Here is a 56675-nt window from a genome sequence, read left to right as displayed (position 1 = left end):
CCGAGGAGACCGAGCCGTCGGCCAGCTTCCCGGAGAGGGCGGACGCGCTGAGGCGGACGAGCTCGTCGCCGTGCGCGCTCACTGCTCCTCCCCCAGGATCGCGGAGACCTGGAAGCGGCTGCCGTCGTGCTCGGGCGCGCCGGAGAGCGCTTGCTCGAGCGTGAGGGTCTCGCCGACCACGTCGGGCCGGAAGACGTTCTCGAGCGGGATCGGGTGGCTGGTCGCCGGCACGTCGGGCGTGGCGACGGCCTGGACCGCGCGCACGGAGTCGACGATCTGGCCGAGCTCCCTGGTGAGGCTCCCGATCTCGTCGGAAGTGAGGTCGATCCTGGCCAGCTGGGCCAGATGGGCGACCGTGTCGGCCGTGATCTCGGACATGCGTCTCCGTCTGGTGGTTCGGGGGGATTTCCGGCCGCCAGTCTACTCGGCGCGCCCGCACCGCCTCCGCCCGTGCCGCCCGCCCGTCAGAGGCCGCCGAAGAGGCTGGCGCCGTGCTTCAGGAGTGCGTTGTACGCGCCCTCGTAGGTGGTCGGCAGGTCCTCGCCGGGTTCGCCGTACCGGGCCAGCAGCAGGCCCATCAGGCCGACGGCGGGCGGGCTCAGCGGCTTGTCGCGGTTCACGTGCGCTGGATGCGCCGGTGCCGACTCGGGGTTCGGGGGCAGGTACTGCGGCACCGTGGTCGGCCAGTCGCCGATCTGCCGCGGCTCGTCGAGGGTCAGCACCCCGAAGAGGTCCGGGGCGGAGGCGTCGCGAGCGGTCAGCGGCTCGAGGCCGTGCAGGGCGCTGAGGGTCCGGATCACGGCGCCGTGGTGCAGCTCGTCGTGCACGATCGTGCCGGCCCTCGTGTACGCCGAGACCGCGATCGTCGGCACGCGGCAGCCGAGCCGGTCGAAGGCGAAGCCCATCTCGCCCTCGCGGCCGTCGCCCGGCGGAGTCGCCGACGGCGGGGGGACGTGGTCGTAGAGGCCGCCGTGCTCGTCGAAGGTCGCCAGCAGGAGCGTGTTCACCGCGTTCGAGCCGGTCGTGCTCGCGCTCTCCCGGATCGCCGAGTACACCTGGTGCAGCAGCAGCTCGCCGGCGCGGACGTCGGACAGCGCGCTGTCGTAGACGGGCGTGCCGTCGACCTCGTCCTCGTGCAGGACGCCGGTCGGCGGGTGCATGTCGTTGTGGTCGAAGACGAGCCGCGGCTCGAGGAAGGCGTAGTCGGGCAGCTCGCCGTTCTCCACGTCGGCGTAGAAGCGGTCCATCGTCGAGAAGTGGGTCTTCCAGTACTTCTCGAGCACCGGCGCGTGCAGGAAGCCGGTGTAGGAGACCACCTGCAGCGCGTCGAAGTAGACGCGCCAGGTCCTCCCCGCCTCCTCGAGGCGGTTGAACACCGTCGGCGCGTCGGCCAGGTCGTCCGCGAGCCACTTCTCGTAGCCGCCGCCCTGCTTGTTGGTGACGAAGCCGTGCGAGGTCGACGCGTGCAGGAAGGACCTGTTGCAGAAGGTCTGGGAGGGGACGGCGCAGAACCACTGGTCGAAGACGGCGAACTCGCGGGCGAGGGTGGAGAAGACGGGCAGCATCTCCGGCGAGAAGCCGCCCATGATCGTCCGCGCCTCCTCCGCCGTGGGCTCCTGCCCCTTCTTCATCACCCTCAGGTGCTGGACGTAGTCCTCGAGGAAGCCGCTCATCGTCGGGGCGGAGGCGTCGGCGGGCGCGTTGAAGGGCGCGGTCATGGCGCCGACGGTGCGGCCGGCGTTCTCGGGCGGATCCACAGTGCCGAAGAGCTGGGTGTTGACGTGCGGGTACTCCTCGCCCGGGTCCGGGTCGGGCTGGCGCATCACGGAGTCGGTGGCGCCCTCGTAGACGTGCGTGCCGACGGTCAGTCCCCCGGCGCTGGTGTTCGTCCGCTCGTCGGGGAGGAGGCCCTCGAAGCTCTCGCCCGCGGGCAGGTCGTCCGGTCCGTAGAGGCGGCCGAGGACGTTGTCGAAGGAGCGGTTCTCGAACATGATCACGACGACGTGGTCGAAGCCCGGCTCCGTGCGGGCGGGCAGTCGCGGCTCCTCCTCGCGGCGGGGGCCGGAGGCGACGGCCGCGCCGATCGCGCCGCCGGCGAGGGCTCCGGCTCCGACTCCGGCGGCGGCGGTGCCGGCCAGGAAGCGGCGGCGCGAGCGGGAGCGGGGAGCTCCGTCGTCGTGCTCCGAGGGAGTCCGCTCGCTGGTCATCTCCGCCGCCTCTCCTGCGCCGCCTGCGCCTGCTCGGAGTGTAGCGACGCGCCCGGGACGGCGGCTCGAACGCGGGCGAGCAGTCCGGCCTCCGGCTCGGGGTCGACGTGCGCGCGGCGGGCCGCGTCGCGGAGGCGCCGCCCGACCGGCGCGGGCGGCGCGAACGCCGGCGCCGTGCGGGGCCAGCGCGCGAGGGACCGGTCGGGACCGCTGAGGAGTGCGGCCAGCTCTCGGACCTGCGGATCGACGAGGGCCCGGCGCCCGCCCGCCCGGGCGCGGACGAGCTGCGCGGGAGTCTCCGGACCGAGCGGCACGCCGATCCGTGCACCCGAGGGGACGGCCGAGGCGAGCACGAGCGCCGGCACCGTGCCGGGCCGGGCCGCGCTCCCCCGCGCGGTGACGAGGAGCAGCATCCGCCGCCCCGCCCGCTCCCCGTCGCGGACGGCGTCGAACACGACGTGCAGCAGCTGCTCCGCGAGGCGCGCATCGGCGGATCGATCGGTGCCGGCGGCTGCGGCGTCGGCGAAGTCGGCCGGATCGACGAGGGACCGCGGCTCGACCAGGACGAGCGGAGGCAGGGTGCCGGCTGCGGCCTCGGCGGCCAGCGCGTCGATGGGAAGGAGGCGCCCGCCGCGGGAGCCGGCGGCGCCCGGATCGCGGTGGGGCCACTCCGGATCGGCGAGGAGCGTGATCGAGACGCCCTGCCGCTCGTCGACCGCGAGAGCCCAGCCTGTGCCGGTCTCCCGGGCCCCGCGCAGGGCCGCCGGCAGCGGATCGCGGCCGTCGGCGCGCCAGTGGTCGGCCCGCGCGAAGGCCGTGGCGAGGAGCGCGTGCACCGGCAGCATCTCGGGGGCGAAGCGCGCGCCCGGAGGATCGTCCGGGCCGGGCGCTGTCATCACGGCGTCCGTGCCGCCGGTGAACACCGGGCCGTCCGTGTCGTCGAGCGCGCCGAGGACCTGGTCGCGGCTGCGGCCGGCGAAGGAGAGCACGACCACGTGGTCGATCCGCCCGAGCACCTCGGCGGTCCGGCGCTCGGCGGTGGTGGGCCGAGCCGCGGCGTCGAGCGCGAGCGACGCTGCGTCGGCGAGGGAGCGGCGCAGGAACGCACGCCGCTCCCCGCCGCCCGCGTCAGGCATCGGGCCCGGTCGGCTCCTCCGTGCTCGGGGCGGCCGCGTCCGGGACGGCGTCGGTCTCCGGCACGGCGTCATCCTCCGGCGAGGCGTCGGAGCGAGATGCGCCGGCGACGTCCCCGTCCGGGCCGGCGGCGGCCTCCTCCGGAGCGTCGGCGGACGCCTCCTCCGGCAGCGCGATCGCGTCCGGTCCCTCCGTCACCAGGAGGTGGAACTCGGCCGCGGTGATGATCCGGAGCCCCAGGGCCTCGGCCTTGCCGAGCTTGCTGCCGGCGCCGGGACCGGCGGCGACGTAGTCGGTCTTCTTGGAGACGCTCGAGCCGGCCTTGCCGCCGGCCGCGAGGATGGCCTCCTGCGCCCCCTCGCGGGAGTACCCCTCCAGGCTGCCGGTCGCTACGACCGTGAGACCCGCGAGCACCCCGCCGGCGGCGTCCGCGGCACCGGGCCCGGGGTGGCCGGGCGTGGCGAAGCGCACTCCGGCCGCGGCCCAGCGGTCGACGATCTCGACGTGCCAGTCGACCTCGAACCAGGCGATCAGTGCGTCGGCGATGATCCCGCCCACCCCGTCGACCGCGGCGAGCTCGTCGCGGCTCGCCCCGCGGATCGCGTCGAGCGAGCCGAAGTAGCCCGCCAGCGCGCGCGCGGCGACCGGGCCGACGTGCCGGATGCTGAGCGAGACCAGCAGACGCCACAGCTCCTTGGTCTTCGCCCGCTCGATGTTCTCGATCAGCCGGAGGGCGTTAGTGGAGGGCACGGAGGCCGCGTCTCCCGCGAAGGCTCCCGCCTCCGGGTCGAAGGCGCCGTCCTTGGCGAGCTGCCGCTTGCGCTTGAAGGGCGTGACGACCTTCGGATCGCCCTTCGCGTCGAGCTTCTGCAGACCCGTCTCGGAGTCGCGGACGACGACCTCGATCGGGAAGAGATCGGCCACCGTGAGCTCGAACAGGCCGGCCTCGGTCCGCAGCGGCGGCTCGGCGGGCACCAGGGGCTGTGTCAGGGCGGCGGCGCTGACCTCGCCGAGCGCCTCGATGTCGAGCGCGCCGCGGCTGCCGATGTGCTCGACGCGTCCGCGGACCTGCGCGGGGCAGGACTCCGCGTTGGGGCAGCGCAGGTCGACGTCGCCCTCCTTGGCCGGAGCGAGCGTGGTGCCGCACTCGGGGCACTGCGTCGGCATCACGAACTCGCGCTCGGAGCCGTCGCGGAGCTCCACCACCGGGCCGAGCACCTCGGGGATGACGTCCCCGGCCTTCCGCAGCACGACCGTGTCGCCGATGAGCACGCCCTTGGCCCTGACCACGTCGGCGTTGTGCAGCGTGGCCTGGCGCACCTCGGACCCCGCGACCTTCACCTTGGTCATCTGGGCGAACGGCGTCGCGCGGCCGGTGCGCCCGACGCTCACGACGATGTCGAGAAGCTTCGTGTGCACCTCCTCGGGCGGGTACTTGTAGGCGATCGCCCAGCGCGGCGCCCGGCTGGTGGCGCCGAGCTCGTCGTGCAGCTCGAGCTCGTCCACCTTCACGACCACGCCGTCGATCTCGTGCTCGACCGAGTGCCGCTCGCGGCCGTAGCGCTCGACGAAGGCGAGCACCTCCTCCACCGAGGCCGAGACGCGGTTGTGGCCGCTCACCGGCAGTCCCCAGGAGGAGAGGAGCCCGTAGACCTCGGACTGGGTCGCGACCGGCGGGTCCGTCCAGGCGCCGATGCCGTGCACGTAGAGCGCAAGGGAGCCGACGCGCGCCTCGCCGGCGCGCAGGTCGAGACCCGACTTCTTGTCGAGCTGCTGGCGGAGGCCGCCGCTCGCCGCGTTCCGCGGGTTGGCGAAGGTCGGGAAGCGCCGCAGCGCGCTCGTGCGCGCCTTCTCCTCCTCGAAGACGCCTCGGGTGGCGGCCGGGCGGGTCGACCAGCGGGTCCGCGCCTCCTCGACCGCCTCGTCGCGCAGCGTCTCCTGGAGGGCGTTCAGCTCGGCGAAGGCGGCCACGGGGATGAAGACCTCGCCGCGGACCTCGACGAGTGCCGGGTGGCCCTCGCCGGAGAGGCGCTCGGGGATCCCCGCGACGCGGAGGGCGTTGACGGTGACGTCCTCGCCGGTGCGGCCGTCGCCGCGGGTCGCCGCCGTGACGAGGCGGCCGTCCTCGTAGTGGAGGGAGATCGCGAGCCCGTCGATCTTGAGCTCCGTGAGCCAGGCGACGGGGCGGTCGGCCGAGGCCACCGTCTTCTCGCACCACTCGCGCAGCTCCTCGGCCGAGAACACGTTGTCGAGGGAGAGCATCCGCTCGGCGTGGTCGATCGGGGCGAGGCCCGCTCCGACGATCCCGCCGACGGTCCGCGTCGGCGAGTCCTCGGCGGCGAGCTCGGGGTGCTCGGCCTCGAGCGCGGCGAGCTCGCGCACCAGGGCGTCGTACTCGGCGTCGGACAGCGGCGAGGAGTCGGCCGCGTAGTAGTCGTCGCTCGCCGACCGGATCCGCGCCCGCAGCTCCTCGACGCGGGCGGCGGGCTCGACGGCGCTCACCGGAGCACCGCGGCGTCGGCCGCGACCGTGCGGTCGATCGTGCACTGGCCCAGCACGCGGGTGCCGAGGTAGACGACGGCCGTCTGGCCGGGGGCGACGCCGTCGAGAGGCGAGTCCGGAGTGATCACGAGCTCCACCCTGCCATCGACCTGCGACACCACCGCGGAGGCGGGGACCGGGTCGGCGTGCGCGCGGATCTGGACGTCGCAGCGGAAGGGAGCGTCCACGTCCTCGGGAGCGGCGCCCGCCCAGGTGAACCGCTCGCCGGCGATCTCGCCGATGCGCAGCGCTTCGCGCGGACCGACGACGACCTCGTTGCTCACCGGCCGCACCTCCAGGACGAAGCGCGGCCGGCCGTCGGGCGCGGGGACGCCGAGGTGCAGGCCCCGGCGCTGGCCCACCGTGTACCCGTGAGCGCCCTCGTGGGAGCCGACCACCGCGCCGTCACGATCGACGACCGCTCCGGTCTCGGGGGCGACGCGCTCGGCGAGCCAGCCGCGGGTGTCGCCGTCGGGGATGAAGCAGATGTCGTAGCTGTCGGGCTTGCTCGCGACGCTGAGTCCCCGCTCGGCCGCCTCCGCGCGCACGATCGCCTTGGACGGCGTGGAGCCGAGCGGGAACATCGAGTGCCGAAGCTGCTGCTCCGTCAGCACGCCGAGGACGTAGGACTGGTCCTTCGCCTCGTCGCTCGCGCGGTGGAGCTCCGGGGAGCCGTCAACGGCGGTGCGGAGGGAGGCGTAGTGGCCGGTGCAGACCGCGTCGAAGCCGAGGTCGAGAGCCTTCTCGAGCAGGGCGGCGAACTTGATCCGCTCGTTGCAGCGCATGCAGGGGTTCGGGGTGCGGCCCGCCGAGTACTCGGCGACGAAGTCGTCGACGACGTCCAGCTTGAACCGCTCGGAGAAGTCCCACACGTAGTACGGGATGCCGAGGACGTTCGCGGCGCGCTGTGCGTCCATCGAGTCCTCGATCGTGCAGCACCCCCGGCTGCCCGTGCGCAGCGTGCCGGGCATCCTGCTCAGGGCGAGGTGCACGCCCACCACGTCGTGCCCCGCCTCCACCGCGCGGGCCGCGGCCACGGCCGAGTCCACTCCACCGCTCATCGCCGCCAGAACCTTCACCGTGCGAGTCTACGTTTCCCGCGGGCGCGGGCGGCAGGGGTTCAGGTGGGCAGCACCGCGCGGTTCGACAGTCCGGCTCGGGCGGCGCGGGCGTAGGCGCCGGGCAGCGCGGCCAGGAGGGCGTCGACGTCCGCGTCGGTCGAGGTGTGGCCGAGCGTCATCCGGAGCACCCCGCGGGCCTCGTCCTCGCTCCGGCCGAGCGCGAGGACCACGTGCGAGGGCTCCGGGATCCCCGCCGTGCAGGCGGACCCGGTCGAGACGGAGACGCCCGCGGTGTCGAGGAGGAAGAGGAGGGAGTCGCCCTGCGCACCGGGGAAGGCGAGGTGCGCGTTGTTGGCGACCCGGCGTCCGGAGTCGAGGGCGGGCCCGGTCAGGGTCGCCCCCGGCACGGCGGCGAGGACGCCCGCGACGAGCCGGTCCCGCAGGGCTGTCAGGCGCCGCGCCTCCGCCGACAGCTCGGCGTCCGCCTCGACCGCGGCGGCGGCGAAGGCCGCGGCGCCCGGCACGTCCTGAGTGCCGGAGCGGACGCCCCGCTGCTGTCCGCCTCCGTGCAGCACCGGGACCACGCGGGCGTCGCGGGCGAGCACGAGCGCACCGGTCGCGATCGGCCCGCCGACCTTGTGACCCGAGACGCTGACGGCGGCCAGTCCCGCGCCGTGCCCTGAGCCGGAGGCGCGGCGGATCTCGGCGATCCGCATCGGCACGTGCCCGAGGGCGGCGACCGCGTCGACGTGGAGGGGGACGCCGGCGCGGGCGCACGCGGTCGCCAGCTCGGCGATCGGGTTGATCGTCCCGATCTCGTTGTTGACCCAGAGCACCGTGACCAGGGCGACCGATCCGGGGTCCTCCTCCAGCGCCGCGGCGAGCGCCTCCGGCCGCAGGGTGCCCTCGTCGTCGAGCGGCAGCCACTCGAGGACGGCGCCCTCGTGCTCGGCGAGCCAGGCGGCCGAGTCGAGCGTCGCGTGGTGCTCCCCCTCGGCGACCAGGACCCGGACGCGGGCCGGGTCCTCGCTCCGGCGCTGCCAGTAGAGGCCCTTGATCCCGAGGTTGACCGCCTCGGTGCCGCCGGCGGTGAGGATCACCTCGATCGGCTCGCAGCCGAGCACCCCCGCGAGCGCCGACCGGGCGTCCTCCAGCCGGCGGCGCGCCTCCTGGCCGGAGCCGTGGACGGAGGAGGGATTGCCGGCGTGGGCGGACGCCTCCGCGAACGCGGCGAGCGCCGAGGCGCGCAGCGGGGTGGTCGCGGCGTGGTCGAGGTAGATCACAGCAGCCCTTCGTCCCGCGTCGGGGGCACGGAGGGAGCCGGTGCCCGTCACTACTGTAAGTCGCATGACCTCTCACGATCCCCTGGCCCGGCTCGGCGTGACCGTGGACGATCAGGGCGGTGAGCTGCGGGTCTGGTCCGAGAGCGCGAGCGCCGTCGATCTGCTGCTGTACGACGAGAAGGATCCGACCTGGGTGACCCGCACGGTCCCGCTGGCGCGCGACGACGCCGCGGTCTGGTCCGCGCGCTCCGATCTGCTGGCCCCCGGCCGCCGCTACGCCCTGCGCGTCGACGGGCCGACGGGCCCCCGACACCGGTTCGACCCCCGCCGGGCCCTGCTGGAGCCGTACTCCCGCGGCCTGCACCGGGTGGCGGAGAACGAGTGGCGCTCCGTCGTCGTGGACGACGCGTTCGACTGGGGCTCCTCCTCCCGGCCCGGCACCCCGATGGACCGCACCGTGATCTACGAGGCGCATGTGAAGGGGCTGACCCGGCTGAACCCGGCGCTGCCCGTGGAGCTGCGCGGCACCTACGCCGGCCTGGCGCACGAGTCGACGGTCTCGGCGCTGCTCGATCTGGGCGTGACGGCGGTCGAGCTGCTGCCCGTGCACGCGTTCGTGTCGGAGCAGCGCCTGCTGCGGCAGGGGCTGACCAACTACTGGGGCTACAACACGCTGAACTTCTTCGCCCCGCACGCCGCGTACGCCTCCTCCACCGCGCAGCGCGGCGGACCGACCGCGGTGCTCCGCGAGTTCAAGGGGATGGTGAAGCTCCTGCACGAGGCCGGCCTCGAGGTGATCCTGGACGTGGTCTACAACCACACCGCCGAGGAGGGGCCGGGCGGGCCGATGTCGAGCCTGCGCGGGATCGACGACGCCGGCTGGTACCGCCAGACGCCCGAGGGCCACTACGTGGACGTCACCGGCTGCGGGAACACGATCGACTTCGGCCGGCCCGCGGCGCAGCGCCTCGCGCTGGACTCGATGCGCTACTGGTCGGGCGAGGTCGGGATCGACGGCTTCCGGCTCGACCTGGCCGCGACCCTCGGCCGGGACGAGATCGCGCACTTCCGGAGCGACCACCCGCTGCTGCGGGCCGCGGTCGAGGATCCGGCGCTGGCCGGCGTGAAGATGATCGCCGAGCCCTGGGACGTCGGCATGGGCGGCTGGCAGACCGGGAACTTCCCGGCCGGGTGGTCGGAGTGGAACGACCGCTACCGCGACCGCGCCCGCAACTTCTGGCTCTCGGACATCGACTACGCCCGCCGCGCCGGCACGGCCCCCGTCGGCATCGGCGGCTTCGCGACCCGGCTCTCGGGCTCCTCCAACACCTTCTCGGCGGAGCGGGGCCCCCTCGCGTCGGTCAACTTCGTCACCGCGCACGACGGCTTCACGCTGGCGGACCTCGTCTCGTACAACGTCAAGCACAACATCGGCAACGGCGAGTCGAACCGCGACGGAGCCGACACCAACCGCTCCTTCAACCACGGCTTCGAGGGCCCCACCACCGACGAGCGGATCGCGCTGGCGCGGCGCAAGGCGATGCGGAACCTCCTCGGCACACTGCTGCTGTCGGCCGGCGTGCCGATGATCACGGCGGGCGACGAGACCGGGCGCAGCCAGCGCGGCAACAACAACGCCTACTGCCAGGACTCGGACCTGACCTGGGTGCGCTGGGAGGGCCTGGCCGACTGGCAGCTCGCGCTCCGCGCGCACACGCGCACCCTGCTGCGCCTGCGGCGCGAGCACCCGGCGCTGCGTCCCTCCCGCTACGGCAGCGGCGACGCGAGCGAGCCGGGCGCCACGACCATGACGTGGTTCGACGCCCACGGGCGCGGGATGAGCGAGCACGACTGGACCTCCGCCGCCAACCGGACGCTGCAGTACCTCGCGGCCTCGACGCCGGTCGAGGGCGAGCCGGACCGTGTCCTGCTGGTGGTGCACGGCGTCGAGCAGGACACCACGGTCGTGCTCGCCGACGGCGAGGGGGTCACCGGCTACACGCGCCTGTGGAACAGCGAGGAGCCGGAGCCGCTGGAGCACGGCGAGTCGTTCGAGCCGGGGCAGGTCATCCGCGTGGCCGGCACCTCGATGCAGCTCTTCGCCGCGCACGGGCCGGCGGCCGAGCAGGACGCCTGATGGCGCGGAGCGGGCCGGGGACCCCGGCGACCGTCGCGCTGACGGCGGCGGGCGTCCCCTTCACTCCCCGCCAGTACCGGCACGACCCGGCCACGACGCGCTACGGGCTCGAGGCGGCCGAGGCGCTCGGCGTCGAGCCGGAGCGCGTGTTCAAGACCCTGATGGTCGATGTGGACGGCGAGCTCGTGGTGGGCGTCGTGCCCGTCACCGGCTCGCTCGGGCTGAAGGAGCTCGCGGCCGCGGTCGGAGGCAGGCGGGCGGCGATGGCCGACCCCGCGCTGGCCCAGCGCCGGACCGGCTACGTGCTCGGCGGCATCTCGCCGCTCGGGCAGAGGACGCGGCACCGCACCGTGATCGACGAGACCGTCGAGCTCCACGACACGGTGCTCGTGTCGGGCGGGCGCCGGGGCTTCGACATCGAGCTCGCCCCCGCCGACCTCGTCGCCGCGACGGCCGCCCTCCTCGCCGACATCGCGCGCTGACCCCTGCTCCCCCGCCGTCCTCCTCCGGGCGCCGTCCTCCTCCCGCGAGACCCCGTCCCGGTCCGCGAGACGCCGAGGAAGGCGCACCGGAGCGGCATCTCGCGGAGAGGGACCGGGCGGGGTCAGCCGGCGGCGGCGGCCAGGCCCAGCTCGGCGGAGCGTGCCAGGAGGGGATGCCGCGGTACGACGCGGACGGTGTAGCCGAAGGAGCCGCTGCGGTCGAGGGTGACCACTCCGGCGTAGGGCACGCGCCCGACCGCGTCGGCCGGCACTACGGCACCCGACTCCTCGACCACCTCGAGCTCGTGGTGGCGGACCTCGGTGAGCGAGCCGTCAGTGGACGTCGTCCCGTAGACGACCTCGACCGAGACGTCCGCCGGCGAGAGCTCGCCCAGGCGCACGCCCGCCCGCACGGCGAGCCGGTCCCCGCGCTGGGGCACCGCGTCGATCCCGCCGGACTCGACGGACGCGACCGCGACCCCGGGCCAGCCGGCGCGGACCCGCCGCTTCCAGCTCGCCAGCTCCTTGGCCGGCTCGAAGTGGTCGGCGGCGACGGCGCGCCCTGCCTCGGCGGCCGGCGAGTAGAGCGCCTCGACGTACTGGCGCACCATCCGCTCGGCGGAGAGCTCGGGCGAGAGGGTCGCGAGGGTGTGCCGGATCGACCGCACCCACCGACGGGGCACTCCGTCGTGATCGCGCTCGTAGTAGCGCGGCACGACCTCGGTCTCGAGCAGCTCGTAGAGCGCCTCGGCCTCGAGCGTGTCGCGGGCCTCCGGATCGAGCGCGCGGTCGGAGGAGGGGATCGCCCAGCCGTTCTCGCCGTCGAAGTACTCGTTCCACCAGCCGTCGAGGATCGAGAGGTTGAGCGAGCCGTTGAGCGCCGCCTTCATCCCGGAGGTGCCGCACGCCTCGAGCGGGCGCAGCGGGTTGTTGAGCCAGACGTCGGTGCCCGGGTAGAGCAGCTGCGCCATCGCGATGTCGTAGTCCGGCAGGAAGACGATCCTGCGGCGCACGTCCGGCTCCTGCGCGAAGCGGACGAGCCGCTGGATCAGGCGCTTCCCCTCCTCGTCGGCCGGGTGGGACTTGCCCGCGATGACGATCTGGATCGGGTGCTGCGGGTGGGTGAGCAGCGCCCGCAGACGCTCGGGGTCGTGGAGCATCAGGGTCAGCCGCTTGTAGGTCGGCACCCGCCGCGCGAAGCCGATGGTGAGCACGTCCGGGTCCAGCAGCTCGTCGAGCCAGGCCGGCGGGAGGCCGCCCGGGTTCTGCTCGCGCCAGGAGCGGGCGGCCCGGCGGCGGGCGTCCCGCACCAGCTGCTCCCGCATCGCCCGGCGCGCGGCCCACAGCTCGGTGTCGCCGAGCGCGCCCGAGGCCCAGTCGGCCCGCGTCGTGTCGTCGGTGCCGAGCCGCTCCTCCGCGAGCCGCCGGAGGATCGGATCGGTCCAGGTGGCCGCGTGGACGCCGTTCGTCACCGAGCCGATCGGCACCTCCGCCGTCTCGAAGCCGGGCCAGAGGCTCGAGAACATCGAGCGGCTGACCTCGCCGTGCAGCGTCGAGACGCCGTTGGAGCGCTGCGCGAGCCGCAGGCCCATGTACGCCATGTTGAACGCCGTCCCGGAGTCCCCCGGCTCGGCGCCCAGCGCGAGCACGTCCTCGACCTGCACGCCCGGGAGCAGCTCCGTGGAGAAGTACTCCTCGATCATCCCGCGGTCGAAGCGGTCGATGCCCGCCGGCACCGGAGTGTGCGTGGTGAAGACCGTGCTCGCCCGCACCACCTGGAGAGCCTGGTCGAAGTCCAGGCCCGCGCCGATCAGGCCGGAGATGCGCTCGAGCCCCTGGAAGCCGGCGTGCCCCTCGTTGGTGTGGAACACCTCCGGGAGGACGCCGCCCGAGACCTCGGCCCAGAGTTCGAGCGCGCGGACCCCGCCGATGCCCAGCAGCAGCTCCTGCAGCAGGCGGTGCTCGCCCCCGCCGCCGTAGAGGCGGTCGGTGACGGAGCGGAGCGAGTCCTCGTTCTCGGGGATGTCGGTGTCGAGCAGGAGGAGGGTCACCCGGCCGACCTCCGCGCGCCAGACCCGGGCGTAGAGCGCGCGTCCCTCGGGGAGCGCCAGCACGATGCGGGCGGGCGAGCCGTCGGCGAGACGGACGACGCGCAGCGGCAGCCCGTCGGGATCGAGCGAGGGGTAGGACTCGAGCTGCCAGCCGTCGGCGGAGAGCTTCTGCGAGAAGTAGCCCGACCGGTAGAAGAGGCCCACGCCGGTGAGCGGCACGCCCAGGTCCGAGGAGGCCTTCAGGTGGTCGCCCGCGAGGATGCCGAGTCCGCCGGAGTACTGGGGCAGCGCCGCCGCGATGCCGAACTCCGGCGAGAAGTAGGCGATCGAGCGCGGGGCGGACTCCGGCAGCGACTGGTACCACCGCGGCTCGGTGCGGTAGCGCTCGAGCTCGTCGCGGAGGCGCCACGCCTCGTCGACGAAGCCCTGGTCCCCCGCCAGCTCGGCGAGGCGCTCGGGGCTCACTGCTCCGAGCAGAGCGGTGGGGTCCGCTCCCCCGCGCCGCCACAGCTCCGGATCGACCCGCTCGAACAAGCGCCGGGCGGGCTCGTGCCAGGCCCAGCGGAGATTGCCCGCCAGATCGCCCAGAGCCGAGAGCTCGGGCGGGAGGACGGAGCGGACGATGAAGCGGCGGATCGCCTTCACGGCACCCCTCGACTCTCTGCGGACCCCGGAGCGCCCGGTCGCGGAGCACCGGGGCGGTCGCGCTCGGTCACCCTAGCGGACCCCTCGGCCGCCGCGGATCGGCCGGACGCGGACCCGCCCCGACGCTCCGGCACGCGCTCCCCGGATCCGTTTGCACAGGCCCGAGCGCGGGCGCAACCGTCGTGTGCGAGCCGCCGCCGGTCGCTACTGTCATGACGTGGCTCAGATACCTTTCGGCAAGGCTCAGAACGGCAAGGACGCACGGCGAGCGGGTCGCGGACGCGCACCCCAGGAGGCGTCGGCGCCTCCCGAGACGGCCGCTCCGGCGCCCGCCGCCGCCCCCGAGGCGACTCCTGCTCCCCCCGCGGCCGACAGTGCTCCGGCCGACCCGGTGACCGCGGACGCACCCCACGCGTCGCCGGCGACCGCGACGACCGGGAGCGGCTACCGCGTCCGGGCCGAGCGCCTGCCGATCATCGACCCGCAGCCCCGGCTCGAGGACGACCGCTGGCCCGCGAAGGCGTTCGTCGGCGAGGTCGTCCCCTTCGCTGCCACGGCCTTCCGCGAGGGGCACGACCTCATCGGCGTCGACCTCCTGCTGCGCTCGCCGTCCGGGGCCGAGTCGGAGCACCGCATGTCGCTCCTCGCGACCGGCACCGACCGCTACGGGCGCCTCGTGGCCCTCGACGAGGAGGGCGACTGGAGCTACCGCATCCGCGCCTACGCCGACGACTGGGCGACCTGGCTCCACACGGCCGAGGTCAAGATCCCGGCCGGCCTGGACATCGACGTCACCTTCGCCATCGGCGAGGGCCTGCTGCGCAGCGGCGCCGACGACTCCTCGCGGCCCGAGGGCGAGCGCAGCCTGCTCTCCGACACCGCCGCCCGCGTCGGCGACACCACGCTGAGCGCCGAGGAGCGCCTCGCCGCGGCGACCGATCCCGCCGTCCACGGCGCGCTCGACGCCCGCCCGGTGATGAGCCTCACCAGCGTCTCGGAGCCGCGCACCGTCCACGTCGAGCGCACCCGCGCCGGCGTCGGCGCCTGGTACGAGTTCTTCCCCCGCTCCGAGGGCGCCGTGCGCCACGAGGACGGGACCGTGACCAGCGGATCCTTCCGCACCGCGATCGACCGCCTCCCCGCCGTGGCGGCGATGGGCTTCGACGTGCTCTACCTGCCGCCGATCCACCCCATCGGCCGCTCCTTCCGCAAGGGCCCGAACAACACGCTCGACGCCGGCGAGAACGATCCCGGCTCGCCGTGGGCGATCGGCTCGGCCGAGGGCGGCCACGACGCGATCCACCCGGACCTCGGCACCGAGGACGACTTCCGCGCCTTCCACGCCGCGGTCGAGGCCGCGGGCCTCGAGCTCGCCCTCGACTTCGCCCTGCAGGCCTCGCCCGACCATCCCTGGGTCACCAGCCACCCCGAGTGGTTCACGACGCTCCCCGACGGCTCGATCGCCTACGCCGAGAACCCGCCGAAGAAGTACCAGGACATCTACCCGATCAACTTCGACAACGACCCCGAGGGCATCCGTCAGGAGTCGCTGCGGGTCCTGCGGCACTGGATCGACCTGGGCGTGCGGATCTTCCGCGTCGACAACCCCCACACGAAGCCGCTCGACTTCTGGGAGTGGATCATCCACGAGGTCAACGCCGAGCACCCCGAGGTCGTCTTCCTCGCGGAGGCGTTCACCCGCCCCGCGATCATGCGCGCGCTCGGCAAGGTCGGCTTCCAGCAGTCGTACTCGTACTTCACCTGGCGCAACACCAAGGAGGAGCTCGGCGAGTTCTTCACGAGCATCTCCCACGAGACGGCCGACTACATGCGGCCGAACCTCTTCGTGAACACTCCGGACATCCTCACCGAGTACCTCCAGTACGGCGGCCGCTCGGCGTACAAGGTGCGGGCGGCCCTCGCCGCGACCGCGTCGCCGCTGTGGGGGGTCTACGCCGGCTACGAACTGGTCGAGAACGTCGCTCGCCCCGGCGCCGAGGAGAACATCGACAACGAGAAGTACGAGTACAAGACGCGCGACTGGGCCGGCCCCGAGGAGTCGGGCCGCTCGCTGGCGCCGTACATCACGCGCCTCAACGAGATCCGGCGCTCGCACCCCGCACTCGGGCAGCTGCGGAACCTGCACGTGCACGGCAGCGACGACGACGCGATCCTCGTCTACTCCAAGCACCTGCAGGCCGCGTTCACGGGCACCGGGACCGACGACACGATCATCGTCGTCGTCAACACCGACCCGCACTCGGCCCGCGAGACCACGGTCCACCTCGACCTGCCCGCGATCGGGCTCGACTGGAGCGCGACCTTCGAGGTCGAGGACCTGATCACCGGCGCCGTCTGGACCTGGGGCAGCGACGACTACGTGCGGCTCGACTCGTTCGTCGAGCCCGTGCACATCCTGAGCGTGAAGGCGGACGAGCGATGAGCGGAACCACCCCCGAGGGCACGAGCCCGGCCGAGGAGGCGGGCCTCGGCGCGCACGCCGAGACGGTCCCCACGACGGGCACCAGCTCGGCGACCACCTCCGGCCACGGCGCGCACGTCGCCGACGCGGCGCCCGACGCTCGACAGCACCCCGGAGCGGACGGCGAGAACGCGCGCAGCTACGCGGTCGAGACGGTCCCGGAGGCGCCTCAGCCGGTCGCGGCCGACGACGCCGTGACCGTCGAGCCCGACGCCGACGACGCGGAGTCCGCTCCGGTCGGCAGCGGGGCCGAGGGCGACCTGCCCGACGACACGGACGCCGCCGATTCCGTCGCAGCGGACAGCGCCGCTCCCTTTGAGACGACCGCCGGCCCCGCCGAGACGACCGCGGACCCCGCATCCGCTTCGGGCCCTGTCGACGGCACCGCTGCGATCGCGCTGCCCGACATCCCCGAGTGGGTGCTGCAGCAGCTCGCCACCGGCAGCAACGCGCTCCCCCACGACGTCCTGGGCCAGCACCTCGTCGCGGCCCCCGGCGTCTCCGACCCGGTGACGGTCGTCCGCGTGCGCCGCCCGCTCGCCGAGAAGGTCGCCGTGGTGCTCGCCACCGGCGCCCGCGTCGAGCTCAGCCACCTCAGCGACGGGATCTGGCAGGGCTTCCACGTCCTCGGTCCGCAGGCGTACACCGTCGAGGCCCGCTACGGCGGCGGCGGCGAGTGGACCGCGGAGGACCCCTACCGCTTCTCGAAGACGGTCGGTGATTTCGACCTCTACCTCATCGGCGAGGGCCGCCACGAGCGCCTCTGGGAGGCGCTCGGCGCCCGTCACCGCGAGCACGAGGGGGTCTGGGGCACGAGCTTCGCCGTCTGGGCCCCGCACGCCCAGGCCGCTCGGGTCGTCGGCGACTTCAACGACTGGAACGGCGAGGGCCACTCCCTCCGCAACCTCGGGACGACCGGGGTCTGGGAGATCTTCGTCCCGGGCGTCGAGCCCGGAGCCTCCTACAAGTTCGACCTGCTCTCGCGTGACGGCCACTGGGTCCGCAAGGCCGACCCGATGGCCCGCGCCACGGAGGTGCCGCCCGCGACGGCGTCCAAGGTCCCCGTCTCGCACCACCAGTGGGGCGACTCCGGCTGGATGGAGAAGCGAGCCTCGGTCGATCCGCACACGCAGCCGCTCAGCGTCTACGAGATGCACCTCGGCTCCTGGCGTCCGGGACTGGGCTACCGCGACCTCGCGGACCCGCTGATCGAGTACGTCACCGAGCTCGGCTTCACGCACGTGGAGTTCATGCCGCTCGCCGAGCACCCGTTCGGCGGCTCCTGGGGCTACCAGGTCACCGGCTACTACGCCGCCTCGAGCCGCTTCGGCACGGCCGACGACCTCAAGTACCTGATCGACCGTCTGCACCAGGCCGGCATCGGCGTCATCGTCGACTGGGTGCCGGGGCACTTCCCCAAGGACGACTTCGCCCTCGCCCGCTTCGACGGCGAGCCGCTCTACGAGCACCCGGACTGGCGCCGCGGCGAGCAGATGGACTGGGGCACCTACGTCTTCGACTTCGGGCACACCCAGGTGCGCAACTTCCTCGTCGCTAACGCCCTGTTCTGGCTCGAGGAGTTCCACGTCGACGCCCTGCGCGTGGACGCCGTCGCCTCGATGCTCTACCTCGACTACTCCCGCAAGGAGGGCGAGTGGCTGCCGAACCAGTACGGCGGACGCGAGCACCTCGAGGCGATCAGCTTCCTCCAGGAGGTCAACGCCACGGCCTACAAGCTGCACCCCGGCATCATGATGATCGCCGAGGAGTCGACGAGCTGGCCCGGCGTCACCCAGCCCACCAGCTCCGGCGGCCTCGGCTTCGGGCTCAAGTGGAACATGGGCTGGATGCACGACTCGCTCGACTACATGGCGAACGATCCGCTGTGGCGCCAGTACCACCTGGGCGAGATCACCTTCTCGTTCGTCTACGCCTTCAGCGAGAAGTTCGTCCTGCCGATCAGCCACGACGAGGTCGTGCACGGCAAGGGCTCGCTGATCCAGAAGATGCCGGGCGACCACTGGCAGCAGCTCGCGAACGTGCGCGCCTACCTCGCCTTCATGTGGGCCCATCCCGGCAAGCAGCTGCTCTTCATGGGCCAGGAGTTCGGCCAGTACTCCGAGTGGAGCGAGGAGCGGGGTCTGGACTGGTGGATCCTCGATCAGCCGAGCCACCGCGGTCTCTGGAGCCTCGTCGGTCAGCTGAACCGCGTGTACCGCGACTCGCCGTCGCTCTGGGAGCTCGACCACGAGCAGTCGGGCTTCGAGTGGATCGACGGCGGCGCGGCGGCGGCCAACGTCGTCTCGTTCCTGCGCAAGGACAGCGAGGGTCGCCCGATCGCCGTCATCGCCAACTTCTCGGGTTCGCCCGTGCACGGCTACCGCGTGAGCCTGCCCACGGCCGGCCGCTGGGAGGAGCTCGTCAACACGGACGCCGAGATCTACGGCGGCAGCGGAGTCGGGAACTTCGGAGCGGTCGAGGCTCGCGAGGAGCCGTGGGCCGGCCGCCCGGCTTCCGCCGAGCTGGTCCTGCCCCCGCTGGCCGTGCTCTACCTGCGACCCGCCGACTGATCGGTCCCCGCACGGAAGAGGCCGCCCGCCGCGACGATCGTCGCGAGCGGGCGGCCTCTCGGCGTTCCGGCCGGCGTCAGTAGAGCAGGCCGGTGAGCCGGGCCCGAGCCTTGTTGACGCGCGGGTCGGTCTGGCCGACGATCTCGAAGAGCTCCAGGAGACGAGCGCGGACGGCGGCCTTCCCCTCGGCGTCGAGGCGCGGGAACATCGAGAGCAGTCGGTCGAAGGCGTCCTCGACGTGGCCGCCCGAGACGTCCAGGTCGGCGACGGCGAGCTGCGCGTCGAGGTTCGACGGCTCGGCCGCGGCGGTCGAGCGGATGTCGTCGAGCGTGCGGCCCTGGAGGCGGGCCAGCAGCCGCACCTGAGCGAGACCGGCGACCGCGAGGTCGTCGCGCGGGTTCTGCGCGATGGCGGTCTCGTACTCGGTGATCGCCGCGGCGTAGTCGCCCCGGTCGATCGCGTCGTAGGCCTCCTGGTGGTGCGGCGGCAGCGGCTCCGGCTCGGGCTCCGCGCCCTCGGCGGGAGCGGCTCCCTCCACCGGCACCGTGCCCGTCACACCGTTCTGAGCGGCGAGCTGGAGGACCTGCTCGAGCAGGTCGCGCAGCTGCTCCTCGGCGATGAGGCCGCTGAACAGGGGCACCGGGCGGCCGCCGATGATCGCGGCGACCGTCGGCACGGACTGCACCTGGAACGCCTGCGCCAGCTGCGGGCTCGACTCCACGTCGACCCCGACGAGCACGAACGCGCCGGCGTACGAGACGACGACCTTCTCGAGCAGCGCGGTCATGCTCTGGCTCTGGTCCGACCAGGAGCCGCGCAGGTCGACGATCACCGGCACGCGCGACGAGAGCTGGACCACCTGGTCGAACTCGGCGTCGCCGGCGGTCAGCAGCAGCGGATTCGCGCCGGGCGCGCCTCCGGGAGCGGCGGGCGCGGCCGGGGCGCCGGCGGAGGCGGCGGGCGGGGTGCGGCGGTTCACCAGCGACGAGAGGTCGACGGCGCCGCGGAGGTTTCCGGGCAGGGGCGGGACGGTGCTCACGGCAGCTGCACCACCGAGACGAGTCCCTGGCTCCATCCGAGCATCACGATCTTCTCCTCCGATCCGACGGGCGGTACGTAGAACAGCAGTTGGTATCCGTAGGTGGTCTCGATGCCGGTCGTCGACTTGTCCGTGCCCAGCAGGGTCTGCGAGGCGCCGGAGGTCGAGACGGTCGAGCCCTCGGCAGTGGGGCGGACGGTCGACGTCTCGGCGATGCTCGCCGCGACGAGGGCCCCCGAGTCGTTCGTCGCGAGCGCGATCGTCGGCGACGTGCCGGCGGCGTTCGAGAACTCGATCGAGGCGGTGTCCGGCAGTGCCTCGCGGTCGGCGTTCTTCTTGTCGACGCCGACCTGCCCCCGGAGGGTGTCGCCGTCGGCCGCGAAGAGCTCGGCGTACTGGCTCGAGTCGCCGTTGGCGAGCACGTCCGCGTACGCGGAGCCGACGGTCTGCGGGGCGAGCTTCATCAGGCGCGAGTCGGGCGCCACGATCGACGTGCCGACGGTGACGGGCGCGACGTCGGGGATGCGCGCGTTGGCCTCGAGCGAGATGGCGTAGTCGACCTTGTAGTCGACGCGCGGGCTCGCCTGGCTCATCACCAGCGCGATCGGGGCCTGGGTGGAGTCCGTCGAGTTCTGCACGACGGCGGTCACCAGGCGCGGCCACGACTCCGTGTCCTGCGGGAGCACCAGGCTCACCGGGGAGGCCGGGATCGTCTGCGGCGGGTCGATCGTCCCGCCCTTGGCGACGACGTCGTAGTTGGTGGTGCGCTCGGTGAGCGCCTCGCCCTGGAAGCGCTCGGCGAGGATCCCGGCGTCCCGGGCGGCGTCGGCGCGCGACGCGACATCGGCGACCTCGGCGACGACGGCCTCCGCCTGCTGCGTGGTGACCACGGGGGTCGGCTCGGCCGAGACCGGCTCTGCCCCCGCGGTCGCCGTGGCGGACGCGGTCGGCGCCTCGCTCGCGCCCGCGGCGAGATCCGGCCAGTAGTCGGAGCTGCAGCCGGAGAGGAGGACCGTCGTCCCGAGGACGACTGGCAGCACCAGGGCGGCCCGGCGGCGCGAGGGCGCCGGCGACGCCGTGGAGGCCTGGATCCCGGCACGCGGCCGGGGGCGGCGGGCACCGCGGGGGATCCGACCCTGCGGTCCCTTCCGGCGCGGGCCGTGCTGGCGGCGCAGGTGGACGAAGGCCCAGATGTAGAGGACGAGGCCGAGGAGGAGGAACACGGCTCCTCCGAGCAGCAGCGGGCCGGCGAGGGGCGTCGCGGTGTCCACGGGCCAGCTGACGCGCACGGAGTCGGCTGCCGGCGCGGTGCCGTCGCTCGCGATGAGGATGGAGACGTCCTCCGGCACGTCGAGCGCCAGGGTCACGCTGCCGCTCCCCTCGAACTCCTCGAGCCAGAGGTCGGAGCCGCGAGGATCGACGACCGCCGCGTCGGCGGTCTCGACGTCGGAGGAGAGCTGGACGCGCTCCCCCGTCTCCTCCGCGGAGGTGAGGGTGTCGTCGGCGCGCTCGTAGCCGATGGCGTCGTAGCTCGAGCCGCCCACCCAGCCCAGCACGTCGGAGGTCCGGGCGTAGGCGACGACGAGGTCGCCGCTGCCCTCGACCGTGATCGTCTGGCGTCCCGGGTTGGCGCCCAGGGTGCTGCCGTCGATCACCGCGTAGGGAGCGGAGGAGTCGAGCGCGGTCTCGGCGGTGAGGGACTCCGGAGGAGCCCAGACCGTCCGCTGACCGATGCCGAGCACGATCATCGCGGCAGCGATGACGGTGGCGATGATGGCGAAGACGAACCGCACGAAAGAACTCCTCCTGCGTTGCCGGATCGGGGTGACGGCCGGGGCCGGCTCGGGGTACGCAGCCGGACCGGGGCGCGACGGCAACAGACAAAGACAGTCCACGATAGCCGATGCCCTCGCTCCGATGCCCGGGAGAAGCCGAGAGTGCGGCCCGGGCGGCGCGCGGTGCGGGTGTCGCCCCGGCCGCGGCCTCCCTGCTGAATACACTTTCCCAGTGCCGCGAGCCCCACCGCGGTCCTGCTCTGAAGGAGACGACGTGGCGAACGACGAGGCCGAATTCACCCAGGTGTTCCGTGGCTACGACCGGGACGAGGTCGACAAGGCCGTCCAGGGCCTGCGCCGCGAGCTCATCCACTCGAACACCCAGGCGGCCGAGAGCGGCCGCGAGGTGAAGCGCCTGTCCTCCCGGATCGAGGGCCTCGAGAAGGAGCTGCAGCAGGTCGGCACTCCCACCTACGCCGGCCTGGGCGCCAAGCTCGAGCACACCCTGCGCGTGGCCGAGGAGCAGTCCGAGCGGATCATCGCCCAGGCCGAGAACGACGCCTCCGCCCTCCGCCGCTCCACCCGCGACGACGGCGACCGCATCCTCCAGGAGGCGCGCGACGAGGCCGAGCGCCTGGTGACCGAGGCGCGCCGCCGTGCGGACCGGACCCGCGACGAGTCCGAGGCGCAGGCCGCGGCGACGCTCGGCAAGGCCGCCGACGACCGCGACGTGATGACCCAGGACGCCGTCCGCGAGGCCGCCGCGATCCGCGGCACCGTGGCGACCGAGGCCGCCGAGACCCGCGCCACCGCGAAGCGCGAGGCCGCCGCGATCCGCTCCGAGGCCGAGCGCGAGGCTGCGGAGATGCGCGCCGTCGCCGCCCGCGAGATCGAGGTCGCCCGCGCCGAGGCCGCCCGCCTCGCCCAGGCCAACGAGCTCCTGCGGGCCGAGGTCGCCTCCGAGGTCGACCGGCTCCGGGCGGCCGTCGAGGCCGAGGTCGCCCAGGCTCGCGCGGCGGTCGAGGCCGAGGTGCTCTCGACCCGCGCCGCGCTCGACGCCGAGGTCGCCGCCGCCCGCGCCGAGGGCGCCCGCGAGATCGCCGACCAGCGCACCCGGCTCACCCAGGAGCGCGCCGAGGCCGTCGCCGTGCTCGACGCCGAGCTGGCGGGCCTGCGCGCCGCGTCCGCCGACGAGGCCGCTGCGCTCTCGCGCGAGGTCGAGCAGGCCCGGATCGACCTGGTGGTCGAGCTCGCCGCGCGCCGCGAGGAGGCCGACCGCGACGACCTGCTCCGCCACCAGGAGGCCGTCGCGCAGACCCAGCGCTACCTCGACGAGTCGAACCTGCAGCTCGCCGACGCCATCCGACGCGCGAACGACAAGCGCCTCGAGGCGGACGCCCTCCGCAGCGACGCCCTCGACGACACGACGCGACTGCGCCGGAAGGCCCAGGACGACTCCGACGCCCTCCTCGACGACGCGCGCGACCAGGCGCAGAAGCTCGTCGCGGACGCGGAGCGCCGCAGCCGCGAGCTGATGGACACCGCCGAGCGGCGCCTCGACGAGATCCGCACCGAGCGCGACGCGATCGCCGGCTACGTGTCGGGACTGCGCGGGCTCATCGGCCACATCGACGGACTCGCGGACGACAGCGACGGCGACGGCTCCGACGGCAGCGGCCCTGACGGCAGCGGCTCCGACGGCGGCTCGTCCGGCCGCTAGGCGGTCGCTGGGCGGGTCGGCTCAGCCGAGCTCGCCCGCCCACTCCGTCGGCAGCGGGGACGAGGCGGGCGCGACCACGCGCACGATCTCGTCGAGGACGCGCCGGGTCTGCGCCTCGCCGACCCAGAGATGCTTCCCGCCCTCCACAGCGACGAGGTCCAGCTGCGGCACGCTCGCGAAGCGCTCGGCGGCCGCCTCCGGCCGCAGGTAGTCGTCGAACTCCGGGACGAGCGCCACGAGCGGTCGGCCGTCCTCGCCCCAGGCGGCGACCTCCTCCGCGCTCGTGCGGTGCAGCGGCGGCGAGAGCAGGATCGCTCCCTCGACGGGGTGCTCCCTCCCCCACTTCAGCGCGAGCTCGGTGCCGAAGGACCAGCCGACCAGCCAGGGGTGCGGCAGTCCGCGCTCCGCGACGAGCGCCAGGGCTGCGGCGACGTCGGCGCGCTCCTCGGTGCCGTGTCCGAACGCGCCCTCGCTCGTGCCGCGCGGCGACGCAGTGCCGCGGGTGTTGAAGCGGAGGACCGCCAGATCGGCGAGCGCGGGCAGGCGGGCGGCGGCCTTCCGCAGGATGTGCGAGTCCATGAAGCCGCCGTGTGTGGGCAGCGGATGCAGGGTGACCAGGGTCGCGACCGGCTCGCGCTCCAGGGGCAGCGCGAGCTCCCCGACAAGGGTCAGCCCGTCGGCTGTGTGCAGCTCGATGTCCTCGCGACGGGCGGGGAGGACGACGCCTCCGCGGATCTCGTGGGTCATCGTGCTCCTCGGATTCTCCAGCAGTGCGTGTGCCAGTGGCGGCGGCCGGCCAGGTCGGCCGCGTCGCCGAGGGCGCCGTCGGCCCGCCAGGTGACCAGGTGCGGCTGGCCGATGTCGATGGTGAGCCCGCAGCCCGGGCAGAGGTAGTTCTTTACGGCCCGCACTGCCGAGACGGGCTGAACGTTCCACTCCCGGCCGGCGTGCGACTCTGTGCGCCGGAAGCCTGCGAGCATCTGCGAGAGGTCGCGCTGCTCGTCGTCGTCGTCACGGCGGCCGCCCCGGGGTCTGTTGCTGCGCGGCATCTCCCCAGTCTAGGAGGCCGCCGCTGGGCCCCTCCCGTCAGTGGGAGCTGTCGTCCATCTCGAGCCGGGTCTCCTCGGCGTCGAGCATCAGCTGCGCCCGCCGCAGCGTCCGCGAGGAGTAGACCCCGCGCCCCCGGGCGTCCAGCAGCGCCTCCCGCTCGGCGAGCAGGACCGCTCGGCGCAGCCGCAGGTACTGCGCGTGCGGGCCGAGGGGCGCATCCTCCGCGCGGCCGACCTGTTCCCACGCCACCTGCGAGCGGGTCAGAGTGTCGCGGCGCACGCGCTCGAGGACGCGCTCGCCCGCCTCGCCGTCGGGCAGCTCCGCCACCGCCTCGGGGAGGGCCTGGATGCCCGTGGCCGCGACCTCGTCGAGCAGCGTCGCGAGCTCGCGGCGGTCGGCCTCTCCGTCGGTGCCCTGGATGCCGGTGAGCCGGATCAGCGCCGGGAGCGTCGCACCCTGCAGGAGCAGCGTCACGACGGCGACGGTGAAGGCGATCAGGATCAGCTGGGAGCGGTAGGGAGTCTCGTCCGGCAGCGACTGGGCCGCGGCGAGCGTGACCACGCCGCGCATCCCGGACCAGGACAGGACGACTCCTCCGCGCCAGCCGAACGCCTCGCTCGTGGTCGCGGCCAGATCGGTCTCGCGCCGGAGGTAGAGCCGCTCCGCTCTCACCTGCCGCCGCCGGAAGCGCTCGTCGCTGGTGGCGCTGTTGCGCAGTCGCATCAGGCCCACCGCCAGCCGCCGGTTGATCCGCTCCGCCCGCCGACCGGAGCTGCGCAGCCACAGGAGCAGCGGCCACACGAAGAGGGCCCGCAGCACGATCAGGATGACCACGGTGGCCAGACCCAGCAGCACCGCGGTGCCCACTCCGAACTCGCCCGGGTCCACGACCCCGGAGACGATCGCCTTGATCTCGGCGCCCATGAGCAGGAAGACGCCGTTCTCGAGCAGGAACTGCGCCGTCCGCCAGTTCACCCGCTCGCTGATCCGCGACTGCGGCGAGAGGAAGCGCGCGCTGTTGTGCCCCGTGTAGATCCCGGTGACCACGACGGCGAGCACCCCGGACGCGCCCAGCTCCTCGGCCGGGATGTAGGCCAGGAACGGCACGGCGAAGGACACGGCGGTGTCGAGCACCGGGTCCCGCAGCTTCGAGCGCACGAAGACGGTGAGCACGCCCATCACCAGTCCGAGGACGATCGCCATCAGGACGGAGTAGACGAAGAGGACCCCCACCTCGCCCACGTCGATCGCGTCGGTCGTGACGGAGGCGCCGACCACGGCCGCCGCAGCCGTCGCGGCGCGCAGCAGCACCAGCGCCGACGCGTCGTTCACGAGGCTCTCGCCCTCGAGCACCGTCACCAGGCGGGGCGGGAGTCCGAGCTTCTTGCCGATCGAGGTCGCGGCCACCGCGTCGGTCGGGCTCACGACGGCGCCCAGAGCGATCGCCGCGGGCAGGCTCAGATCGGGGAACACGAGGTAGAGGAAGCCGCCGACCACGAGGGCGGTCACGACGACCAGGAGGACCGAGAGCCCGAAGATCGAGCGCAGGTTCCGCCGGAAGTCGGTGAGGGGCACCTGGATCGCGGCCGAGTACAGCAGCGGCGGCAGCACGCCCGCGAGGATCAGTTCAGGCTCGACCTCGATGTCCGGGACCCCGGGGAGATAGGACGCGCCGATCCCGATGACGACCAGGAGCAGCGGTGCGGCGATCCCGAGGCGGCTCGAGAACCGCGCGACGGTGACGACCGTGATGATCCCGACGACCCCGAGCAGCGCGTAATCCACGGCACCAGGGTAGCGAGAGCCTCAGCCCGCCGGACGCTGTGCCGAGCGGAGGAGAACGATCAGTACCAGCCGACCGACTCGGAGTGGGCCCAGGCGCCGCAGGGCGAGCCGTAGCGGCCGGAGATGTAGCCGAGGCCCCAGGTGATCTGGGTGCTCGCGTTGGTCGCCCAGTCGGAGCCGGCCGTCGCCATCTTGCTGCCGGGGAGTGCCTGCGGGATGCCGTAGGCACCGCTGGACTTGTTCTCGGCGTAGACGTTCCAGCCGGACTCGCGGTTCCAGAGGAGGACGAGGCAGTCGTACTCGCTGTCGGCCCAGCCGCGCTGCACGATCATGTCGTACGCGATGGCCTTCGCGGATCCGGGATCCGGAGCGGCGGCGCGCTGGACGGGAGCGGCGGTCTCCGCCTCGGCGGAGCCCGACTCCTCCTCGTCGGCGGTCGCGGAAGCGGTCTGAGTCTCGGTCGGAGTGGGCGTCGGGGTCGGAGTGGGCGTCGGCTTCGCCTCGGCGCCGAACGAGTCGCGCTGGACGGTCCGCTCGACGGCGTCCGCGACGACGAGCCGCTGCGCGGAGTCGCCGTTGAAGCGCGCCGGGGCCTGGTAGTAGGGGGAGGCGACCGCGCCGCTGGACGGATCGACGACGTTCACCATGGCGAACGCGATCGAGGCCGTGAAGGCCAGCACCGTCACCGGGATCCGAGCCCAGGAGCGCCGCACCGGGGTCTGGTGCGGGACCGCCGGGCGACCGCTGGTGCGGTTCGCGGGCGTGTGGGCGACGGAGGTCTGAGGATGCTGAGCCACGATTACGAAAGCATAACGGACGATGACCTGATCGGCCAGCAGATCCGGCTCCGGTCAGCGGACCGCCAGCATCACGTCGACGACCGTGTCGAGCAGCAGGTCGACCTGGGCCTCGGCGTACCCGCCGCGCTGCGGGGCGAAGGAGACGGTCCGCACGTCGTCCACGGTCAGCACCGATCCGTCGCGGAAGTAGCCGGAGATCCTGTCGGCGAAGGCGTCGACCTGGCGGATGTTGTAGCCCGTCGTGAGAGCGCCGGCCCGGGTGAACCGCTCGCGCGGAGCGCGGGCCAGCCGGTTCACGATCTCCTGGGCGGTCGACCGCGCGTCCGCGAGCCACGCCTCCTCGCCCCGGGCCGCGATCGCGTACTGGCGCTCCCGCAGGGCGAAGGCGTCCTCGAGGCGCTCGAGCGCCGCATCGACGTGGGGCGCGGAGTAGCCGCCCTTGCGCAGGGTGAACGCGGTGTGGCGCAGGTCGGCGGCGCGGAGGTCCGCCGGTCCCCCGGAGAGCTGCGAGTAGGCCTCGCGCGCCGACGCGAGGAAGGAGTCGACCTCGGCCGTGTCGTAGCCGGGACGGGACTCGCGGGCTCGGGGGAAGGGAGCGGTCATCCCGACATCATGCCAAGCCGCGCGCCGGGAGCGGAATCGGCACGCCCCGGCGAGGCGTGCGCTCAGTGGGCGAAGAGGAAGTACAGCACGTAGGCCGCTGCGGCCGACGGCAGGATCGAGTCCAGCCGGTCGAGGACTCCCCCGTGGCCGGGCAGCCAGGAGCTCATGTCCTTGATGCCGATGTCGCGCTTGATCAGCGACTCGGCGAGGTCGCCGAGCGTCGCGGTGAGCAGCACCACGGCCCCGAACACCGCACCGACCCACCAGGGCTGGCCGAGCATCAGCAGGGCGAGCAGGACGCCGACGACGATCCCCGCTACGGCCGCACCGGCGAACCCCTCCCAGGTCTTCTTCGGGCTGATACGCGGTGCCATCGGGTGCTTGCCCCAGGTGAGTCCGCTCACGTAGGCGCCGGTGTCGACGACGATCACGAGCACCAGGAACGCGAACGCCCAGAGCTGGCCGCCGGGCTCGGCGACGAGACGGATCGCGAAGGCGCCGAGGAAGGTCGTGTAGCCCTGGACGAACGCGCCGAGGCCGATGTCGAGGGCGAGGTCCCTCCGGCTGGAGGCGGTGCGCCGGAAGAGCTGCTCCCCCAGCCGCCAGAGGCCGACGAGGACGGATCCGCCGAGGACCGTGGCCCACGCGGCGCCGAGGCCGCCGTAGTAGGCGGCCGGCACTGCGACGACCGCCACGATCCCGGTCGGGATGCGCGGGATGTCGCGACCGGCGTGGCGCAGGGCGTTCGAGAGCTCCAGCGCCGCGAGCAGCACCACCACCCCCGCGAGCACCATGAAGAGCTCCTTGACCAGGAGGAGGCTGACGACCATCGCACCGCCGCCGAGGAGTCCGATCGCGGTCGCCGACACGAGGTTCCGGCCCGAGCGCGCGGTCAGGCGGTCGTTCGTCGCCTCGAGCTGGGCGCGGGTCGCCTCGAGCTGGCGCTCGACGTCGGCCCGGCCCTGCTGGGCGCGCGCACGCAGCGCGTCGCGGGTGACCATCCGGGATCCCCGGGCACCCGGGACGTGCGGAGACGGTCTCTTCTCGCCGCCCTCGGGTCCTTCGGGGATCTCGGGCACCGCTACACCTCGAGCAGTTCGGATTCCTTGCGCTTGAGCGCCTCGTCGATCGCGTCGACGTGCTGCTTCGTGAGCGCCTCGAGCTCCTTCTCGCCGCGGGCGAGCTCGTCGTCGCCGATGTCGCCCTTCAGCGCGTCGAGGTCGTCCTTGCCCTTGCGGCGGATGTTGCGCACCGCGATCTTGGCGTCCTCGGCCTTGGTGCGGACGATCTTGACGAACTCCTTGCGGCGCTCGGCGGTGAGCTCCGGCAGGGTCACGCGGATGATCGTGCCGTCGTTGGTCGGGTTCGCGCCGAGGTTCGGCATGTCCCGGATGGCCTGCTCGATGTCGCGCAGCGAGCCCTTGTCGTAGGGCGTCAGGACGAGCGTGCGGGCCTCCTGGTTCTGCATCGAGGCGAGCTGCGACAGCGGCGTCGGGGTGCCGTAGTAGCTCACCAGCACCTTCTGGAACATGCCGGGGTTCGCGCGTCCGGTGCGGACCGTGGAGAAGTCCTCCTTGGCGACCTCGACGGCCTTGCCCATCTTGGTCTTCGCGTCGGCCAGTACATCCGAGATCACAGGGAGCTCCTTAAGAGAGGGAAGTGGTCAGTCTAGTTCGAGACGAGCGTGCCGAGCTCGGCGCCGCGGATGGCCTTCGCGACGTTGCCCGAGGGCTCCATGCCGAAGACCTGCATCGGCATGCCGTTGTCCATGCAGAGGCTGAACGCGGTGGAGTCGACCACCTTGAGGCCCCGCTGGAGCGCCTCCTGGTAGGTCAGCGAATCGAGCTTCTTCGCGTCGGGGTTCGTCCGCGGGTCGGCGTCGTACACGCCGTCCACACCGTTCTTGGCGACGAGGACCACGTCGGCGTGCGTCTCGAGCGCGCGCTGCGCGGCGACCGTGTCGGTCGAGAAGTACGGGAGTCCGGCGCCGGCGCCGAAGATGACGACGCGGCCCTTCTCCATGTGCCGGATCGCCCGGCGGGGGATGTAGGGCTCCGCGACCTGCGTCATCGCGATCGCGGACTGCACGCGCGTCTCGGCGCCCGCCTGCTCGAGGAAGTCCTGGAGGGCGAGGGCGTTCATCACCGTGCCCAGCATGCCCATGTAGTCGGCCCGGCCGCGGTCCATGCCGCGCTGCGAGAGCTCGGCTCCGCGGAAGAAGTTGCCGCCGCCGACGACCACCGAGATCTCCACCTCGGTCGCGGCATCGGCGATCTCGCGCGCCAGGGCGCTGATCACGTCCGGGTTCACGCCGAGCGTGCCGGCTCCGAACGCCTCCCCCGACAGCTTCAGAAGCACCCTGCGGCGCTTGCCCGTCGTCATCGCATCCGTCTCCGTCATGGACGTTTCCTCCCGTAGACCCGTACAAACCTATCCCGCGCGGAGCGGACCCCGCGACCACGCCCGGGGCCGCCCCGGGCAGAGCGAAGGGAGCCCGGGTCGACTGAACGACCCGGACTCCCTCCTGCAGTGCTGTTAGGCGCCGACCTTGAAGCGGGCGAAGCCCGACACGCTCAGGCCCGCGTCGCTCAGGACCTTGCTGACGGACAGCTTGTTGTCCTTCGCGTAGTCCTGGTCGAGCAGGGCGACCTGCTTGAAGTACGCGTTCACGCGTCCCTCGATGATCTTCGGCAGGGCGGCCTCGGGCTTGCCCTCGCCGCGCGAGATCTCCTCGACGATGCGGCGCTCGTTGTCGACCTCGGACTGCGGCACGTCCTCGCGCGAGAGGTAGGACGGGTTCGCGAACGAGATGTGCTGGGCGACGGAGCGCGCGGTCTCGGCGTCCTCACCCGCGTAGCCGACGACCACGCCGACCTGCGGGGGCAGGTCCTTGTTCGTCTTGTGGAGGTAGATCGCGAAGTGCTCGCCCGAGACGGAGGCCACGCGGCGCAGCTCCACCTTCTCGCCGAGGATCGCGGCCTCGTCGTTGATCAGGTCGGCGACGGTTTTGCCGTCGGCGGGGGCCGCGAGGGCCTCCTCGACCGTGGTGGAGCCGGCGGCGACGACCGCGGCGAGCACGGCGTCGGCGAGGGCGATGAACTTCGTGCCCTTGGCGACGAAGTCGGTCTCGCACGCGAGCTCGATCATCGTGGCGACGCCGTCCTTCTCGGCGGCGGCGACGAGGCCCTCGCTCGTGGAGCGGTCGGCGCGCTTCGCGTTGCCCTTGGCACCCTTGAGGCGGAGGATCTCGACCGCCTTGTCCAGGTCGCCGTCGGCCTCGACGAGCGCGTTCTTCGTGTCGACCATGCCGGTACCGAGCTGCTCGCGCAGCGTCTTGACGTCAGCGAGGCTGAAATTTGCCATGTTCTCGGAACTCCTCTTGGTTCGGAAACCCTGTGGCGCCGTCACTCGCGGCGGCGGGCTCACGGGAGGAGCCCAGCACGCCGAGGTGACGGCGGTTCTTACTCGTGGTGAACGTGCACCGACCGAGCGGGGGCCGGACGACCGCGGGTGCGGCGTCCGACCCCCGTCACGGAACGGGGTGTCAGGCGGTGGCGGTCTCGTCGGTCGCGGTCTCGTCGGTCGAGGTCTCGGCGGCGTCGGCCTCGGGGGCCTCCTCCGCGGCGGGGGCCTCGGCCTCGACGACGGCCTCGTCGGCGGTCTCGGTCTCGGCGTCGGCGACCTTCTCGGTCTCCGCGCCGGCCTGCTCGTTCGGCTCCTGCACGTCGGCGGCGGGCGCACCGGTGGAGAGCAGCTCCTGCTCCCACTCGGCCAGCGGCTCGACGGCGGAGACGTTGCCCTCGGCCTCGGGCTTCTGGTGGCGCTGGATGAGGCCCTCGGCCGCGGCGTCGGCGACGATGCGGGTGAGCAGGCTCACCGAGCGGATCGCGTCGTCGTTGCCCGGGATCGGGTACTGGACCTCGTCCGGGTCGCAGTTCGTGTCGAGGATGCCGATGACCGGGATGCCCAGCTTCTTGGCCTCGTCGATCGCGAGGTGCTCCTTCTTGGTGTCGACGACCCAGAGGGCCGACGGCGTCTTCGAGAGGTTGCGGATGCCGCCGAGCGACTTGTGCAGCTTGTCGAGCTCGCGCTTCTTGATGAGGAGCTCCTTCTTGGTGAAGCCGCTCTTCGACGTGTCGTCGAAGTCGAGCTCCTCCAGCTCCTTCATGCGGGCGAGGCGCTTCGAGACCGTCTGGAAGTTGGTCAGGAGGCCGCCGAGCCAGCGCTGGTTCACGTAGGGCTGGCCGACGCGGGTCGCCTGCTCCGAGATCGCGTTCTGCGCCTGCTTCTTGGTGCCGACGAAGAGGATGGTGCCGCCGTGGGCGACCGTCTCCTTGACGAAGTCGTAGGTCTTGTCGATGTAGGCCAGCGACTGCTGGAGGTCGATGATGTAGCTGCCCGAGCGCTCGGTCAGGATGAAGCGCTTCATCTTCGGGTTCCAGCGACGGGTCTGGTGCCCGAAGTGGACGCCGCTGTCGAGCAGCTGGCGCATGGTGACGACTGCCATGAGTCGTTCTCCTTGTCTCGGGGCCCGGGCGCACGACGGCGCCGAACTCCCGTTCGGTTGTCTGCGACGGCCGGTCGGCACGTCGCCCTGGCGCCCGGCGCACTCCCGCCCCGGCCGCATGAGCGGAGAGGGACCGTGGGGAGCGGAGGCCGAATGGGCGCGCGTAGTCACCCCGACGAGCGAGGTGCTCCGTGGAGTCTAGCACCAGGACGGCCGCCTCCCCCGCTGCTGCGGGAGGGCGGCCGTCGGGGCGCGGGAGGCCGGTGCTACTTGCGCGCCGACTTCATCACGGTGCGGATGTGCAGGGTGTCCATCTCCTCCAGAGAGCGGCCCTTGGTCTCGGGCACGAACATGAAGACGAAGACGAACGAGATCGCCGCGAAGGCGGCGTAGAGGCCGTAGGCCAGGGTGAGCGACACGTCCTGCGAGAGGATCGGGAAGGTCACCGTGATGGCGAAGTTCGCGATCCACTGGGCCGAGGCCGCCAGGCCGAGCGCGGCCGCTCGGATCCGGTTCGGGAAGATCTCGCCGAGGAGGACCCATACCAGCGGGCCCCAGGTCGCACCGAAGAAGACGACGAACGCGTTCGCCGAGACGAGGGCGATCGGCCCCCAGGCGCCGGGCAGCGAGACGTCCTCTCCGCTGATCGTCGACTGGCTGAAGGCGATGGCCATCAGTGCGAGCGAGACGGCCATGCCGGCCGATCCGACCAGCAGCAGCGGCTTCCGGCCGACCTTGTCGACCAGGAAGATCGCCACGAAGGTGACGACGACGTTCACGACCGAGGTGAAGACCGAGATCGCGAAGGAGTTGGACTCGTCGAATCCGACCGCGCTCCAGAGCGAGGTGGAGTAGTAGAAGATCACGTTGATGCCCACGAACTGCTGGAACACCGACAGCAGGATGCCGACCCAGACCACCGGGAGCAGGCCGAGGGCGGGGCCACGGAGGCTGGAGCGCTTCGCGTTCTCGGAGTCCTCGTCGATCTTCTTCTGGATGTCCGCGAGCGCCTCGTCGACCTCGTCGCGCGGCGTGACCGTCGCGAGCACCGCGCGGGCGTCCTCGGAGCGGCCGCGGGTCGCGAGGTAGCGGGGCGACTCCGGCAGGGTCAGGGCCAGGAGGCCGTAGATCACGGCCGGCACGGCGCAGGCGATGAACATCCAGCGCCAGGCGGCGACGCCGAACCAGAAGGGCTCGGAGGCGCCGTCCGCGCCGTTCGCGATGAGGGTGTCCGAGAGCAGGGCGGCGAAGATGCCGAGCGTGATCGCCAGCTGCTGCAGCGACGCGAGAGCTCCGCGGATGGCCTTGGGCGCGATCTCCGAGATGTAGGTCGGAGCGATCACGGAGGCGATGCCGATGCCGAGGCCTCCGACCACGCGCCAGAGCACGAGGTCCCAGACCGCGAACGCCGCGCCGGCGCCGATCGAGGAGATGAAGAAGAGCCCGGCGCCGAGCAGCATGACCTTGATGCGGCCCCAGCGGTCGGCGAGGCGGCCCGCGAGGTACGCGCCGAGTGCGCAGCCGAGCAGCGCGGAGGCGACGGCGAAGCCGATCAGCGCGGCCGAGAGCTGGAACTCGCCCTGCACCGCCTCCACGGCACCGTTCACCACCGACGAGTCGAAGCCGAAGAGGAAGCCGCCGACCGCCGCCGCGATCGCGAGGCCGATCACCTTCCTCTTCAGCTTCGCCGCCGAGGGGTTCGGGATGTCCGCTCTCCCGCTGGTCGTGTCAGATCGTCCGCTGGTCATGGTCGTCTCCGATTCTCGCCGCCGGTGGGGGCGGGGTGCCGCTCCCGAGCCGGATCACCGGCACGTTACTCCTCGCCGCGGCACCACCGGGACGGGTTGCGCTCTCCCCCGGCCGATGTCCTCCCTCCACAGCCGGGCCCGTCGCGCTCTCCTCCCCTGATCCGCTCGGCCGACCACCGGTCCCGGACCGGCTCCAGGAGGGTGGCCGCATGCTCCGATCCCGACTCCTGCGCCCGGGCGTGTTCGCCCTCGCCGCTCTGCTCGTCGGGGCGCCTCTCGGCGCCTCGCCCTCCGGCACCTCGTCCCCCGGCCGGTCCGACCCGCGGTGGAATTCACCCGTCCCGGGGTTCTCCGTCGTGGAGCCGTGGGGCGCGCCGGCCCACCGCTACGCCCCCGGGCACCGCGGGATCGACCTCGCGGCAGCGGCCGGGCAGCCCGTGGTCGCCGTCGCGGCGGGCACCGTGTCGTTCTCGGGCAGGGTGGTCGACCGGTCCGTGGTGAGCATCGTGCACGCGGACGGTCTGGTCTCGACGGTCGAGCCGGTCGACGGATCGGTGACGGCGGGGCAGGTCCTCACCGCGGGCCAGCCCGTCGGAGCAGTGGGTGCGGGCGGCCACTGCGACGGGAGGTGCGTGCACCTCGGCGTCCGCGAGGGTGGCGACTACGTCTCGCCGATGCGGTTCTTCGGCGGGATCCCCCGGGCGGTGCTTCTGCCGATGGACGACGTGGCGCAGGGTGTTGAGCGAGTGGCGCGGAAGGGTGCGTCCGGTGACTCGCGCGTCCGGTCAGGCGCGGGGGTGGGCGAGGCGGTAGGCGTCGCGGATCCGCTCGGTCGAGACGTGGGTGTAGATCTGCGTGGTGCCCAGGCTCGCGTGGCCGAGCAGCTCCTGGACGGCGCGGAGGTCGGCTCCGCCGTCGAGCAGATGGGTCGCCGCGGTGTGGCGGAGGGTGTGCGGACCGGACGGTCCGGAGCCCTGCCCGACGTCGAGGAGCCTCGCCACCACGCCGTAGACCGTGCGCGGGGTGAGGCGCGCGCCCCGCCGTCCCAGCAGCAGGGCCCCGCTCCCGTCGCCGGTGGCGAGAGAGGGTCGGGCGCGCTCCAGGTAGTCGACGAGCGCCTCCTTCGCGGGCACGCCGAACGGGACGACCCGCTGCTTGGCGCCCTTGCCGGTGACGAGCACGGTGAGCCTGCCGAGATCGACGTCGCCCAGGTCGACGGCGACCAGCTCGGAGACGCGGATGCCGGAGGCGTAGAGCAGCTCGACGATCGCGAGGTCCCGCAGCGCCACCGGGTCCTCGGTCGCGCCTCGCGCCGCGACCGTGTCGAGCACCTGTTCCGCCTGCGGGAGCGTGAGGACCCGCGGCAGTGTCCGTCCCGACTTGGGCGTCTTGAGGCGTGCGGCGACGTCGACGGGGAGCCGCTCGGTCCGATGCGCCCAGGAGGAGAAGGAGCGGACGGCCGCGGTGCGCCGGGCGAGGGTCGCGCGGGCGATCCCCGACTCCGACTCTCGCCAGAGCCAGTCGCGCAGCAGCTCGAGGTCGAGCTCGGCGGTGAGGAGCCGCCCCTTCTCCTCCGTGTGGGCGATCAGGCGCGCCAGGTCGGAGCGGTAGCCCTTCGCGGTGGCGGGCGAGAGGGACCGCTCGTCGAGGACGTAACGGAGGAAGTGCTCGACCGAGTCGGCGAGCGTCTCGCCGGTCATGATCCGTCCGGCATCCGCGACCAGAGGTCGATGCGCCCCTGCTCGTCGAGCCCCTCGAGCCGCTCGATCAGGTCGGTGCCGAACCGCGTCGCGATCGGGGCCGGTGCCGTCGGCACGAACGAGGCGGCCACCGTCTCCGGGTGGACGTGGACGAGCGAGAGGCTCTGCGCTCCGTCGACGCCGGCGAGCTCCCGCTCGGGCGCTCCGAGGTCCATCGTGTAGCTGGTGGCGCCGGCGACGAGCACGGGCACGCCCGCGAAGGTCGCAGCCGTGGGGTAGTGCAGGTGGCCGCCGAGGATCGCGCGGACGTCGGTTCCGCGCACCACCTCCTCGAGGCGGTCGATCCCCCGCAGCTCGAGCACGGTCATCGCGCCGAGCGGCGTGGGCAGCGGAGGGTGGTGCAGGGCGAGGATCGTCCCGAGCGGGGCCGGTGCGGCGAGCTCGTCCTTCAGCCAGGCCAGCTGGGCGTCGGTGAGGTCGCCGTGGTGGAAGCCGGGCACCGCGCTGTCGAGCGCGATGAGCCGGAGCCCGCCGAGGTCGACGACCTGGTCCACGGGTCCCGCGCCCGCCGGGTCCTGCTCGAGGAGCACCCGCCGGAAGGCTCCGCGCTCGTCGTGGTTGCCCATCACCCAGACGATCGGGCAGCCGAACCGCTCGCCCACGGGGTCGAGCTGCTCGCGCACGCGCCGGTAGGCGTCCTCCTCGCCGCGGTCCGCGACGTCCCCGGTCACCACGATCGCGTCCAGGCGTCCGCCGCGCTCGGCCAGCCGGCCGACCGCCTGCGCGAGGCGGGCGACCGTGTCGACCTTCCCGTAGAGCGGAGCGCCGTCGGCCAGCAGGTGCGTGTCGCTCAGATGCGCGATGACCCTGTCGGCGGCGCGGAAGTGCCCGAGCTGCGGGCGCTCTCCGCCGTGTCCTGCTGCCGTGGCGTCCATGCCGCTCCCCTCGCCGATGCCCCTTCAGCGTAGGGCGGACCGCCGACAGCGCCGCGGCGGCGGGGCCGCTCACCCGGGTGCCCGCTCCCAGTCCCCGTCCTCGGAACGGTGGACGCGTCCGTCTGCGAGGAGCGCACCCAGCGCCGACAGTGCCGAATCGAGCGAATCCCCGGAGAGCCGGGCGACGGTTGCGGCGTCACAGCCTCCTTCGGATTCGACGACGGCCAGGACTCGCGCCTCAGCCGCGGTCAGCGCTCGGCACGATCCGTCGGCGTCGCCGACGGCGAGCAGTTCGAGCACATCCGCCGGCGAGGTGACGCAGGTCGCCGCGTACTCGCGGAGGAGCCGGTGGCAGCCGGCGGAGGAGGCACTGGTGACCGGGCCCGGGACCGCACCGAGGGGGCGGCCCAGGGCAGCCGCGTGGCCGGCGGTGTTGAGGGATCCGGAGCGGGCGCCGGCCTCGACGACGACGGTGCCCACGGTGGAGGCGGCGATGAGGCGGTTGCGCTGCAGGAATCGCCAGCGGGTGGGCGTGGTGCCCGGCGGGACCTCCGTCGCGACGGCGCAGCCGGGGGTGGCGATGATGCGGTGGAGGAGGTCGGCGTGAGCCGTCGGGTAGAGGCGGTCCGCTCCCCCGGCGAGGAAGGCGACCGTCCGGCCTCCGGAGCCGAGGGCGGCGCGGTGGGCGACCGCGTCGATCCCGAAGGCACCGCCCGAGACGACGGAGACGCCTCGCGCCGCGACGCCCGCGGCGAGCTCGGCGGCCACGTGCTCGCCGTAACCGGTCGCAGCGCGGGCGCCGACGAGGGCGAGGCGGTGCGGCGGATCGAAGGCGGCGGGATCACCGCGCAGCCAGAGCAGGAGTGGCGCGTGCGGCCCGAGGTCGTCGAGCGACTCGGGCCACACGGGAGCCCCGGGCAGGAGCAGTCGGGCGCCGAGTCGCTCGGCGATCTCGAGACGTCGGAACAGGAGCCTGCGGTCCAGGCGCGGTCGCCAGCGCGCCAGCCCCGACTGGAGCGCGGCGACCTCGGAGTCGAGGGGCGCGAGCGCCCCGCCTCCTTCGTCGGAGGGAGCGCGATGCGGGGGCGCGAGGATCTCCTCCGCGGACGACGAGGACACGACGTGGGCGAAGGCCTCGGCCGCGCCGACCCTCTCGATGAGGAGGGCGGCGACGGAGTCGCCGGGCTCGGTCAGAGAGTTCCAGCCGCACCGGGCAGCAGCGTCGACGAGTGCGCTCCGAGCGCAGCCGGACTCACCCGAAGGCTCGCCGTCGGCCGCCGAGTCCGGATCGGCTGCGCCGCTCGGCAGCAGTCGGCGAACAGCGTCGAGCTCCGCTCCGTCGAAGAGCGCGTCGGGCCGGATCACGCGGCACCTCCTCGAAGGGCGAGCGCGCGCGCGAGGTGGGCTGCTGACGGCCGGTCGGCTGCGTCGAGGTCCGCGAGCGTCCAGGCCAGGCGCAGGACCCGGTCGTAGCCGCGCATGGTCACCAGACCTCGCTCCAGAGCCCGGTCGAGCGTGCGGGACTCGGCACTGGTCGGGCGCACCGCGTCCGAGCGCAGCCAGGCGCCGGAGACCTCCGAGTTGAGCGTCCACGGAGTTGAGGCGAGGCGAGCCGCTGCCAGGGACCGCGCCGCGGCGACACGGGCGCGAGCCTGCGCCGTCGACATTCCGGACGTGTCTCGACGTGCAGCCAGCTGAGCCGCGCTGATGCGGCGGACCGTCAGGCGGATGTCGACGCGGTCGAGCAGCGGTCCGCTGAGCCGCGCGAGGTAGCGGCGGCGGACCGAGGGAGCGCAGGTGCAGGTCTCTCCGGGGATGCCGAAGCGGCCGCACGGGCACGGGTTCGCCGCGAGGACGAGCTGCACCCGCGCGGGGAACTCGGCGACGGCGTTCGCGCGGTGGATGCGGATCACGCCGGATTCGAGCGGCTGGCGCAAGGCGTCGAGGGCGACGGACGAGAACTCGGGGGCCTCGTCGAGGAACAGCACGCCCCTGGTGGCGCGGGCGACCGCGCCGGGACGGATGCGGCCGCTGCCCCCGCCGACGATCGCTGCGGAGGAGGCCGAGTGGTGCGGACTCTCGAACGGCGGCCTGCGCACCAGCGCGCCACCGGTCGGCGCTCCGACGAGCGAGCGCATGCAGGTGGCCTCGAGCGCTGCATCGTCGTCGAGGTCGGGGAGGATGCCCGGCAAGCGCGAGGCGAGCATCGTCTTCCCGGCGCCGGGAGGCCCCAGCAGGAACACGTGGTGCCCGCCCGCCGCCGCGACGACCATCGCCTCGGCCGCCTCCTCGTTCCCCACCACGTCGGAGAGGTCGAAACGGGCCTCCGGCTCGGACACCGTCTCAGACGGCGGCGCGGCCTCGGGGAGCACCGGCACTTCCCACTCGGCTCCGTGCCAGACGGCGGCCGCCGCCAGCGAGGAGACCGCGATCACCTCGACGCCGTCGACCAGCTCCGCCTCGAGCCGGTCCTCGACGGGGACCATCACGCGGCGCCTGCCCTCGCGGGCGGCCGCGAGCACCGCGGGCAGCACGCCCGGGACGGAGCGCAGCCGGCCGTCCAGGCCGAGCTCCCCGATGTGGACGACCGCGGCGACCGACTCCGCATCGACCTCACGGAGCGACGCGAGCGCGGCCAGCCCGATGGCGAGATCGAAGGCGGAGCCGTGCTTGGGCATCGCGGCCGGCGAGAGGTTCACGGTGATCTTGTACTCGGCGATGGTGCTGCCGGAGTTGATCGCCGCCGAGCGCACCCGCTCCTTCGCCTGCGCGAGCGCGGCGTCGGGCAGGCCGATGATCACCATTCCCGGGGTGCCGTCGGCCGAGTGCGCCTCCACCCCGACCACGGCTCCCGCGAAGCCGACGAGACCGACCGCCGTGGTCCTTCCCAGGCCCATCAGGCCACCGCCCGCAGGTGCCGGATCTGCGACGGGACTCCCCCGGGAGCGACGATGCCGACCGCGTCGATCCGCAGATGCCGGGAGCGCTCGTGGTGCTCGTCGGCCCAGGCGTAGGCGAGTCGGCGCAGGCGCTGCGCCTTGGCCCGCGTGATGGCCTCGACCGGCAGTCCGAAGCGCGTCGATGAGCGCGTCTTCACCTCCACCACGACCAGTGCCGACCCGTCGCGGGCCACGATGTCGAGCTCGCCCTCGCGGACCCGCCAGTTGCGGTCGAGGATCTCGAATCCGTTGTCTCTCAGGTGCGCCGCCGCGATCTCCTCGCCGCGCCGCCCCAGTTCGTCCTTGTCCATGCGTCCTCCTGCCGGAAGCGTGCAGGACCAGGGAGGAGCGCTGGACGGCCGAGAGGGGGATCCGGGGAGAAGACGGCCGAGGAGGTGCGTGGGGAGGGACCTCGGTCCGGGGTCTGGATACGGCGCCGGGACCGCTACGCGACCAGCAGGAGGAATGCGCGCCGCGTGAAGACGAGACCCTCGGAGCCGCGCATCCGAGAGAGCTCCGGAGCGGGGTGGGGCTCCTGGCACCGGGTCTCGATGCGCCGTCGGAGGCGGCTACGCGACCAGCAAGGGGTCCGGAGCCTGCCGCGACAGCGTCCTACTCGTCGAGCGCGAGCTCCTTGGGGAGCTCGAACTCCTTGCGGGAGAGCTCCTCGACGTTGACGTCCTTGAAGGTCAGCACGCGCACCGACTTCACGAAGCGGTCGGAGCGGTAGACGTCCCAGACCCACACGTCGCGCATGGTGAGCTCGAAGTAGAAGTCGTGCTCGGTGTCGCGGCGAACCAGGTCGACCTCGTTCGCCAGGTAGAACCGGCGCTCGGTCTCGACGACGTACGAGAACTGCGAGACGACGTCGCGGTACTCCCGGTACAGTGCCAGCTCGACCTCGCGGTCGTAGTCCTCGAATTCGTCCTCATCCATCGTTGGACAATCCTACGCCGAGCCGACGGGCACGAACGCCGGGAGCGGCTCCTCGACGCTCTCCCGCGACTTCGACAGCCAGGTCACCCGGTGCAGCGGGGACGGGCCGACCCGCTCGATCCCCGCCCAGTGCGCGGCGCTGCCGTAGCCCTTGTTGCTGTCCCAGGCGTAGTCGGCGAAGTCGTCGTGGTGGCGCACCATCTGACCGTCCCGGCCCACCTTCGCGAGCACGGAGGCGGCGGAGACGGCGGCGCAGTCGCGGTCGGCCTTCACGCGGGTGACGATCGTCAACTCGGCCGCCCACTCGCCCAGCGCGGGCGTCAGCCAGTCGTGAGCGCCGTCGAGGAGGACGACGGCGGTGGCGAGGTCGACGCCCTGGTCGGCGAGGCGCTCGATGCCCCTCGACGCGGCGCGGCCGAGGCCGGCGATGATCCCGGTCTCGTCGATCTCGTCCGCCGAGGACTCGCCGATCGCCCAGGCGGAGACCCACTTCGCTACTCCCGGCAGGAGCGCCTCGCGGCGGGCGGGAGCGAGCATCTTGGAGTCGCGGAGCCCCTCGGGGAAGCGCCCGCAGCGGCTGCCGATCGACACGACGCCGACCGAGACCGGGCCGGCGATCGCGCCGCGGCCGACCTCGTCGCAGCCGATGACCGTCTCATAGCCCTGCCGGAAGAGGCGCCGCTCCTGCGTCAGCGTCGGCTCGGCGACGACCACCTAGCCCTGCCCGCTCTGCGCGTCGTCCGAGCCCTCCTCGGAGGCCTCGGTGTCGACTCCGCGGAACACCGACGGGTAGTCGTCGAGCCACGCCCACTGCTGCACGGGCCAGGTCACGAGGATCGCGCGGCCCACGACGTTGTCGATCGGCACGAAGCCGCCGCCCGGCTTGTCGGTGTTGTAGCGGGAGTCGGCGGAGTTGTAGCGGTTGTCGCCCATCACCCAGAGCGAGCCCTCGGGCACGACGACGTCGAAGGGGGTGGCCGAGACGGCCTGCACCCCGTCCGGCAACTTCACGTAGGGCTCGTCGATCGGGTTGCCGTTGATCTCGACCTGGCCGAGCGGCGTGCAGCAGGTCACGTGGTCGCCCGGCAGGCCGATGACGCGCTTGATGAGGTGGTCGTTGCTGTCGGGAGCGGTGAGGCCGACGAGCGCGAGGGCGGAGTCGACCGCGGCCTGGAACGGCGGCACGTTGGGCTCGGAGCTCGGCGAGAGCCATCCGCCGGGATCGCGGAAGACGACGACGTCGCCGCGCGAGATCTTCACCACTCCGGGCACGAGCTCGTTCACGAGGATGCGATCGTTCTCGACGAGCGTCTGCTCCATGGAGGAGGAGGGGATGTAGAACGAGCGGATCAGGAAGGTCTTCACGAGGAAGGAGACGAGCACCGCGACCACGAAGATGATCAGCACGTCGCGAAGGAAGAGCAGGACACCCCGGCGCTTGCGCGGGCGCTTCTCGGACGGATCCGCCGAGTGGCGGGCGTGGTCCTCGCCTCCGGGGAGGCGGACCGGGGCCGTGCTGTCTGTCATCGCTCGCCGTCGCCCCTACTGTGCATCACCGGGTGGACTCCCCGGACGGATCGCCCCCGAGAAAGGGAGGAACCCCGGTCCATCATAGGTGGACCGGGGTTCCCGAGAAGTCGTGCGGAAGCCGCTCAGGCGTCGCGCTTCTCCTTGATCTTCGCCTTCTTGCCGCGCAGGTTGCGCAGGTAGTAGAGCTTCGCGCGACGGACGTCACCGCGGGTGACGACCTCGATGTGGTCGATGACCGGCGAGTGCACGGGGAACGTGCGCTCGACGCCGACCTGGAAGCTCACCTTGCGGACGGTGAAGGTCTCGCGGACGCCCTCGTTGGAGCGGCCGATGACGACGCCCTGGAAGACCTGGATGCGCGAGCGGGAGCCCTCGACGATGTTGACGTGGACCTTGACGGTGTCGCCGGCGCGGAAGTCCGGGACATCGCTGCGGAGGGACGCCGCATCGACGGAATCGAGGATGTGCATGCTGTATCGCTCTCCGTGCCCGCCACAGGTCGAACACCGTTTCGTTGATGGAAGTCGGTCGTGCCCACGTCGTCGCGGCTCCCCTGTGGCAGAGCCTGCGCGAGGCACAAGCGCTCATTCTGCCATGCCGCGTCGATCCGAGTCAAAGCAGGGTCGTCGGGAGGGCAGAGTCACCTGGAGGACAGGGTCGCCCTGAGGGCAGAGCCGCGCAGAGGGCGGATCCGTCGAGAGGGCCGAGCCGTGGAGCAGGGCGGGGCCTCGCAGGGGACAGCGCCTCTCGGGACGCCCGACCCCTCAGAGGACGATGGTCTGCCCGTCCTGCGGGCGCTCCGGGTCGAAGCCCTCGCCGGCGACGGGGCGGTGAGCGCCCTCGGCCTGCACGGACGCCGCCTCCGAGAAGGCGAGGAGAGTGGCCCTCGCGTCGCCGAGGAATCGCCACGCCGAGTGCCAGAAGGCCGCCACTCCGAGGACCACCGAGAGCAGGCCCAGCCCCCAGGCGCCGGGCGGGAAGAAGCCGAAGGCGATCAGGGAGAGGTGCCAGGCGCCGACCACGGCCACGTCGCCCCACGCGGGAGTGCGCGTGGGCCGAACGGTCACCCGGAATGCGACGATCGCGGCCACAGCCGCCAGCGCGACCGCCAGAATGGGGAGGGCGATCACCAGGCCGAGCACGGTCCAGCCGCTCGATCCTCCGAAGACCCCGTAGCCGAGGAGGATCCACAAGGGCAGCACGATCGCCGCCGGGAACTGCCAGGAACCGAATGCCCGTCGCGTGCGCATGCACCGACCGTACCCACCACCGCTGAGCGACGGCTCAGCGGACCCCGAGAGGATCAGGATGATCGAGCTACGCACCCCCGCCGAGATCGAGGAGATGCGTCCCGCCGGCCGCTTCGTCGGCGAGGTACTGAAGGCCACCTCCGCCGCTGCCGCGGTCGGCGTGAACCTGCTCGAGCTCGACCGGCTCGCCCACGACATGATCCGCACGGCCGGCGCCGAGTCCTGCTACATCGACTACCACCCCTCCTTCGGCGCGAGTCCCTTCGGCAAGGTCATCTGCACCTCCGTCAACGACGCGGTGCTGCACGGCCTGCCCTTCGACTACCGGCTGAAGGACGGCGACCTGCTCACCCTCGACTTCGCCGCCTCCGTGAACGGCTGGGTCGCCGACTCGGCCATCAGCGTCGTGGTCGGGACGCCGCGCGAGGAGGACCTCGCCCTCATCGACACCACCACACGCGCGCTCGAGGCCGGCATCGCCGCCGCGCAGCCCGGGAAGAAGATCGGCGACATCTCCGCGGCCATCGCGGCCGTCGCACACGCCGAGGGCCTGTCCATCAACACCGACTTCGGCGGCCACGGCGTCGGCCGCACGATGCACGGCGATCCGCACATCCCCAACGACGGACGCGCCGGCCGCGGCTACCCGCTCCGCTCGGGCCTCGTCGTCGCGATCGAGCCGTGGTTCCTGCAGACGACCGACGAGATCTACACGGACAAGGACGGCTGGACCCTCCGCAGCCGTGACGGCTCGCGCGGCGCCCACATGGAGCACACGATCGCCATCACCGAGACGGGGAACATCGTCCTCTCCGCGCGGGATTGACCAAGCGGTGGACAGTACTGCTATCCGATAGCGATACTGTCCACGTGCGAATCTCGGAGCTCAGCCGCAGCAGCGGCGTCAGCCTGCCCACGATCAAGTACTACATCCGGGAGGGGCTGCTGCCGCCGGGCGACGCCGCCGGCCCTCAGCGGGCGGAGTACGGGGACGCCCATGTCGCCCGCCTGACGCTGCTCCGGGCGCTCATCGAGAGCGGCGGCGTCGGTATCGCCGGCGCGAAGCGGATCACGGCCGCGCTCGACGCGGGCGTCGGTCCGACAGCAGCGTTCGAGGTGGCGCAGGACGTGGTCTCCGTGAGCGCCGACTCGACCGCGTCCGCCACCGAGGCGTCGACGCGGCGGATCGCCGAGGCCGCGGGCTCCGACCACTGCGGCCACCCTGCCGTCGCGACGGCGGCACGGGCGCTCGACGCGCTCGAGCTCTCCACCGGACCGATGAGCGCCGGCTGGCTCGAGACCTACGCCCGCGCCGCCGCCCTCGTCGCCTCCGCCGACCTCGACGAACTGCAGGCCCGCGAGAGCGTGAGCGAGCAGGCTGCCGTCGCCGCCGTCGGCACCGCGCTCGGAGACGTGGTGCTGCAGTCGCTCCGGCGCGTCGCCCAGGCGCGCGAGACGCAGAGCCGCTTCGGCTCGACGGAGGTGCCCCGATGAGCGCCGCGACCGAGACGCCCGCGCCCACAGCCTCCGCTGCTCCGCACCGGCCGCTCCTGGTGCTCGCTGCCGCGATGGCGGTCGGCGCCCTCCTCTGCGCGATCGCGCTGGTCGTCGATCCCCGCGAGCTCGGCGGGCAGCCGCTCTGGGGCAAGCCGCTGAAGTTCTGCCTCTCGATCGCGCTGTACGCCGTGACGCTCGCCTGGCTGATCGGGCTCGTGCCCCGCCGGCGCCGCCTCGCCCGAGCGCTGGGCACGGTCGCGGCGGTCGGTCTGGCGGTCGAGATGGTCGTGATCGGAGGCGCCGCCCTGGTCGGCGAGCGCAGCCACTTCGACGTCTCCACTCCCCTGCACGCCGCGCTCTGGGCCTCGATGGCCGTCTCGATCGTGGTGGTCTGGCTGGCGACGCTGGTCCTCGCCGCCCTCCTGGCGCGGGTGCCGCTCGGCGACCCTGCGCTGACGCTCGCCGTCCGCGCCGGACTCGTGATCGGGCTCGTCGGGATGGCCCTCGCGTTCCTGATGACGGGGCCCGCGCCCGGCCAGATCAGCGACTACCAGGGCGTCGTCGGTGCGCACGCCGTCGGAGTCGCGGACGGCGGACCCGGCCTCCCCCTCCTGGGCTGGAGCACCACGGGGGGCGATCTGCGCATCCCGCACTTCGTCGGGATGCACGCTCTGCAGGGGCTCCCGCTGCTCGCGCTGCTGCTCGGACGGCTGGCAGCCCGGATCCCCGTCCTGCGCCCCGGATCCACCCGGCTGCGGCTCGTCGCACTGGCCTCGGCGGGCTGGGCGGCCGCGGTCGCCCTCACCTGCTGGCAGGCGCTGCGCGGTCAGGCGCTGACCGCACCGGACGCGCTGACACTCGCCGTCGCTACTGTGGCCGTGGTCACCCTCGCCGGAGGGACGATCCTCACCCTCGCACGAACGGAGGCCCGCGCATGAGCCGGCTGCACCGCGGCTGGACGCCGCTCGGGATCGTCTACCTCGTCCTCGCCCTCGCCGGGCTGATCGGGACCTGGACCTGGAACGTGAGGGCTATGCAGGAGGGCGCGGACCTGCTCGCCAGCCTCGCCGCAGGCGGGCCGTGGGTGTCGTCGTTCTCGACCGACCTGCTGGTCGTCGCGATCGCGGCCGTCGCCTTCATGGTGGTGGAGGGCCGCCGGATCGGGATGCGCCGCGTGTGGATCCTGGTGCTGCTCGCGCCGCTGGTCGCCCTCGCGTTCGCGTTCCCCCTCTTCCTCGCCCTCCGCGACCGGCACCTGGCCCTCGCGGCCCGGTGACCGTGCGGCTCGGGGCTAGGGGAGCAGTTCGGGGCGGACGCGGCGCGTGCGCTCGACGCTCTGCTCGTGGCGCCAGGCGGCGATCGCCCCGTGGTTGCCGCTGAGGAGCACCGGAGGGACGTCGAGGCCGCGCCAGGAGGCCGGCTTGGTGTAGCTCGGGTACTCGAGCAGCCCGTCGGAGTGGCTCTCCTCGACCAGGCTCGCCGGATTGCCGACCACGCCCGGGACCAGGCGTCCGACGGCCTCGATCATCGCCATCACGGCGACCTCTCCTCCGTTGAGGACGTAGTCGCCGAGGCTGATCAGCCGGACCCGCGCGCGCTCGGCGGTGTGGTCCACGACGCGCTGGTCGATGCCCTCGTAGCGGCCGCAGCCGAAGACGAGGGTGGACTCCTCCGCGAGCTCGCGGGCGGTCGCCTGGGTGAACAGCTCGCCCGCGGGCGACGGGAAGATCACGACGGGGTCGTCCGCGCCGTCGAGGATCGTGTCGAGCGCCTCGCCCCACGGCTCCGGCCGCATCACCATGCCGGCGCCGCCGCCGTAGGGCGTGTCGTCGACGGTGCGGTGGCGGTCGTGGGTGAAGTCGCGCAGGTCGTGCACGCCGAGCTCGATCAGCCCGCTCTGCCGAGCACGGCCGAGCAGGCTGATGTCGAGCACGCCGAAGAACTCCGGGAAGATCGTGACGATGTCGATCCTCACGACCGGGGCTCCTCCTCGGAGGCGGCGTCGGAGGCGGCCGAGGGCTCGTCGTCGGCGGGCTCCTCGAGAGCGGCGTCCGCGTCAGCGGACGCGTCCGGCTCGTCGGCGTCCGCAGGCGCGCTCAGCGCCGGGTCCGCCAGGTCGACACCGCTGAGGTCGACCGCGGCGGGCTCCTCCTCGGGAGCCTCCTCGAACAGGCCGATCGGAGGCGTGACCGTGACGATCCCGGCCGCGGCGTCGACGGAGGGGACGATCGCGTTCACGAACGGCACCATCACCTCGCCGGATGGGGTGCCGACGATGAGCAGGTCCTGCGCGGGGAAGTGGTCGACGCGGCGGACGGTGCCGACCTCGACGCCGTCGCGGACGACCTTCATGCCGACCAGCTGGTAGTCGTACCAGGAGTCGTCCTCGCCCGGCTGGGTCTGCACCTCCTCATCGATCCAGAGGATCGCCTTCAGGAGGGTCTCAGCGGCGTTGCGGTCGTCGACGCCTCGGAAGAACGCGACGGGGTGGCTGTTGTACCAGCGCAGCTCGACGAGCTCGAGCTTCTTGCCGTGCCACTCGGAGGTGCGCGGGACCTGCAGCGTGAACGTGGATCCGGGGGTGAAGCGCTTGTCGGGCTCGTCCGTGTAGAGCTCGAGCTTGATGGCGCCCTTGAGCCCGTGGGCCTTGGTGAGTCGGGCGACGCGGAGCTGCGTCGTGCCCGGTCCGGTGACCGACACCTCTACTTGTCGGTGTCGACGACGTCGACGCGCACGCGGCGCCCGTCGGCGAGCGCGGCGACGAGAGTGCGGACGGCCTTGGCTGTGCGACCGGAGCGTCCGATCACGCGGCCGAGGTCCTCGGGGTGCACGCGCACCTCGAGGACCTCTCCGCGCGGGGAGCTCGTGGCCACGACACTGACCTCATCGGGGTTCTCGACGATCCCCTTGACGAGGTGTTCGACGGCGGGAGCGAGCACTGACTACGCCTCGGTGGAGGTCTCGTCGGCGGTGTCCTCGACCGGGGCGGCCTTGGCCGGAGCCTCGGACTTCGGCTTGAGGACGGGCTTCTTCTTCGCGTCGACGACGAACGGAGCCTTGGGCTCCTTCACCTGGACGGTGCTGACGGCGTCGGCGTCGCCCTTGAAGCGGCCCCAGTCGCCGGTCAGCTTGAGGATCGCGGCGACCTGCTCGGTCGGCTGCGCGCCGACTCCGAGCCAGTACTGCGCGCGCTCCGAGTCGACCTGGATGAACGAGGGCTGCTCGGTCGGGTGGTACTTGCCGATCTCCTCGATCACGCGGCCGTCGCGCTTGGTGCGCGAGTCGGCGACGACGATGCGGTAGTAGGGCGCCCGGATCTTGCCGAGGCGCTTCAGACGAATCTTGACAGCCACAATTCTCCTGTGTGGTCGTTGACCGGTGTCCGGTCGATGATGGATGAACTGAGCCGTGAGCGTGGGGGCACACCCGGCGGAAGCTCGAGGGGGTTTCGTCGGCGGTGAGTAGAGGGTCGACCGCCTCGGACCCGACGGATCATTCTGCCAGAAAAACCGCCCCGGTGCGGGCCCGGCACGCCGCCGACCAGCGGCACCCTCGCGGGAGCGGGCCTCGCGGGACCGGGAAGGCCTCCGCCGGGGCTCGGCGTCCGCCCCGGCCGCAGGTGGCAGGATGGCGAGGCGCGTCCCGATCGGCGGACGCCCGGATCCGATGAGGACCACGCCATGGAGATCAGCTTCGCCGCATCAGACCGCTCCACGCTCGGGATCGAGTGGGAGGTCGCGATCGTCGACCGGCAGACGGGCGATCTCGCCAACGTCGCCGATGTGGTGCTGGAGGCGCTCCGCAGCGACGACGGCGCCCCGCACCCGCACATCACCGGCGAGCTCCTGCGCAACACGGTCGAGCTGGTCTCCGGCGTGCACACCTCCGTCCGCGACGCGGTCGCCGACCTGCAGGACCAGCTGCGGCAGGTGCGCGAGATCACCGACCCCATGGGACTCGACCTCGTGTGCTCGGGCACGCACCCGTTCGCGCAGTGGTTCGATCAGGCCATCACGGACAAGGAGCGGTACCACCGCCTCATCGACCGGACCCAGTGGTGGGGCCGGAACATGATGATCTGGGGCATCCACGTGCACGTCGGCATCGAGCACCGCGACAAGGTGCTGCCGATCCTCAACTCCCTGCTCGACTACTACCCGCACCTGCAGGCGCTCTCGGCGTCGAGCCCGTTCTGGGGCGGAGTCGACACGGGCTACGCCTCGAACCGCGCGCTGATGTTCCAGCAGCTGCCGACGGCGGGCCTGCCTCCGCAGTTCGGTGCCTGGGCGAACTACGAGGAGTACGTCGACGACATGATGCGCACCGGCGTCATCGACGATCACACGGAGGTCCGCTGGGACATCCGCCCCTCGCCGCAGTGGGGCACTCTCGAGATGCGCGCGTGCGACGGCCTCTCCTCCGCGGAGGAGATCGGAGCGGTCGCCGCGCTGATCCAGTGCCTCGTCGAGCACCTCTCGTCGCGGCTGGACGCGGGCGAGGACCTTCCGACGATGCAGCCCTGGTACGTGCGCGAGAACAAGTGGCGCGCGGCCCGCTACGGGCTCGACGCCGAGATCATCCTCGACGCCGCTGGAGCGGAGCGGCTGGTCACCGACGACATCCGCGCCCTGCTCGTCACCCTCGCACCGGTCGCCGAGCGTCTCGACTGCGTGAAGGAGCTCGGCGACGTCGAGCTGATCCTGGTCGCGGGAGCGAGCTACCAGCGCCAGTTGCGGACGGCCGCGGCGAACGACGGCGACCTCAAGGCGGTGGTCCGGGCGCTCGCGGGCGAGCTGCGCGACGGGCTCCGGGATCCCCGCTCATGACGCGTCCCGTCCTCCTCGCCGCAGCCGCGATCGGCGCCCTGGCCCTCGGCCTCGCCGGCTGCTCGTCCTCGACGACGACCGGCCCGGCGACCGCGTCCCCCGCCGGCACCGCCACTCCCCTCCCGACCGTCACCGCCGATCCGCTGCCGCTCTCGATCGGCGGCTCTCTTCCCGCCGGCTCCCGGGTGACGATCGTCGGCGACAGCATCGTGCGCGGTCTGACGGTCGACCCGGAGCAGGCCTGGCCCGCTCTCGTCGGCGACGACCTCGGCTGGGAGGTCACGAACCTGGGCTGCGACGGCGGCGGCTTCATCGAGCCGGGCGACTGCGGCGTCGCGATCGGCGACCGCGCGGAGGAGATCGCCGACACCCGGCCCGACGCGATCGTGCTGATCGCCAGCAGCAACGACCTGGGCTGGGATCCGGAGGACGTGGACGCCGCGATCGGGCCGGCGGTGGACGCGATCGTGTCCGCCTCGCCCTCGGCCCGGCTCATCGCGCTCGACTCGGTCTGGGGCCCCGACCCGCGCCCCTCCGATCTCGACGAGTACGACGCGGCGCTGGTCGAGGCCGTGACGGCCGCCGGCGGCGGGGCGCTGGAGTACCCGGACCCCCTCCGCGAGGACGGGCTGCTCGGCGAGGACGGCGTGCATCCCACCGTCGAGGGCCAGCGCGCCCTGGCCGACGCGTTCGAGGTGGCGGCCGAGAAGTCCGGCCTCGCCCGGGCGGTACCGACCGGCCAGAAGGCGACGGACGCGCCGGCGGCCTGACTCCGACACGGGGCGCCGCCGTGACGGCGCCCCGCCGGGTCAGCGGGCGGTGCTGTTCCGGCCGTCGCGCCAGCCGAGCAGGTCGCGCACGGGCGCGAGGTCGATGTCCGGACCGGTGATGCCGAGCGTGAACAGGCGGGCGCCCAGGTCGTACTGCTGGTCGAGCACATCGAAGGAGGCGTCGCCGACACCGCCGCGCACGCTCGCGCCGGTCGAGATCTCGATCGCGGCCGGGTCGCGGTCGACGCGGCCGCACCACTCCGAGAGCACGCCGAGCTTGCGCTCGAGCGTCGGGACGTCCGAGAAGCTGTGCCAGATGTCGGCGTGCTCGGCGACGATCCGCAGCGTCTTCTTCTCGCCGCCGCCGCCGATCATCACCGGGATGTCGCGGGTGGGCGCCGGGTTGAGCATCGACCACCGGCTGCGGATGCGCGGCATCGCCTCGGAGAGCTCGTCGAGGCGGGAGCCGGGAGTGCCGAACTCGTAGCCGTACTCCTCGTAGTCGCGCTCGAACCAGCCCGAGCCGATGCCGAAGATCAGACGGCCCTCGGCGCCCTTGGCGCTGATGTGGTCGACCGTGCGCGCCATGTCGGCGAGGAGGTCGGGGTTCCGGTAGCTGTTGCAGGTGACCAGCGGGCCGAACTCGATGCGGCTGGTCTGCTCGGCCCAGGCCGCGAGCATGCTCCAGCCCTCGAAGTGCAGGCCGTTCGGCTCTCCCGAGAGCGGGAAGAAGTGGTCCCAGTTGAAGGCGATGTCGACGCCGAGGTCCTCGAGCTCGGCGAGCGTGTCGCGGATGACCTCGTAGGGGACGTGCTGCGGTGCGATCTGGACGCCGATGCGGACGGGGCGCGCGTGTGCGGTTGTCATGCCCTCACGCTAGCGAGCGGTGCGCCTCACGGGGATCCCCGCTGCGGCCCCCGGAGGGACGGCGCGCTACTCCCCCGCCGGGTCCGGCGACGCCGAGGGCGCCTCGTCGCTCGTGGAGCGGGCGAGCTTGACGACGGTGGCCCCCTCGTCGTCGAACAGGCGGAGCCGTCCGCCGTCGAGCGAGGCCATCGCCGCCTCCGAGAAGATCATCGGCAGCGCGACGCCGTCGCAGGCGATCAGCGTGCTCGGCCCGGCCGAGACGGTGAGCGCGCCCGCCTGGTCGATCGACCACTCGCCCTGCGCGCCGTTGCAGCCGTCGGAGCCCGTCCAGGTCCCGTCCTCCGCGATCAGGAGGAACGGCACGTCGGGCGCGTCGTAGGAGACGCCCGTCACCCAGCGGCCGACCAGGTCCTCCGGGGAGGGCGCCGTCATCGCGTCGACCCCGGAGCCCTCGGCGCAGCCGGTGAGCCCGAGCACGGCCGCGAGGACGAGGATCCCGCCCGCGCGTCCGGCCGCGACCCGCCTCATCGCCCGAGGAGCTTCTGCAGCTGCTCGAGCTCCTCCGGCGTGGGCTGGGCGCCCTTGCCGGCGCCGCCGCCCAGGCCGAAGCCGGAGCCGCCCGCGTCGCCCGGGCGGGGCCCGGAGGTGATCGCCGCGTTCTCGGCCGCGCGCTTGGCGGGGTTGCCGGACTTGCTGCTCTTCTTCTTCTGCGGCTTCGGGCGGCCCTGGTAGCCGGCGCCGGGCACGGGGCCCATCCCGGGGACCGAGGGCATGCCGCCCTTGGCGACCGTCTTCATCATCTTGGCGGCCTGCTCGAAGCGCTGGACGAGCTGGTTGACGTCCGTGACCGTCATGCCGGAGCCGCGGGCGATGCGCAGGCGCCGTGAGCCGTTGAGCAGCTTCGGGTTGACCCGCTCCGCCTTCGTCATCGACTGGATGATCGCCTCGGTGCGCACGATCTCGCGCTCGTCGAACTGGTCGAGCTGCTCGCGCATGCCCTTCGCGCCGGGCAGCATGCCGATCATCTTCTTGATCGAGCCCATGTTGCGCAGCTGCTGCATCTGGCCGAGGAAGTCGTCGAGGGTGAACGTGTCCCCCATGATCTTCTCGGCGATCTTGCGCGCCTCGTCCTCGTCGAACGCGGACTGGGCCTGCTCGATGAGGGTCAGCACGTCGCCGAGGTCGAGGATGCGGCTCGCCATGCGGTCGGGGTGGAACTGCTCGAAGTCGTCGAGCGACTCGCCCGTGGAGGCGAAGAGGATCGGGCGGCCGGTGAGCGAGGCGACCGAGAGCGCCGCGCCTCCGCGGGCGTCGCCGTCGAGCTTGGAGAGGACGACGCCGGTGAAGTCGACTCCCTCCTGGAAGGCCTTGGCGGTCGCGACCGCGTCCTGGCCGATCATCGCGTCGATGACGAACAGGACCTCGTCGGGGTTCGTGACGCGGCGGATGTCGGCGGCCTGCTTCATCATGTCGGCGTCGACGCCGAGGCGTCCGGCCGTGTCGATGATGACCGTGTCGTACTGCTTGTCGGTCGCGAAGCGGATCGCGTTCTGAGCGACCTTGACCGGGTTGCCGACGCCGTTGCCCGGCTCCGGCGCGTAGACCGCGACTCCGGCCTGCTCGCCGACGACCTGCAGCTGCTGCACGGCGTTGGGGCGCTGGAGGTCGGCCGCGACGAGCAGCGGGGTGTGGCCGTCCTTGCCCAGGTACTTGCCGAGCTTGCCCGCGAGGGTCGTCTTGCCCGCGCCCTGGAGGCCGGCGAGCATGATGACGGTCGGCGGGCGCTTGGCGAACTCGAGCCGGCGCGACTGCCCGCCGAGGATCGCGACGAGCTCCTCGTTGACGATCTGGACGACCTGCTGGGCCGGGTTGAGCGCCTTGTTGACCTCGTCGCCGAGGGCGCGCTCGCGCACCTTGCCGGTGAACTCCTTCACGACCTCCAGCGCGACGTCGGCGTCGAGGAGGGCCCGCCGGATCTCGCGGACGGTGCCGTCGACGTCCGACGCGGAGAGCTTGCCCTTCGTCCGGAGGTTCTTGAAGGTCTCGACGAGTCGATCGGAGAGGGTGCCGAAAGTAGCCATGATGCCCGGAATTCTACCTGAGGCCCGGAGGGTCGGCGGGCGGGGCCGCCGATCGGCTCGCGATCGGCGCGATCACCGCGGAGCGGATTAACTGGTCCGGGTCCAAGAACAGGGCTAGGGTGGCCCGGTGATCGAGACACTGGTGGCGGGCGACTCCGCGGAACCCCTGGACTACGCCGACGGCTGGGAGCTGCAGCGCCGCCTGCACGCCGAGGTGGTGGCGGGCTCGAGGCCGGACACCCTCGTGCTCTGCGAGCACTCCTCCGTCTACACCGCCGGCAAGCGCACCGAGGCGCACGAGCGCCCGGTCGACGGCTCGCCCGTGGTCGACGTCGACCGCGGAGGGCGGATCACCTGGCACGGCCCGGGGCAGCTCGTCGGCTACCCGATCGTGCGGCTCGGCGAGCCCGTCGACGTGGTCGCCTACGTCCGCTCGCTGGAGGGCGTGCTGATCGCCGCTCTCGACGACCTGGGCGTGCAAGGGCGGCGCGTCGACGGGCGCTCGGGAGTGTGGATCCCGAGGGACGGCGGCGCCGACAAGATCGCCGCGATCGGCATCCGCGTCGCCTCGGGCGTGACGATGCACGGATTCGCCCTCAACGTCTCGAACAGCCTCGAGCCCTACGCCCGCATCGTCGCCTGCGGCATCGCCGACGCCGGAGTGACCACGCTCGAGCGCGAGCGCGGCGAAGCTCCGCCCATGGAGGCGGTGCGGGCGCGGGTGGCGGCGCGCTTCTCGGAGGCGGCCCCCGCCTTCTCCGCCCGCATCGAGGAGGTCGCCGCGTGAGCGCCGAGGCCGGCGGCCGCAAGCTGCTGCGGCTGGAGATCCGCAACGCCGAGACGCCGATCGAGCGCAAGCCCGAGTGGATCCGAACGAAGGCCTCGATGGGCCCGGAGTACCGGCAGCTGCAGTCGCTGGTGAAGAGCGAGGAGCTGCACACCGTCTGCCAGGAGGCGGGCTGCCCCAACATCTTCGAGTGCTGGGAGGACCGAGAGGCGACCTTCCTCATCGGGGGCGCCCAGTGCACCCGCCGCTGCGACTTCTGCCAGATCGACACCGGGAAGCCCGCGGACTACGACGCGGACGAGCCCCGGCGCGTCGGCGAGTCCGTGGCGCGGATGAACCTCCGCTACGCGACCGTCACCGGAGTCGCCCGCGACGACCTGCCCGACGAGGGCTCCTGGCTCTACGCCGAGACCATCCGCCAGATCCACGCCCAGGCTCCGGGCACGGGGGTCGAGATCCTGGTCCCGGACTTCACCGGCCGCGCCGAGCACCTGCAGCGGGTGTTCGACGCGGAGCCGGAGGTGTTCGCCCACAACGTCGAGACAGTGCCGCGGATCTTCAAGCGCATCCGGCCGGCCTTCCGCTACGAGCGCTCGCTCGACGTGCTCACCCAGGGCCGGGAGGCGGGGCTGATCACGAAGTCGAACCTCATCCTCGGCATGGGCGAGGAGCGGGAGGAGATCTCGCAGGCGCTGCAGGACCTCTACGACGCCGGCACCGACATCGTGACCATCACGCAGTACCTCCGCCCGACGCCGCGGCATCTGCCGGTGGACCGCTGGGTGCACCCGGAGGAGTTCGTGGCGATCAAGGAAGAGGCCGAGGACATCGGCTTCCTCGGCGTCCTCGCGGGGCCCCTGGTCCGCTCCTCCTACCGGGCCGGCCGGCTCTGGGCGCGCTCGATGGAGTCGAAGGGGCTGCCGGTCCCGGAGCACCTGCGCCACCTCGCCGACGCGGCACTGGGCTTCTCGCAGGCCGTGTAGCCCGCCACCGGGACGGCGCCGGCGCGTCGTCCCGGGCGGGGCCGCTCAGCTGACGAGCTGCTGGGCGAAGACGTGGGGGGTGAAGCCGGTGAGGTCGCCGATGCCCTCGCCCTGGCCGACGAGCTTGATCGGGATGCCGGTGCGCTCCTGGACCGCGAGGACGAAGCCGCCCTTCGCTGAGCCGTCGAGCTTGGTGATGACCAGGCCGGTGACGCCCGCGTGCTCGATGAACGCCTCGGCCTGGCTCAGCCCGTTCTGACCGGTCGTCGCGTCGAGCACGAGCAGGATCTCGGAGATCGGGGCCTGCTTCTCGATGACGCGCTTGATCTTCGTGAGCTCGTCCATCAGCCCGCCCTTGGTGTGCAGGCGGCCGGCCGTGTCGATGATGACCATCTCGACGCCGGTGTCCTTCGCGAACTGCACGGTCTGGAAGGCGACGGACGCCGGATCCTGGCGCTCCTGCTGCGGGCGGACGATCTGGGCGTCGGCGCGCTGCGCCCAGGTGGCGAGCTGGTCGACCGCCGCGGCGCGGAAGGTGTCGGCCGCGCCGACCACGACGCTCCGGCCGTAGTTGCGGAGGAACTTGGCGAACTTGCCGATGGTCGTGGTCTTGCCGACGCCGTTCACGCCGACCACGAGGATCACGGCGGGGCGCTCGCTGAGCTTGAGGGTGGTGTCGTACTTCGACAGGCGCTCCTCGAGGGACTCGCGGAGCATCCGCTGGAGGTCGCGCGGGTCGGTGGTGGAGTATCGGGCCACCTTGGCGCGGAGGTCGTCGACGATCTCCTCGGTGATGTCGGGGCCGAAGTCGGCGGTGATCAGCGCCGTCTCGAGGTCGTCCCAGGTCTGGTCGTCGATCGTGCGCTTCTCGAACAGGCCGCGCAGTGCGCGGCCGAGCGACCAGGAGGTGCGTTCTGCCATGGGTCCAGGCTACCGGCGGGCGCGCCTCCGAGCGGTCGGGGAGGCGGGTTCAGGCCGGGGGCGCGGCGACGCGCTGGCCGACGACGGCCGAGACGCCGTCCTGCCGCATCGACACGCCGTAGAGGGCGTCCGCGATCTCCATGGTCCGCTTCTGGTGGGTGATGACGATCAGCTGGCTCGAGGTGCGCAGGTCCTCGAAGATGCTGAGCAGTCGGCCGAGATTCGCGTCGTCGAGGGCGGCCTCCACCTCGTCCATGATGTAGAAGGGGCTCGGCCGCGACTTGAAGATGGCGACCATGAACGCCACGGCCGCGAGCGAGCGCTCCCCTCCGGAGAGGAGCGACAGCCGCTCGATCTTCTTGCCGGCCGGCCGCACCGCGACCTCGATGCCGGTGGTGAGCAGGTTCTCCGGGTCGGTCAGCCGGATGCTGCCGGTGCCGCCGGGGAAGAGGACGGGGAACACGTCCGCGAACGCCGCCTGCGTGTCGTCGAACGCGGAGGCGAACACGGTCTGCATCGTCTCGTCGAGCTCCTCGATGATGGTGAGCAGGTCGCGCCGGGTCCCGGTGAGGTCGGCCAGCTGCTCGGTCAGGAACGCGTGCCGCTGCTCCAGCGCGGCGAACTCCTCCAGCGCGAGCGGATTGACGCGGCCCAGCTGCCCGAGCTGCTTCTCGGCCTTCTCGAGGCGGCGGCGCTGCTCCTCGCGGACGTAGGGCCGCGGCTCCTGCTCCTCGTCCGTCTCGTCGGGGACGCCGACTCCGGGACCGTACTCCTCCACCAGCACGTCCTCGGCGAGCCCGAGCTCGGACGCGGCGCGCTCGAGCAGACCGGTGAGCTGCAGGGGCTCCGCCGCGAGGAGGGGAGCGTGCGCGACCGGCTCCAGTCCGTCACCGAGAGCGTCCACGGCCTCGAGCTGCAGATCTACGAGAAGAGGCTGCAGCTCACCGGTCTGCTCGAGCGCGCCGCGTCCGAGCTCGGGCTCGCCGAGGACGTGCTGGTGGAGGAGTACGGTCCCGGAGTCGGCGTCCCCGAC

Annotated in this window: 52 protein-coding genes and 2 pseudogenes (1 of these 54 running past the window's edge); 14 read left to right on the top strand and 40 right to left on the bottom strand. The window is 72.7% G+C overall.

The window, feature by feature from the left end:
• The 7 genes from gatA to C5C82_RS08120 all read right to left on the bottom strand — a co-directional run.
• Positions 1 to 82, bottom strand: partial view of an Asp-tRNA(Asn)/Glu-tRNA(Gln) amidotransferase subunit GatA gene (gatA, locus tag C5C82_RS08150; protein ID WP_104354891.1) — the beginning only. Its footprint begins 1466 nt before the window's first position; the window shows 82 of its 1548 coding nt (coding positions 1-82); it begins with the start codon at positions 80 to 82; its stop codon lies beyond the left edge, outside the window.
• Positions 79 to 378 carry an Asp-tRNA(Asn)/Glu-tRNA(Gln) amidotransferase subunit GatC gene (gatC, locus tag C5C82_RS08145; protein ID WP_104223877.1) on the bottom strand — a complete coding sequence of 100 codons (300 nt, stop codon included), beginning with the start codon at positions 376 to 378 and terminating at the stop codon, positions 79 to 81. The genes gatA and gatC overlap by 4 nt, the downstream gene beginning before the upstream one ends.
• Positions 379 to 464: 86 nt before the next feature.
• On the bottom strand, positions 465 to 2207 hold the full coding sequence (locus C5C82_RS08140) for an alkaline phosphatase family protein (protein ID WP_104354890.1): 1743 nt from the start codon (positions 2205 to 2207) through the stop codon (positions 465 to 467).
• Positions 2204 to 3343 (bottom strand): hypothetical protein, encoded by a 1140-nt coding sequence (locus C5C82_RS08135; protein WP_104354889.1) that lies wholly within the window; start codon positions 3341 to 3343, stop codon positions 2204 to 2206. The genes C5C82_RS08140 and C5C82_RS08135 overlap by 4 nt, the downstream gene beginning before the upstream one ends.
• Positions 3336 to 5843 (bottom strand): NAD-dependent DNA ligase LigA, encoded by a 2508-nt coding sequence (gene ligA / locus C5C82_RS08130; RefSeq protein ID WP_104354888.1) that lies wholly within the window; start codon positions 5841 to 5843, stop codon positions 3336 to 3338. Before ligA ends, C5C82_RS08135 begins: the two co-directional genes overlap by 8 nt.
• Positions 5840 to 6961: a tRNA 2-thiouridine(34) synthase MnmA gene (gene mnmA / locus C5C82_RS08125; protein ID WP_181134420.1), complete on the bottom strand. Its 1122-nt coding sequence runs from the start codon at positions 6959 to 6961 to the stop codon at positions 5840 to 5842. The genes ligA and mnmA overlap by 4 nt, the downstream gene beginning before the upstream one ends.
• A 41-nt stretch (positions 6962 to 7002) precedes the next feature.
• Entirely contained in the window at positions 7003 to 8226 is a 1224-nt protein-coding gene (locus tag C5C82_RS08120) for a cysteine desulfurase family protein (protein WP_374953866.1), read from the bottom strand.
• Between the two features lie 64 nt (positions 8227 to 8290).
• Between C5C82_RS08120 and glgX the strand changes: the two genes are divergently transcribed.
• Together glgX and ybaK are read left to right on the top strand one after the other, a co-directional pair.
• Positions 8291 to 10363 carry a glycogen debranching protein GlgX gene (glgX, locus tag C5C82_RS08115; protein WP_104354885.1) on the top strand — a complete coding sequence of 691 codons (2073 nt, stop codon included), beginning with the start codon at positions 8291 to 8293 and terminating at the stop codon, positions 10361 to 10363.
• Entirely contained in the window at positions 10363 to 10845 is a 483-nt protein-coding gene (gene ybaK, locus C5C82_RS08110) for a Cys-tRNA(Pro) deacylase (RefSeq protein WP_104251245.1), read from the top strand. The genes glgX and ybaK overlap by 1 nt, the downstream gene beginning before the upstream one ends.
• Before the next feature lie 122 nt (positions 10846 to 10967).
• Here ybaK and glgP read toward each other — a convergent pair whose 3' ends face one another.
• Positions 10968 to 13541, bottom strand: a complete 2574-nt coding sequence (gene glgP, locus C5C82_RS08105; protein WP_104354884.1) for an alpha-glucan family phosphorylase — start codon at positions 13539 to 13541, stop codon at positions 10968 to 10970.
• Positions 13542 to 14013: 472 nt separating this feature from the next.
• On the opposite strand from glgP, the gene C5C82_RS08100 reads away from it, so the two are divergent.
• Complete coding sequence (locus C5C82_RS08100; RefSeq protein ID WP_308471252.1) at positions 14014 to 15984, top strand: alpha-1,4-glucan--maltose-1-phosphate maltosyltransferase; 1971 nt, start codon at positions 14014 to 14016, stop codon at positions 15982 to 15984.
• Positions 15981 to 18593, top strand: coding sequence for a 1,4-alpha-glucan branching protein GlgB (glgB, locus tag C5C82_RS08095; protein ID WP_104295451.1), 2613 nt, complete (start codon positions 15981 to 15983; stop codon positions 18591 to 18593). Before C5C82_RS08100 ends, glgB begins: the two co-directional genes overlap by 4 nt.
• 76 nt (positions 18594 to 18669) lie before the next feature.
• Here the strand turns inward: glgB and C5C82_RS08090 are convergent, their stop codons facing one another.
• Together C5C82_RS08090 and C5C82_RS08085 are read right to left on the bottom strand one after the other, a co-directional pair.
• A complete protein-coding gene (locus C5C82_RS08090; RefSeq protein ID WP_104292183.1) occupies positions 18670 to 19632 on the bottom strand; it encodes a tetratricopeptide repeat protein in 963 nt (320 codons plus the stop codon).
• Positions 19629 to 21425, bottom strand: a complete 1797-nt coding sequence (locus C5C82_RS08085) for a hypothetical protein (RefSeq protein ID WP_104295450.1) — start codon at positions 21423 to 21425, stop codon at positions 19629 to 19631. The genes C5C82_RS08090 and C5C82_RS08085 overlap by 4 nt, the downstream gene beginning before the upstream one ends.
• 256 nt (positions 21426 to 21681) lie before the next feature.
• Here C5C82_RS08085 and C5C82_RS08080 point away from each other — a divergent pair, with 256 nt between their 5' ends.
• Positions 21682 to 23127, top strand: coding sequence for a DivIVA domain-containing protein (locus C5C82_RS08080; RefSeq protein ID WP_104295449.1), 1446 nt, complete (start codon positions 21682 to 21684; stop codon positions 23125 to 23127).
• A gap of 21 nt (positions 23128 to 23148) precedes the next feature.
• Here the strand turns inward: C5C82_RS08080 and C5C82_RS08075 are convergent, their stop codons facing one another.
• The 11 genes from C5C82_RS08075 to C5C82_RS08025 form a co-directional block, all read right to left on the bottom strand.
• Positions 23149 to 23874: an alpha/beta hydrolase gene (locus C5C82_RS08075; protein ID WP_104226862.1), complete on the bottom strand. Its 726-nt coding sequence runs from the start codon at positions 23872 to 23874 to the stop codon at positions 23149 to 23151.
• Positions 23871 to 24176 (bottom strand): hypothetical protein, encoded by a 306-nt coding sequence (locus C5C82_RS08070; RefSeq protein WP_181072792.1) that lies wholly within the window; start codon positions 24174 to 24176, stop codon positions 23871 to 23873. The genes C5C82_RS08075 and C5C82_RS08070 overlap by 4 nt, the downstream gene beginning before the upstream one ends.
• A gap of 37 nt (positions 24177 to 24213) precedes the next feature.
• Positions 24214 to 25962, bottom strand: a complete 1749-nt coding sequence (locus C5C82_RS08065; RefSeq protein ID WP_104226863.1) for a sodium:proton antiporter — start codon at positions 25960 to 25962, stop codon at positions 24214 to 24216.
• A gap of 59 nt (positions 25963 to 26021) precedes the next feature.
• Complete coding sequence (locus C5C82_RS08060; RefSeq protein WP_258061290.1) at positions 26022 to 26759, bottom strand: lytic transglycosylase domain-containing protein; 738 nt, start codon at positions 26757 to 26759, stop codon at positions 26022 to 26024.
• A gap of 54 nt (positions 26760 to 26813) precedes the next feature.
• Complete coding sequence (locus C5C82_RS08055) at positions 26814 to 27365, bottom strand: DivIVA domain-containing protein (protein WP_104226865.1); 552 nt, start codon at positions 27363 to 27365, stop codon at positions 26814 to 26816.
• A 62-nt stretch (positions 27366 to 27427) separates the two neighbouring features.
• Complete coding sequence (locus C5C82_RS08050) at positions 27428 to 28366, bottom strand: phosphatidate cytidylyltransferase (protein ID WP_104232500.1); 939 nt, start codon at positions 28364 to 28366, stop codon at positions 27428 to 27430.
• Positions 28367 to 28446: 80 nt separating this feature from the next.
• Positions 28447 to 29001 carry a ribosome recycling factor gene (gene frr / locus C5C82_RS08045; protein WP_104232499.1) on the bottom strand — a complete coding sequence of 185 codons (555 nt, stop codon included), beginning with the start codon at positions 28999 to 29001 and terminating at the stop codon, positions 28447 to 28449.
• Positions 29002 to 29033: 32 nt separating this feature from the next.
• Positions 29034 to 29747 (bottom strand): UMP kinase, encoded by a 714-nt coding sequence (pyrH, locus tag C5C82_RS08040; RefSeq protein ID WP_374953771.1) that lies wholly within the window; start codon positions 29745 to 29747, stop codon positions 29034 to 29036.
• Between the two features lie 153 nt (positions 29748 to 29900).
• The gene (gene tsf, locus C5C82_RS08035) at positions 29901 to 30728 is read right to left on the bottom strand and encodes a translation elongation factor Ts (RefSeq protein ID WP_104295447.1); all 828 of its coding nucleotides are present in this window, start codon (positions 30726 to 30728) and stop codon (positions 29901 to 29903) included.
• Between the two features lie 181 nt (positions 30729 to 30909).
• Complete coding sequence (rpsB, locus tag C5C82_RS08030; RefSeq protein WP_104295446.1) at positions 30910 to 31872, bottom strand: 30S ribosomal protein S2; 963 nt, start codon at positions 31870 to 31872, stop codon at positions 30910 to 30912.
• A 266-nt stretch (positions 31873 to 32138) separates the two neighbouring features.
• Positions 32139 to 33620 (bottom strand): sugar porter family MFS transporter, encoded by a 1482-nt coding sequence (locus C5C82_RS08025; protein ID WP_104223897.1) that lies wholly within the window; start codon positions 33618 to 33620, stop codon positions 32139 to 32141.
• 209 nt (positions 33621 to 33829) lie between these two features.
• Here C5C82_RS08025 and C5C82_RS18245 point away from each other — a divergent pair.
• Positions 33830 to 34282: pseudogene (locus C5C82_RS18245) on the top strand (murein hydrolase activator EnvC family protein); the annotation flags it as partial.
• A 123-nt stretch (positions 34283 to 34405) separates the two neighbouring features.
• Here C5C82_RS18245 and C5C82_RS08015 read toward each other — a convergent pair.
• The 10 genes from C5C82_RS08015 to C5C82_RS07970 form a co-directional block, all read right to left on the bottom strand.
• The gene (locus tag C5C82_RS08015; RefSeq protein WP_104295445.1) at positions 34406 to 35320 is read right to left on the bottom strand and encodes a tyrosine recombinase XerC; all 915 of its coding nucleotides are present in this window, start codon (positions 35318 to 35320) and stop codon (positions 34406 to 34408) included.
• Positions 35317 to 36255 (bottom strand): phosphodiesterase, encoded by a 939-nt coding sequence (locus C5C82_RS08010; protein WP_104223899.1) that lies wholly within the window; start codon positions 36253 to 36255, stop codon positions 35317 to 35319. Before C5C82_RS08010 ends, C5C82_RS08015 begins: the two co-directional genes overlap by 4 nt.
• 69 nt (positions 36256 to 36324) lie before the next feature.
• The gene (gene dprA / locus C5C82_RS08005) at positions 36325 to 37620 is read right to left on the bottom strand and encodes a DNA-processing protein DprA (RefSeq protein ID WP_258062879.1); all 1296 of its coding nucleotides are present in this window, start codon (positions 37618 to 37620) and stop codon (positions 36325 to 36327) included.
• Positions 37617 to 39152 (bottom strand): YifB family Mg chelatase-like AAA ATPase, encoded by a 1536-nt coding sequence (locus C5C82_RS08000; protein ID WP_104295444.1) that lies wholly within the window; start codon positions 39150 to 39152, stop codon positions 37617 to 37619. Before C5C82_RS08000 ends, dprA begins: the two co-directional genes overlap by 4 nt.
• Positions 39152 to 39505, bottom strand: coding sequence for a YraN family protein (locus C5C82_RS07995; protein ID WP_104223901.1), 354 nt, complete (start codon positions 39503 to 39505; stop codon positions 39152 to 39154). The genes C5C82_RS08000 and C5C82_RS07995 overlap by 1 nt, the downstream gene beginning before the upstream one ends.
• A 301-nt stretch (positions 39506 to 39806) precedes the next feature.
• Complete coding sequence (locus C5C82_RS07990) at positions 39807 to 40130, bottom strand: DUF2469 domain-containing protein (RefSeq protein WP_055792576.1); 324 nt, start codon at positions 40128 to 40130, stop codon at positions 39807 to 39809.
• 12 nt (positions 40131 to 40142) lie between these two features.
• The gene (locus C5C82_RS07985; RefSeq protein WP_104250529.1) at positions 40143 to 40844 is read right to left on the bottom strand and encodes a ribonuclease HII; all 702 of its coding nucleotides are present in this window, start codon (positions 40842 to 40844) and stop codon (positions 40143 to 40145) included.
• On the bottom strand, positions 40845 to 41657 hold the full coding sequence (lepB, locus tag C5C82_RS07980; RefSeq protein WP_104223903.1) for a signal peptidase I: 813 nt from the start codon (positions 41655 to 41657) through the stop codon (positions 40845 to 40847). It abuts the gene before it with no gap.
• Positions 41658 to 41782: 125 nt separating this feature from the next.
• Positions 41783 to 42130, bottom strand: a complete 348-nt coding sequence (rplS, locus tag C5C82_RS07975) for a 50S ribosomal protein L19 (RefSeq protein WP_104223904.1) — start codon at positions 42128 to 42130, stop codon at positions 41783 to 41785.
• Positions 42131 to 42424: 294 nt separating this feature from the next.
• Positions 42425 to 42910, bottom strand: a complete 486-nt coding sequence (locus tag C5C82_RS07970) for a hypothetical protein (RefSeq protein WP_104354883.1) — start codon at positions 42908 to 42910, stop codon at positions 42425 to 42427.
• A 58-nt stretch (positions 42911 to 42968) separates the two neighbouring features.
• On the opposite strand from C5C82_RS07970, the gene map reads away from it, so the two are divergent.
• From map to C5C82_RS07950, 4 genes are read left to right on the top strand one after another with little or no spacing between them, the layout of a single operon-like run.
• Entirely contained in the window at positions 42969 to 43736 is a 768-nt protein-coding gene (gene map / locus C5C82_RS07965; protein WP_104295442.1) for a type I methionyl aminopeptidase, read from the top strand.
• Positions 43737 to 43780: 44 nt separating this feature from the next.
• Positions 43781 to 44404: a MerR family transcriptional regulator gene (locus tag C5C82_RS07960; protein WP_104226873.1), complete on the top strand. Its 624-nt coding sequence runs from the start codon at positions 43781 to 43783 to the stop codon at positions 44402 to 44404.
• Positions 44401 to 45345, top strand: a complete 945-nt coding sequence (locus C5C82_RS07955) for a hypothetical protein (RefSeq protein ID WP_104295441.1) — start codon at positions 44401 to 44403, stop codon at positions 45343 to 45345. Before C5C82_RS07960 ends, C5C82_RS07955 begins: the two co-directional genes overlap by 4 nt.
• Entirely contained in the window at positions 45342 to 45683 is a 342-nt protein-coding gene (locus tag C5C82_RS07950) for a DUF2834 domain-containing protein (protein WP_104295440.1), read from the top strand. The genes C5C82_RS07955 and C5C82_RS07950 overlap by 4 nt, the downstream gene beginning before the upstream one ends.
• Positions 45684 to 45698: 15 nt before the next feature.
• On the opposite strand, the gene trmD is transcribed toward C5C82_RS07950, so the two are convergent.
• Genes trmD through rpsP form a run of 4 tightly spaced genes read right to left on the bottom strand, consistent with a single transcriptional unit; the run spans position 45699 to position 47760 of the window.
• A complete protein-coding gene (gene trmD, locus C5C82_RS07945; protein WP_104226875.1) occupies positions 45699 to 46382 on the bottom strand; it encodes a tRNA (guanosine(37)-N1)-methyltransferase TrmD in 684 nt (227 codons plus the stop codon).
• Positions 46379 to 47107 (bottom strand): ribosome maturation factor RimM, encoded by a 729-nt coding sequence (gene rimM, locus C5C82_RS07940; protein WP_104295439.1) that lies wholly within the window; start codon positions 47105 to 47107, stop codon positions 46379 to 46381. Before rimM ends, trmD begins: the two co-directional genes overlap by 4 nt.
• Positions 47108 to 47109: 2 nt before the next feature.
• Positions 47110 to 47346 carry an RNA-binding protein gene (locus C5C82_RS07935; RefSeq protein WP_068210678.1) on the bottom strand — a complete coding sequence of 79 codons (237 nt, stop codon included), beginning with the start codon at positions 47344 to 47346 and terminating at the stop codon, positions 47110 to 47112.
• 3 nt (positions 47347 to 47349) lie between these two features.
• Entirely contained in the window at positions 47350 to 47760 is a 411-nt protein-coding gene (gene rpsP, locus C5C82_RS07930) for a 30S ribosomal protein S16 (RefSeq protein ID WP_104223912.1), read from the bottom strand.
• 327 nt (positions 47761 to 48087) lie between these two features.
• On the opposite strand from rpsP, the gene C5C82_RS07925 reads away from it, so the two are divergent.
• Both C5C82_RS07925 and C5C82_RS07920 read left to right on the top strand, forming a co-directional pair.
• Complete coding sequence (locus tag C5C82_RS07925) at positions 48088 to 49233, top strand: glutamate--cysteine ligase (RefSeq protein WP_104295438.1); 1146 nt, start codon at positions 48088 to 48090, stop codon at positions 49231 to 49233.
• Complete coding sequence (locus C5C82_RS07920) at positions 49230 to 50003, top strand: SGNH/GDSL hydrolase family protein (RefSeq protein WP_104250521.1); 774 nt, start codon at positions 49230 to 49232, stop codon at positions 50001 to 50003. The genes C5C82_RS07925 and C5C82_RS07920 overlap by 4 nt, the downstream gene beginning before the upstream one ends.
• Before the next feature lie 39 nt (positions 50004 to 50042).
• Here C5C82_RS07920 and C5C82_RS07915 read toward each other — a convergent pair whose 3' ends face one another.
• The 3 genes from C5C82_RS07915 to ffh all read right to left on the bottom strand — a co-directional run bounded on the left by C5C82_RS07915 (position 50043) and on the right by ffh (position 52951).
• On the bottom strand, positions 50043 to 50870 hold the full coding sequence (locus tag C5C82_RS07915; RefSeq protein ID WP_104223915.1) for an LLM class F420-dependent oxidoreductase: 828 nt from the start codon (positions 50868 to 50870) through the stop codon (positions 50043 to 50045).
• A 66-nt stretch (positions 50871 to 50936) separates the two neighbouring features.
• On the bottom strand, positions 50937 to 51398 hold the full coding sequence (locus C5C82_RS07910) for an META domain-containing protein (protein ID WP_104223916.1): 462 nt from the start codon (positions 51396 to 51398) through the stop codon (positions 50937 to 50939).
• Positions 51395 to 52951, bottom strand: a complete 1557-nt coding sequence (gene ffh / locus C5C82_RS07905; RefSeq protein ID WP_104226882.1) for a signal recognition particle protein — start codon at positions 52949 to 52951, stop codon at positions 51395 to 51397. The genes C5C82_RS07910 and ffh overlap by 4 nt, the downstream gene beginning before the upstream one ends.
• A gap of 127 nt (positions 52952 to 53078) precedes the next feature.
• Here ffh and lipB point away from each other — a divergent pair, with 127 nt between their 5' ends.
• Together lipB and lipA are read left to right on the top strand one after the other, a co-directional pair.
• Positions 53079 to 53738, top strand: a complete 660-nt coding sequence (gene lipB / locus C5C82_RS07900) for a lipoyl(octanoyl) transferase LipB (RefSeq protein ID WP_104269060.1) — start codon at positions 53079 to 53081, stop codon at positions 53736 to 53738.
• A complete protein-coding gene (lipA, locus tag C5C82_RS07895; RefSeq protein WP_104226884.1) occupies positions 53735 to 54721 on the top strand; it encodes a lipoyl synthase in 987 nt (328 codons plus the stop codon). The genes lipB and lipA overlap by 4 nt, the downstream gene beginning before the upstream one ends.
• A 45-nt stretch (positions 54722 to 54766) precedes the next feature.
• Here the strand turns inward: lipA and ftsY are convergent, their stop codons facing one another.
• Together ftsY and C5C82_RS07885 are read right to left on the bottom strand one after the other, a co-directional pair.
• Positions 54767 to 55642 carry a signal recognition particle-docking protein FtsY gene (ftsY, locus tag C5C82_RS07890; RefSeq protein ID WP_104223920.1) on the bottom strand — a complete coding sequence of 292 codons (876 nt, stop codon included), beginning with the start codon at positions 55640 to 55642 and terminating at the stop codon, positions 54767 to 54769.
• Between the two features lie 49 nt (positions 55643 to 55691).
• Positions 55692 to 56675 (bottom strand): annotated as a pseudogene (locus C5C82_RS07885) (AAA family ATPase); the annotation flags it as partial.

The sequence above is a fragment of the Rathayibacter sp. AY1D5 genome (assembly GCF_002932515.1).
Classification (GTDB): Bacteria; Actinomycetota; Actinomycetes; order Actinomycetales; family Microbacteriaceae; genus Rathayibacter.
This window is presented reverse-complemented; position numbering and strand designations above follow the sequence as displayed.

Coding starts and splice junctions, on each gene's coding strand:
- gatC (WP_104223877.1), bottom strand. CDS start 378: ATGTCCGAGATCACGGCCGACACGGTCGCCCATCTGGCCCAGCTGGCC.
- C5C82_RS08140 (WP_104354890.1), bottom strand. CDS start 2,207: ATGACCAGCGAGCGGACTCCCTCGGAGCACGACGACGGAGCTCCCCGC.
- C5C82_RS08135 (WP_104354889.1), bottom strand. CDS start 3,343: ATGCCTGACGCGGGCGGCGGGGAGCGGCGTGCGTTCCTGCGCCGCTCC.
- glgX (WP_104354885.1), top strand. CDS start 8,291: ATGACCTCTCACGATCCCCTGGCCCGGCTCGGCGTGACCGTGGACGAT.
- ybaK (WP_104251245.1), top strand. CDS start 10,363: ATGGCGCGGAGCGGGCCGGGGACCCCGGCGACCGTCGCGCTGACGGCG.
- glgB (WP_104295451.1), top strand. CDS start 15,981: ATGAGCGGAACCACCCCCGAGGGCACGAGCCCGGCCGAGGAGGCGGGC.
- C5C82_RS08075 (WP_104226862.1), bottom strand. CDS start 23,874: ATGACCCACGAGATCCGCGGAGGCGTCGTCCTCCCCGCCCGTCGCGAG.
- C5C82_RS08070 (WP_181072792.1), bottom strand. CDS start 24,176: ATGCCGCGCAGCAACAGACCCCGGGGCGGCCGCCGTGACGACGACGAC.
- C5C82_RS08055 (WP_104226865.1), bottom strand. CDS start 27,365: ATGACCGCTCCCTTCCCCCGAGCCCGCGAGTCCCGTCCCGGCTACGAC.
- C5C82_RS08050 (WP_104232500.1), bottom strand. CDS start 28,366: ATGGTCACCCGCGACGCGCTGCGTGCGCGCGCCCAGCAGGGCCGGGCC.
- pyrH (WP_374953771.1), bottom strand. CDS start 29,747: ATGACGACGGGCAAGCGCCGCAGGGTGCTTCTGAAGCTGTCGGGGGAG.
- tsf (WP_104295447.1), bottom strand. CDS start 30,728: ATGGCAAATTTCAGCCTCGCTGACGTCAAGACGCTGCGCGAGCAGCTC.
- rpsB (WP_104295446.1), bottom strand. CDS start 31,872: ATGGCAGTCGTCACCATGCGCCAGCTGCTCGACAGCGGCGTCCACTTC.
- C5C82_RS08025 (WP_104223897.1), bottom strand. CDS start 33,620: ATGACCAGCGGACGATCTGACACGACCAGCGGGAGAGCGGACATCCCG.
- C5C82_RS08015 (WP_104295445.1), bottom strand. CDS start 35,320: ATGACCGGCGAGACGCTCGCCGACTCGGTCGAGCACTTCCTCCGTTAC.
- C5C82_RS08010 (WP_104223899.1), bottom strand. CDS start 36,255: ATGGACGCCACGGCAGCAGGACACGGCGGAGAGCGCCCGCAGCTCGGG.
- C5C82_RS08000 (WP_104295444.1), bottom strand. CDS start 39,152: ATGGGCCTGGGAAGGACCACGGCGGTCGGTCTCGTCGGCTTCGCGGGA.
- C5C82_RS07995 (WP_104223901.1), bottom strand. CDS start 39,505: ATGGACAAGGACGAACTGGGGCGGCGCGGCGAGGAGATCGCGGCGGCG.
- C5C82_RS07990 (WP_055792576.1), bottom strand. CDS start 40,130: ATGGATGAGGACGAATTCGAGGACTACGACCGCGAGGTCGAGCTGGCA.
- lepB (WP_104223903.1), bottom strand. CDS start 41,657: ATGACAGACAGCACGGCCCCGGTCCGCCTCCCCGGAGGCGAGGACCAC.
- rplS (WP_104223904.1), bottom strand. CDS start 42,130: ATGCACATCCTCGATTCCGTCGATGCGGCGTCCCTCCGCAGCGATGTC.
- C5C82_RS07970 (WP_104354883.1), bottom strand. CDS start 42,910: ATGCGCACGCGACGGGCATTCGGTTCCTGGCAGTTCCCGGCGGCGATC.
- map (WP_104295442.1), top strand. CDS start 42,969: ATGATCGAGCTACGCACCCCCGCCGAGATCGAGGAGATGCGTCCCGCC.
- C5C82_RS07955 (WP_104295441.1), top strand. CDS start 44,401: ATGAGCGCCGCGACCGAGACGCCCGCGCCCACAGCCTCCGCTGCTCCG.
- C5C82_RS07950 (WP_104295440.1), top strand. CDS start 45,342: ATGAGCCGGCTGCACCGCGGCTGGACGCCGCTCGGGATCGTCTACCTC.
- C5C82_RS07925 (WP_104295438.1), top strand. CDS start 48,088: ATGGAGATCAGCTTCGCCGCATCAGACCGCTCCACGCTCGGGATCGAG.
- C5C82_RS07920 (WP_104250521.1), top strand. CDS start 49,230: ATGACGCGTCCCGTCCTCCTCGCCGCAGCCGCGATCGGCGCCCTGGCC.
- C5C82_RS07915 (WP_104223915.1), bottom strand. CDS start 50,870: ATGACAACCGCACACGCGCGCCCCGTCCGCATCGGCGTCCAGATCGCA.
- C5C82_RS07910 (WP_104223916.1), bottom strand. CDS start 51,398: ATGAGGCGGGTCGCGGCCGGACGCGCGGGCGGGATCCTCGTCCTCGCG.
- ffh (WP_104226882.1), bottom strand. CDS start 52,951: ATGGCTACTTTCGGCACCCTCTCCGATCGACTCGTCGAGACCTTCAAG.
- ftsY (WP_104223920.1), bottom strand. CDS start 55,642: ATGGCAGAACGCACCTCCTGGTCGCTCGGCCGCGCACTGCGCGGCCTG.